We start from the raw sequence: 54936 nt of genomic DNA on the forward strand, positions 1-54936 counted from the left end.
GTGAAGAAGACGCGGGCGTCGGGGATGCCGGAGAGGGCGGCGATGCGCTCGGCGAGCTCCACCATGGGGCGGTTGAGGTAGAGGGTGGAGGAGTGACGCCATCCGGCCCGCTGGCGGAGATGACCGTGCCCAAGCCGGTGATCAGGCGTCGACCTTCGCCATGACCTCGTCGCTGACGTCGAAGTTGGCGTAGACGTTCTGCACGTCGTCGCTGTCCTCGAGCGCGTCGATCAGCTTGAACATCTTGCGCGCGCCCTCCTCGTCGAGCTCGACCTGCATGGTCGGGACGAAGCTGGAGTCGGCCGAGTCGTAGTCGATGCCGGCCTCCTGCAGGGCGGAGCGGACCGCGACCAGGTCGGTGGCCTCGCTGATGATCTCGAAGCTCTCGCCGAGGTCGTTGACCTCCTCGGCGCCCGCCTCGAGCACGACCTCCAGGACGTCGTCCTCGGTCAGCTCGCCCTTGGGCAGCACGACGACGCCCTTGCGGTTGAACAGGTACGAGACGGAGCCCGGGTCGGCCATCGAGCCGCCGTTGCGGGTCATGGCGACGCGCACGTCGGAGGCGGCGCGGTTGCGGTTGTCGGTGAGGCACTCGATGAGCACCGCGACACCGTTCGGGCCGTAACCCTCGTACATGATCGTCGCGTAGTCGACGCCGCCGGCCTCGAGGCCGCCGCCGCGCTTGACCGCGGAGTCGATGTTCTTGTTGGGCACCGAGCTCTTCTTGGCCTTCTGGATGGCGTCGAAGAGGGTCGGGTTGCCGTCCGGGTCGGCACCGCCGGTGCGGGCGGCGACCTCGATGTTCTTGATCAGCTTCGCGAAGAGCTTGCCGCGCTTGGCGTCGATCACGGCCTTCTTGTGCTTCGTCGTAGCCCATTTAGAGTGGCCGGACATCTGCCTGTCTCCTTCGCGTAACCCATTTCCCTACGAACCCCAGAGATCCTACCGGGATCCTTTCACCGCTCCGCGCGCACCATGTCCACGAACAACTGGTGGATCCGGTGGTCGCCGGTGAGTTCGGGATGGAAGGAGGTCGCCAGGGCCTTGCCCTGCCGTACGGCGACGATGTGCCCGTCGTGCTCGGCGAGCACCTCGGCCCGGGCGCCGACCGACTCCACCCACGGCGCGCGGATGAAGACGCCCTCGACGGGAGAGTCGATCCCGGCCACGGTCACCCCGGCCTCGAAGGACTCGTTCTGCCGCCCGAAGGCGTTGCGGCGCACGATCATGTCGATGCCGCCGAAGGTCTCCTGGCCCGAGCGCGGGTCGAGGATCTTGTCGGCGAGCATGATGAGGCCGGCGCAGGTGCCGTACACGGGCAGGCCGCCCGCGATGCGCTCGCGCAGCGGCTCCATCAGGCCGAAGAGGACGGCCAGCTTGGAGATGGTGGTGGACTCGCCACCGGGGATGACGAGGCCGTCGACCTCGTCGAGTTCTTCGGGGCGCCGGACCGGCCTGGCCACGGCGTCGGCCGCGGCCAGGGCGATCAGGTGCTCCCGTACGTCGCCCTGGAGGGCCAGGACACCGATCACGGGAGTGCTGTTCATCGGTGTGTTACCAGCCTCGGTTGGCGTAGCGCTCGGCCTCGGGCAGGGTGTCGCAGTTGATGCCGACCATGGCCTCGCCCAGGTTGCGGGAGGCGTCCGCGATGATCTTCGGGTCGTCGTAGAAGGTGGTGGCCTTCACGATGGCGGCGGCGCGCTTGGCCGGGTCGCCGGACTTGAAGATGCCGGAGCCGACGAAGACGCCCTCGGCACCGAGCTGGCGCATCAGGGCGGCGTCGGCCGGGGTGGCCACGCCACCGGCGGAGAACAGCACGACCGGGAGCTTGCCGAGCTCGGCGACCTCCTTGACGAGCTCGTACGGGGCGCGCAGCTCCTTGGCGGCGGCGTACAGCTCGTTGTTGTCGAAGCCGCGCAGCTTGGCGATCTCGTTCTTGATCTGGCGCAGGTGGCGGACGGCCTCGACGACGTTGCCGGTGCCGGCCTCGCCCTTGGAGCGGATCATGGCCGCGCCCTCGGCGATGCGGCGCAGGGCCTCGCCCAGGTTGGTGGCGCCACAGACGAAGGGGGTGGTGAAGGCCCACTTGTCGGAGTGGTTGACCTCGTCGGCCGGGGTGAGGACCTCGGACTCGTCGATGTAGTCGACGCCGAGGGACTGCAGGACCTGCGCCTCGACGAAGTGACCGATGCGGGACTTGGCCATCACGGGGATGGACACGGCCTCGATGATCTCTTCGATCATGTTCGGGTCGGACATGCGGGCGACGCCGCCGTCCTTGCGGATGTCGGCGGGGACCCGCTCCAGGGCCATGACGGCCACGGCGCCGGCGTCCTCGGCGATCTTCGCCTGCTCGGCGTTGACCACGTCCATGATCACGCCGCCCTTGAGCTGCTCGGCCATGCCGCGCTTGACGCGGGAGGTGCCGATCGCCGAGGACTCAGTGGACTGGGGGGTGGTGGAAGGCGTGGTGGACACGGGGTACCTCACTCGTGACAACGGGGTTGACGACAAGAGTGAGGAAACAGGCCACGTGCGGTCCACATCAAGGGCCAATGTGCAGCCGGTGGCTCGTTTTCGCAGGTTACGAAGGTGAAGGCGGCTCAGGTCGGACGATCCGCAAGGGCGATGGGCGGTTCGTCATCCATTTCGAAGGCGAGCGGAAACGGGGCGTGGCCGGCGAGCCGGAACCAGCGGACCGTGCGGTGCCGGCGCAGGGCCCGCGCCGCCCGTACGGCGTCGTTGTGGAACCGCCGTGCCATCGGCACCCGCCGGACCGCCGCGGCCAGCTCCCCCGCGGCCTCCTCGCCACCGGGCGCCTCCCGCACCACCTCGACCTGCTCCGGCTCCCCGAACACCGCCCGCAGGGCCTGGCTGAGTTCGCTCTCGGCGACCTCCCGGTGGTCCTCCTCGGCCTGCCGGGCCGCGTGCGCCGCCTCGTACAGCACGATCGAGGCGGCCGGGTCCAGCACTCCGGAGGTGGCCAGTTCCTGGGCGACCGAGGCCCGCCGCAGCAGTTGCGCGTCCAGCGCGGCCCGCGCCGCGTCGATCCGCGTGTGCAGCCGGTCGAGCCGGCCGGCGGTCCAGCTCAGGTAGACGCCGACGAGGATCAGCGCGACGACGGTCCAGATCAGGGTTTCGGTCACGGGCGCACAGGCTACCGGGGCGGCGGCAGCGTCCCTTCCCAGACAGCGTGGTCATGGGCGAACAGCACCCGCGTCGGCCGTCCCGCGGCGAGCTCCCCGAGCCGCGCGAGCCAGGGCCGGTACGGGGTGCCGAACTCGTGCGCGAAGTCGTACGCCTGTCCGGCGAGGACGGTGACGCGGTCGCCGTGGTCGAGGACGAGCGACTGGTGCCCCTCGGTGTGCCCGGGGGTGGGGACGACACGGACGCCGGGCGCGATCTCGTGCTCGCCGTCGAGCTCCACGTACCGGACGCCGGGCAGCAGCGTGTCGATGGTGTAGTCCCCGGCGCGGGCGGCGGCGAGCTCGGTGCGCTGGACCAGGACGGGGGTGCCGGTGAAGCGCTGGTTGCCGCCGATGTGGTCGAAGTGCAGATGGCAGTTGACGACGAGGTCGACGTCCTCCGGCCCGACGGTCAGGGGCCTGCGCACGGGCCGGTAGTGCGCGTCCGCCTCCGCCGAGCCCTCCCCCATCCCGGTGTCGAACACGAGGGCACCGCCCTCGTACCGCACGAGGTAGCCGAGGGCCGGCTCCCGGCGGTCGTGGGGCCCGCCCCATTCCGCGGCGGGCCGGGTGAAATAGCCGAGGTCGAGCGTCTCGATCGCGATCATGCGTCCACCCTGCCCGCCGGCGCGGCCCGCCACGACCGGCTCCGCCGAGAGCGGACGGGGCCCGTGGGCCCTAGAAGCCCAGCCGCGCCCGCAGTCCGCCCGCCACCCGGTCGTCCGTCGCCACCGAGGCCGCGCCGTCCGTGACCGTCTCGTAGACGGCGAGGACGTCGGCGCCCACCGTCGACCAGTCGAAGCGGCGCACGTGCGCCGCGCCCCGCTCGCGCAGTTCGTCCCGGCGGGCCTCGTCGCCGAGGAGGCGGATCGCCCGGTCCGCGAGGTCGTCGGCGTCCTCGTTGGTGAAGAGCTCGCCGGCCGCGCCCTGGTCGAGGACCTGGGCGAAGGCGTCGAGGTCGGCGGCGAGGACGGGGGCGCCGGCGGACAGGGCCTCGACGAGGATGATGCCGAAGCTCTCGCCGCCGGTGTTGGGCGCCACGTACACGTCGACGCTGCGCAGCAGCCGCGCCTTGTCCTCGTCGCTGACCATGCCGAGGAACTCGACCCGCGACCGCATCTCGCGCGGCAGGGAGGCGACGGCCTCCTCCTCGTCCCCGCGCCCGGCGACGAGGAGCCGGGTCTCGGGCCGCTCGGCGAGGATCTTCGGGAGGGCCCGCATCAGGACCGGCAGGCCCTTGCGCGGCTCGTCGATGCGGCCGATGAAGCCGAGCGTGCCGCCCTGCCACTCCTTCTTGGGCTCGGCCCGGGCGAAGAAGTCGACGTCGACCCCGTTGGGGATGACCACGGCGTCGCCGCCGAGGTGCTCGACGAGCGTCCGCCGGGCGTACTCGCTGACCGCGATCCGCGCGCTGATCTTCTCCAGGGCGGGCTGGAGGATCGGATACGCGGCGATCATCGCCCGGGAGCGCGGGTTGGAGGTGTGGAAGGTGGCCACCAGGGGCCCGGTCGCCGCCCAGCAGGTCAGCAGCCCGAGCGACGGCGAGGTCGGCTCGTGGATGTGGACCACGTCGAAGGTCCCGTCGTGCAGCCAGCGCCGCACCCGGGCCGCCGACAGGAAGCCGAAGTTGAGGCGGGCGACGGAGCCGTTGTACGGCACGGGCACCGCGCGCCCGGCGGACACGACGTACGGCGGCAGCGGGGTCTCGTCGTCGGCCGGGGCCAGCACGGAGACGTGGTGACCGAGCCGGATGAGGTGCTCGGCGAGGTCGCGGATGTGGAACTGGACGCCGCCCGGCACGTCCCAGGAGTACGGGCAGACGATGCCGATCCTCAAGGCGTCCGCTCCTCCAGGTCCGCGAGCCAGAGCCGCTGCAGCATGTGCCAGTCCTCCGGGTGGTCGGCGATGCCCTCGGCGAAGACGTCGGCGAGGGCCTGGGTCATCGAGGCCGCCTTCTCGGCGCGGGTACCCGACTCGGGTACCTCGACGGGGGCGTGGATCCGTCCCCGCATGACGTCGGTGTCGTCGTACCACAGCGTCACGGGCAGCAGCAGCGCGCCGGTCTGCTGGGCGAGCATGGCGGGCCCGGCCGGCATCCGTGCCGCCTCGCCGAAGAAGGTGACCTCGACCCCAGACGCGGACAGATCGCGGTCGGCGACCAGGCAGACCAGGCCGCCGGCCCGCAGCCGCCGCGCGAGGACGCCGAAGGCGGCGCCGCCGGTGTGCGGCAGCACCTCCATGCCCAGCGACTCGCGGTAGGCGACGAACCGGTCGAACAGCGACTCCGGCTTGAGCCGCTCGGCGACCGTGGTGAACGGCAGGCCGAGGGCGCGGGTGACCCACACGCCGGCGAGGTCCCAGTTGGCCATGTGCGGCAGGGCGACGATCACGCCGCGGCCGGAGGCCAGGCCCTCCTTGAGGTGGTGGACGCCCTTGGGGTCGAAGCTGCCGGCGGCCCGCTCCGCGCTCCAGGCGGGGAGCCGGAAGGACTCCATCCAGTAGCGCATGTACGAGCGCATGCCGGCCTTCGACAGCTCGGCCAGCCGCTCCGGGGACGCGTCCGGCACCACCCGCGCCAGGTTGGATTCCAGGCGCAGGACGCTCGGGCCGCGCCGCTTCCACGCCGTGTCGGCGATCCGCCGGCCGAGGCCCCGGGCCACCGGCTCGGGCAGTTTCTTCACGGTGGCCCAGCCCAGCCCGTACAGGCCGTCGCTCAGCTTGTCCTTGAGTCCGCTCACGATGCCGCCCCGCTCCCCCTGGAGGCGGCGTCCGCCTCCGCCGACTCCCTGCGTACGGTCACGACGCGCTGCCCCAGGGTCACGGCCGAGCCGACCGCCACGATCCACAGGGCGATGGGCAGCAGCACCTGGACGCCGGGCACGCCGAAGGCGTGCAGTCCGGCGAGACCCGCGGCCACCAGCGAGATGACGAGCCGCTCGGCCCGCTCGACGAGTCCGTTGACGGCGACCGGCAGGCCGATCGACTCGCCGCGCGCCTTGGTGTACGACACGACCTGGCCGCTGGCCAGGCAGAAGATCGCGACGGCGCACAGGATGTCGTCGTCGCCCTTGCCGGCGTACCAGAGGGCGAAACCGCCGAAGATCGCGCCGTCGGCGACCCGGTCGAGGGTCGAGTCGAGGAAGGCGCCCCAGCGGCTGGAGATGCCGGCCTGGCGGGCCATGTTGCCGTCGACGAGGTCCGAGAAGACGAAGAGGGTGATGACGATCGTGCCCCAGAAGAACTCCCCGCGGGGGAAGAAGACCAGGGCGCCCGCGACCACTCCGGCGGTGCCGACGAGCGTCACCGCGTCGGGGCTGACGCCCCGGCGGAGCAGAAACGCGGCGAACGGCGTGAGGACACGCGTGAAAAACGCACGCGCGTACTTGTTCAGCATGGCCTTCCCGAGGTTCGGTGGGCCGCGCGGCCCCTACGACCACCGGCTCACCCATCGTAGCCACGCGGGCCCCCGCCGGAGCGGCGGCACCCGGGGACGGCGCGGGCGGCCCCCGCCCGTACGACGTATGGACGCACCGTGACGTCGGTGCAAAGCTCGAAGGACAACCGCGGGCGTCGCCGGAGCCGCACGCGACGGGCGGCCTCCATGCCGCCGGCTGCTGCCACTCCCCCGCGTCCGCGCCCCGCCTCACCGCACGAGCAGTCGGGAGGAACATCATGGGCGACAAGGCGAACACCCACTCCGGGGCCGCCGGCAGGGCTCCAACGGCCGACCGGCCCTCGGCCGTACGGAACGTGGTGCTGGTCGGCCACAGCGGATCGGGCAAGACGACCCTCGTCGAGGCCCTGGCGCAGACCGCGGGCGCGGTGAACCGCGCCGGGCGCGTCGAGGACGGCGGGACGATCTCCGACTACGACGAGATCGAACACCGCCAGCAGCGTTCCGTACAGCTCTCCCTCGTCCCGGTGGAGTGGGACGGATGCAAGATCAATCTGTTGGACACCCCGGGATACGCCGACTTCGTCGGGGAGCTGAGGGCCGGTCTGCGCGCGGCGGACGCGGCCCTCTTCGTCGTCTCGGCGGCGCAGGAGGCCGACGCGGTCGTCGGCTCGACCCGCGCGGTGTGGGAGGAGTGCGCCGCGGTCGGCATGCCCCGGGCGATCGTCGTCACCCACCTCGACACCGCCCGCACCGACTACACCCGCCTGACCGAGGTCCTCGCCGAGCTGTTCGGCGGTGACGACCCGGACGCCGTGCTCCCCCTGTACCTGCCCGTGCGCGGCGCCGAGGGCGCCGACGGGCACGCGCCCGCCACCGGCCTGGTGGGGCTGCTCACGGAGCGGATCTTCGACTACTCGACGGGGGTACGGAGGGAGGACCCGCCCGACGAGACGCAGAAGCCGCTGATCGCGGAGGCGAGGGCCCGGCTGATCGAGGGGATCATCGCCGAGAGCGAGGACGAGACCCTGATGGACCGCTATCTCGGCGGCGAGGACATCGACCTCAAGACGCTGATCGACGACCTGGAGAAGGCGGTCGCCCGCGGCACCTTCCATCCGGTCCTCGCCGCCGCTCCCGCCGCCGACGGCGCCAAGCAGGGCCTGGGCACGGTCGAGCTCCTGGACCTGATCACCCGCGGCTTCCCCACCCCGCTGGAGCGGGAGGCCCCGGCCGTCACCACCCCGACGGGCGAGCCGCGGCCGGCGCTGACCTGCGATCCGGACGGGCCGCTGGTCGCCGAGGTCGTGAAGACCTCCTCCGACCCCTACGTGGGGCGGATCTCGCTGGTGCGGGTCTTCTCCGGCACCCTGCGGCCCGACGAGACCGTCCACGTCTCCGGCCACGGGCTCGCCGACCGGGGACACGAGGACCACGACGTCGACGAGCGGGTCGGCGCCCTCACCTCCCCGTTCGGCAAACAGCAGCGCACCCTCGCGCACTGCGTGGCGGGCGACCTCGCCTGTGTCGGCAAGCTGGCGCGGGCGGAGACCGGCGACACCCTGTCGTCGAAGGACGCGCCGCTCCTGATGGAGCCGTGGTCGATGCCCGAGCCGCTGCTGCCGCTGGCGATCGAGGCGCACAGCAAGGCCGACGAGGACCGGCTGTCGCAGGGGCTCGCCCGGCTGGTCGCCGAGGATCCGACGATGCGCCTGGAACAGAACCAGGACACCCATCAGGTCGTCCTGTGGTGCCTGGGCGAGGCGCACGCCGATGTGGCCCTGGAGCGGCTGCGCGGCCGGTACGGCGTCCAGGTGGACACCGTGCCGCACAAGGTGGCGCTGCGCGAGACCTTCGGCGGGCCCGCGTCGGGGCGCGGCCGGCATGTGAAGCAGTCCGGCGGGCACGGCCAGTACGCGATCTGCGAGATCGACGTGGAGCCGCTGCCGCCGGGCAGCGGCATCGAGTTCGTCGACAAGGTGGTGGGCGGCGCCGTCCCGCGCCAGTTCATCCCGTCCGTGGAGAAGGGCGTGCGCGCGCAGGCGGCGAAGGGGGTGGCGGCCGGTCACCCGCTGGTGGACATCCGGGTGACCCTGCGCGACGGCAAGGCCCACTCGGTGGACTCCTCCGACGCGGCCTTCCAGACGGCGGGCGCCCTCGCCCTGCGGGAGGCCGCCGCCGACGTCCCCGTCCACCTGCTCGAACCGGTCGCCGAGGTGCAGGTCCTCGTCCCCGACGACTACGTCGGCCCGGTGATGAGCGACCTGTCGGGCCGGCGCGGGCGGGTGGTCGGCACCGAACAGGCGGGGCCGGGGCGCACGGTGGTGCGGGCGGAGGTGCCGGAGATCGAGATCGGGCGGTACGCGATCGACCTGCGGTCCGTCTCGCACGGCACGGGCAGCTTCTCCCGTACGTACGCACGGCACGAGGCGATGCCCGCGCATCTGGCGGACCGGGTCCGCGGGGAGGCGCGGAAGGGGGCGTGAACCGGTCCTGACGGGACGACAGGCGCCCGCCGCCCGCCGACTGCCGTGCGGCGGGCGGCGGGCGGCAAGCGACAAGCGGCGGGCGGCAAGCGGCATCCGGCCGTGCTCCCGTGCTCCCGTGACGCATCCGTCGCCACCCGGTTACGCTGTGGTGCCCAGCTCAGAAGGTGTGCGGGGTGCGGCAGTTGGGAACAGCCCGCACAGGGAACCATGGCGATGGGGGCGGCAGTGACGATCGGCAGTTTCGGACCCGGGGCGCAGATCCCCCTCCAGGGCTCGGACGCGCAGACGGCGGCGACCGCCGCACTCGCCTCCGTCGCGTACCGCGACAGCCCGGTCGAGGAGATCCTCAAGGCCAACAACGACCTGCACAAGTCGACGGTGAAGCCGGGCAGATGGCAGAAGCTCTTCCGGCCCGACCTCGGCGAGGCGTTCTCCCGCGCCGTGCAGGTCCGCATGCTCGGCGGCGCCCGCAAGCCCCTCATCCAGTCCTTCGGCGCCGATCCGCAGCCGGTCGTCGAGCACTGCCTGGCGGCCACCGGCATCCGCAAGCAGCGCGACGTGAAGCTGACCCTGGTCACCCTCGTCTTCGGCATCCTGTTCCTGCCGGGACTCCTGCTCTGGCTCGGCGTCATCCAACTGCGCCGGCTCGCCGCGGGCTCCGAGAACAAGCGGACCAGCGCCATCGGCACGGCGCTGATGCTCGCCGCCGGTTTCATCGCCCTGCTGTTCCTGCTGAAGCTGCCCTTCGACGGCTTCCTGCCGAACTATCTGCGCGCGATGATCGTGGCGCCGGTGGTCGGCTGGTTCCTGGCCCGCCGCATCTGCGAGAACACCGCCGTCGCCCTGCGCGAGCGCTGGACGGCCCTGCTCAGCGGCGGCGGCATCGGCGCCGCCGTGCCCGAGGCCGTACCGAAGGACCCGACCGAGAAGACCGCCGAGGAACTCCGCCTCAACCTGCAGAAGCTGACCGCCGAGCAGCAGTCCAACATCGTCTTCTACGCGGGCCCCAAGGGAATACTGGGCATGGGCACGCGCTGGGGAAGCTGGACCCTCGCCGAGGAGCTGGTCCCGCGCGAGGGCAAGGAGATCCACGACTTCCGTGCCTGGGACGTGGTCCGCCAGATCCACACCGAACTGACCCTGCTCGAACGCGGATCGCTGAAGACCGGCTTCCCCAAGCCGACCGTCAAGCACTGGATCGTCTCGCCGGTCGGCGAGGGCGCCGACGAGGTCGCGCGCCCCGAGGGCGAGAACATCGTGGCCTTCCAGGTGAAGCCGCACGAGATACAGCGCATCTGCAACGACCAGCAGTTCGGCAGTGGGAACCGGCACTATCTGGGCGTCCAGTTCACGCTCTGGGACGGTCAACTGGTCCTGACGATGATGGTGACGGTCACCTCGCTCCACCGCACGCTGCGCGTCGAGGTCAGCGGCCATGCCCTCGGGCCGGTCCACAGCCTGTTCACCACCAAGCCGGCGGCGAAGACGAAGGAGGTCTCCAAGACCGTCAGGTTCTGGGAGACCCGCGAGATCAAACTGCCGCTCACGGACACCGACGACGTCGTGCGCCAGGCCGTGCGCGCCCCGCTCACCTGGTTCCCGCCGGTCCTGGACTTCCTCGGCGGCAAGCTGGTCCTGCCCGAGCCCTTCGGGCTGCGCCACCCCTGGGCGAGTCCGCCGTGGAAGAACCGCTTCATGGCCGACGACGCGATCCGCGCGGCCACCCCGGTGCTGCGCGCGGTCCACGCGGCGACCCTCAGGGTGCTCGACGACCACAACGTGGACACCGAGCGCTTCGCCAATCGCTCCCTGGTCCTCAGCGGCGGCGTCCAGGACGCCGGCCCGAAGAAGGCCGACGTCTACGACGCGTAGGGCGGCTGCCGAAAGCCCGGATCAGATGCCGGCCGGCCAGGCGTCGGCCAGCATCCTGCGGGTGTCGGCGAGCAACTGCGGCAGGACCTTGGTGTGGCCGACCACCGGCATGAAGTTCGTGTCCCCGCCCCAGCGGGGCACGATGTGCTGGTGGAGATGGGCCGCGATACCGGCGCCCGCCACCGTGCCCTGGTTCATGCCGATGTTGAAACCGTGGGCGCCCGAGGCCGCGCGCAGGGCGACCATGGCCCGCTTGGTGAACTCGGCCAGCTCCTCGGTCTCCGCCGCGTCGAGGTCGGTGTAGTCGGCGACGTGGCGGTACGGCACCACCATGAGGTGGCCGCCGTTGTAGGGGTACAGGTTGAGCACCGCGTACACCCACGTGCCGCGCGCGATCACCAGACCGTCCTCGTCCGACTTCGACGGGATCGTGCAGAAGGGACAGCCGTCCTCGGCACCCGGCCCGGTCGGCTTGTTCTCGCCCTGGATGTACGCCATCCGGTGAGGCGTCCACAGGCGCTGGAACGCGTCCTGCGTCCCCACTCCGATCTGCTGTTCCGGCTCAGTCGTCATGCTGAGCAGCATATGGCTTCGCCCGTTCGGATCGTGTCGCCGGGGCGGAAGATCCATGCGGAGGCCATCCTGATCCGATGAGCGAGCGAGCGCCGTCGCAGGAGCGCTGGGAGGCACGGATGGAGACGCCGCTGGCGGTGGCGTCCCTGGTGTATCTCGGCGGGTACACGGTCCGGGTGCTGGCCCGCGACCTCTCCTCCGGCCCGCGGGACCTGTGCCTCGCGGTCATCTGCGCCACCTGGGCCCTCTTCGCCGTCGACTACGCGGTACGGCTGCGGCTCAGCGGCCTCGGGCCGCTGCGGTTCGTGCGCCGGCATCCGCTGGACACGGTCGTCCTGGTCCTCCCGCTGCTGCGCCCCCTGCGGATGATCACGGTGTACGACCGGGGTCGGCGCCGCCGCGACCGGGCGCGGCTGAGCCTCTACGCCCGGGTGATGGCCTACGCCGGCCTGTCGGTCGCGCTGCTGGGGTTCGCGGGGGCGCTGACGGTCTACCACCACGAGTACGGGGCGCCGGGCGCCTCGATCCGTACCTTCGGCGACGCGGTCTGGTGGACCTGCGCGACCCTGGCGACGGTCGGCTACGGGGACGTGGCCCCGGTGACCCCCGTCGGGCGGGTGGTCGCCGTGGGCCTCATGGGCTGCGGGCTCGCGCTGCTCGGCGCGGTGACCGGCTCGTTCTCGTCCTGGCTGATCCAGCGCTTCGACCGCGGGGACGAGAGGAGGCCCCCGAGGGATTCCCCGGGGGCCTCCTGACCCCGCGATGGCGGGAGCACAACCGCTGACCCCGATTCTGCATCTCGTGCATCGGGCCATCCCCGCTCAAGCGGGGAGCACGTCACACCTGGACGCGCGCCTCGACCACCTCAACGAGCTTCGCCAGCGCCTGGTCACGCGGCACACCGTTCTCCTGCGAACCGTCGCGGTAGCGGAAGGACACGGTGCCCGCGTTCATGTCGTCGTCGCCGACGATGATCATGAACGGGACCTTCAGCTTCTGGTGGTTGCGGATCTTCTTCTGCATCCGGTCCGAGGAGGCGTCCACGTCGACCCGCAGACCCTTCTTCTTCGCCTCGGCTGCGAACTCCTGCAGGTACTCGACGTGCGCGTCGCCGATCGGGATGCCGACCGCCTGCACCGGAGCGAGCCACGGCGGCATCGCGCCCGCGTAGTGCTCCAGGAGCACCGCGAAGAAGCGCTCGATCGAGCCGAACAGCGCGCGGTGGATCATGACCGGGCGCTGCTTGGTGCCGTCCGGCGCGGTGTACTCCAGGTCGAAGCGCTCCGGCAGGTTGAAGTCGAGCTGCACGGTCGACATCTGCCAGGTGCGGCCGATGGCGTCGCGCGCCTGCACGGAGATCTTCGGGCCGTAGAACGCGGCGCCACCCGGGTCGGGGGTCAGCGGCAGGCCCTGCTTCTCGGCGACCTGCTGGAGGACCGCGGTGGCCTCCTCCCACACCTCGTCGGAGCCGACGTACTTCTTCGGGTCCTTGGTGGACAGCTCCAGGTAGAAGTCGTTCAGACCGTAGTCACGCAGCAGGTCGAGCACGAAGGTGAGGGTGCGGTCGAGCTCCTCGGCCATCTGCTCACGGGTGCAGTAGATGTGCGCGTCGTCCTGGGTGAAGCCGCGGGCCCGGGTCAGGCCGTGGACGACGCCGGACTTCTCGTACCGGTACACGGTGCCGAACTCGAACAGGCGCAGCGGCAGCTCACGGTAGGAGCGCCCGCGCGCGTCGAAGATCAGGTTGTGCATCGGGCAGTTCATGGGCTTGAGGTAGTAGTCGGTACCACCGTCGAGCTGCATGGGGGGGTACATGCCCTCCGCGTACCAGTCCAGGTGACCGCTCTTCTCGAAGAGGGCTCCCTTGGTCGCGTGCGGCGAGTACACGAACTCGTAGCCGTGCTCCTCGTGCTTCTTCCGCGAATAGTCCTCCATGACCCGGCGGATGATGCCGCCGCGCGGGTGGAAGACGGCGAGGCCGGAGCCGATCTCGTCCGGGATGGAGAAGAGGTCCAGCTCGGTGCCGAGGCGGCGGTGGTCGCGCTTCTCGGCCTCGGCGAGGAAGTCGAGGTGCGCCTTCAGCTCGTCCTTGGACGGCCACGCGGTGCCGTAGATGCGCTGGAGCTGCTTGTTCTTCTCGTCGCCACGCCAGTACGCCGAGGCGTTGCGCATCAGCTTGAACGCCGGGATGTTCCGGGTCGTCGGCAGGTGGGGACCGCGGCAGAGGTCACGCCAGCACAGCTCGCCGGTCTTCGCGTCCAGGTTGTCGTAGATGGTCAGCTCGCCGCCGCCCACCTCGACGTTCGCCCCGTCGTCGGTCGACGCGGCGCCCTTGATGCCGATGAGCTCCAGCTTGTACGGCTCGGAGGCGAGCTCCGCGCGGGCCTCCTCGTCGGAGACGACCCGGCGGGAGAAGCGCTGGCCGCGCTTTTGGATCTCCTGCATCCGCTTCTCGATGGCCTTGAGATCCTCGGGCGTGAACGGCTTCTCGACATCGAAGTCGTAGTAGAAGCCGTCCCGGACCGGCGGGCCGATGCCCAGCTTGGCCTCCGGGAACAGCTCCTGCACGGCCTGGGCCATGACGTGCGCCGTGGAGTGGCGCAGGATGTTGAGGCCGTCCTCGGAGGAGATCTCGACGCCCTCGACGACATCGCCTTCGGCGAGCTCGTACGACAGGTCCTTCAGCTCACCCGCGACTCGGGCGGCGATGACGGTGCGGTCGTCGGCGAACAGGGCGCCGGCCGTGGTGCCCGCGCTCACCGTCCTCTCCTCTGGTCCCGAGGCGGACTGGACGGTCACACGGACTTCAGACACGGGTGCTCCATACATAGGGGCGCTGACAGACACGAGGTGCCGGCGCCGGCGGTGCGCGACAGAGACGAGGTGCCGCGCAGCCTCGATCTTATAGGGGTCTCCCGTGCGGCCGCGGGCTCGCGGGCGGCCGGTCAGTCCTCGCCCGGCCCGCACGCCTCCTCGAAGAAGTCGAGATTCCCCTGGAGCGATTTCATCAGCCGGTCCCGGACCGCCTCGTCCACCTGCACCGGTACGACGTCGGTGGCGTCGGTCAGGCGCCGGAAGCCGCCCCGGCTCTCCAGGCGGCCGACGACCCGGATCGGCAGCCCGACGAGATGGGCGTGACCGGCGGTGCGGTACGCCTCCTCGTCGAGGGAGACCCGGACGTGCCCGACCTCGGCGCCGGCCAGCACCCGCAGCCGCACGGTGCCCCGGCCGCGCGGGCCGGAGCGGCGCATGCGGACGACGGCGCCGGTGATGCGGACCGGCACGGACGGCTCGTCGCTCAGATAGCGGGCGCCGGCGGCGCGCAGGGCCGGCAGGTCGCCGGGCGAGAACTCGACGGGCTCGGGCCGGGCGGCGCAGCCCTCGGGGGTGCCGGCGGCCGGGGACCAGGCCAGGGCGATGCCGGCTCCTTCCGTGCCGCGGACCAGGGCGACCAGGGCCTCGGTGAGCTCGCGGCTCACCCCCGCCTCGACGGCGGTGTCGAAGGCGTCCATGCCGCCGGTGGCCCGCTGGTAGTCGACGGCCTCGCGGGCCGCGTGCAGCGCGTGGTGGAGCCGGACGGCGACGGCCCGGCCGGGGTCGACCGGCAGGAAGGCGGTCAGGCCGCGCCCGCCGGGGGCGGCGCCGACGACGACGCTCTCCAGGGACGCCTGGGCCTGTCTGCGGTGGCGGGCCCCGTGGTAGCCGGCCCGGCCGCGGACGGCGAGGGCGCCGGCGAGCAGCACACCGCGGGCGGCGGTCCTGAGCTGTTCCTGGACGGGCCAGGGCACGGCGCCGGCCGGGCCGGGCGGGACGTCGCGCCACCAGCGGATCTCGTCGCTGGGGACGGTGAGGCCGGTGAGGACCTCACGCGCGGAGGGCGCGGCGCTGCGGGCGAGGGCGGTGAGCGCCTCGCCGAGCAGGTCCTCGCTGTCGGGGAAGGCGCGGCTCTCCGGCACGAGGAGGCTGGGGCCGCGGCCGCCCGCCTCGGGGCCGGGCGGTGACCAGCGGCTGTAGCGCCCGGCGGACCCGCCGCGCCGCCGCCAGCCGTGCCGGGCGAGGAGGGCGCCGAGGACGCGCGGGTCGACGCGGCCGGGGTCGGGGGCCTCCCCGGCGTCGGCCCACGGCCCGGCGGGCGCGGCGGGCACACCGGTCCAGGGGCCGGGGAGCTCGCCGGGGACCGGGTGGGCCCGGGGCCACAGGGGCGGGGGTGGCACGGGGTCGGGGCCGTGGCCGGCCCCGTTCTCGGGTTCGTCGGTCGGCCGGTGCATCAGGGTCTCCCTCCCACGCCGACCCGCGCCATGATCTCGCAGAGCGCCCGGTCGTCGAAGATCCGCGCCGTCGAGATGCGGACGGTGGTCCTGTGCCGTCCCGTGACCGGGTGCCCGGCCAGGTTGATCCAGTAGCAGCAGTGCCGCAGGTCGAGCCGGTCGTGTCCGGCCCGCAGCCAGTCCTCCCGGTCGCGCGGCACGAGCATCACGACCAGGATCTTGTGCACGGCCACCGGGCTCCGCGCGAGCTTCACCAGGTGCTCGTTGTCGAGGGTGAACGAGAACTCCCCGGCGTCCGAGCCGACCTGACGCGGCGGTAGTTGATAGGTGCACTTGAGCTGCACCTTGATGGTCACTTCGTCGTCGATGGTGTGGCCGGGAGCGCTGTGACTCACGTGCCAGTCGATGCCGTTGTCCGGAAACGGCTGCGACAGCGAGCAGCCCGCCGCCGCCGCGACCGCGTGGAGGTATCCGACCTGAAGGGTCTCCATGCAGGCGGTGGTGGCGAGTGAGCCGCGCAGCGGTGCTGCCCGCTGAGGCGGCAGCCCTCCCGATTCGGGCTGGGCGAGCGCCATGTCGATTTCCTTCCCCGTCACCTGTGTTGTCACCGGCCCGCGTACGGCGCAAACAGCCCGGGTATCAACGATTCGGGCAGGGGGACGGCCATCTGCCGCGCACGTGCGAGGAGTTCGGGGATGACGACGCACTGGTACGAAGGGCCATTGGCCGCTTTCGACACGGAGACCACGGGAATCGACGTCGAGGAGGACCGCATCGTGTCCGCCGCCCTCGTCGTCCAGGACGCGACGGGCATGCGCCCGCGGGTGACGCGCTGGCTGGTGAATCCCGGCGTGCCCGTGCCCGCGGAGGCCACCGCCGTACACGGATTGACGGAGGATCACCTCCAGCGCAACGGGCGGTGGCCCGCGCCGGTCATGGAGGAGGTCGGCCGGGCGATAGCCGAACAGAGCGCGGCCGGGCGCCCGTTGGTGGTGATGAACGCGCCCTTCGACCTGACGATCCTGGACCGGGAGCTGCGCCGCCACCGGGCGTCCTCCCTCGGCCGCTATCTGGAGCACGTGCCGCTGTGCGTGCTCGACCCGCGGGTCCTGGACAAGCATCTGGACCGCTACCGGAAGGGGCGGCGGACGCTGACCGATCTGTGCGAGGAGTACGACGTGGTGCTGGACGGCGCCCATGACGCGGCGGCGGACGCGCAGGCGGCGATGGATGTCGTACGGGCGGTGGGCCGGCGTTTCGCCGCGCGGCTCGACCGGCTGTCACCGGCCGAACTGCACACGCTCCAGGCGGTGTGGCACGCGGCGCAGGCGCGCGGCCTCCAGGCGTGGTTCGCCCGCCAGGGCACCCCGGAGCCGGTGAATCCCGCGTGGCCGCTGCGTCCGGAGCTGCGCACGGCGGCGTGACCCGCCACCGCCGGAAGGTCAGGACGGCGGGCGACGGGTGACGGGCGACAGCACGACGGAACGGAACCGCATGGGGCGACGAGGGTGGCGCGAGCCTGCGCCGGAAACGGCTGAGGCCGGTCCGTCGTCTGACGGACCGGCCTCTCCCGGTGGGCGATACTGGGATCGAACCAGTGACCCCTTCGGTGTGAACGAAGTGCTCTCCCGCTGAGCTAATCGCCCGGGAACGGGTTGAACCATACAGGGCCCGCGGGGCTTCGTTCAAACCGGCCGCGGCGAGGCACGCAGGCGGGCGGCGAGCCCGCGGCGGCCGGCCCGCATCATCAGGGCGTGGTTGGCGCGGAAGACCGGCCGCCCGGGCACGGCGAGGGCGCGCAGCAGCGGGCTGCGGACCTCGACCTCCTGCTCGTAGAGGGCGCGGGTGCCGGAGCCGTCGGGCAGGGCGGTGAGGGTCCAGCGGGCCCAGCCCTCCAGGTCTCCGCCGAGCGCGACCTCCAGGACTCCGGCGGCGGGGTCGCCGCGCCGGGCCCGGGCGGTGACGACGAGGTCGTACGGGAGCAGGGAGCGGAAGCGGGCGGTGCCGGTGGTCTCGTCGACGGGGACGACCTCGCGGACCTGGGGCCACCAGCTCGGATAGTCCTCGCCGCGCTCCAGGACGGCGTAGACGGCCTCGGGCGGGGCGGCGAGGCACCAGACACTGCGGAAGCGGTAGCGGCACCAGTCCATGGCTCCAGTGTGGGCTACTCAGGGACGGATCTGAGTACGGACGCCCATCCCCTCCTCGCGGGTCCGGGGTCACACTCCGCCTATGGACTCCTCCCTGCCACCCGCGGAAGAGCTGGTGCTCGTCGACCGCGAACTGGCCCGAATCGACGCCCGCCGGGCCCAGTTGCTGGCCCGCCGGGACTGGCTGCTGCGGGTGCTGTACCCGCAGGTGACCGCCCCGGTGGCGGCGGCGCCCTTCCCCGCGCCGCCGGTGCCGCCCCGGCCCGAGGCGACGCCGCGCAGCACGCAGAACGTGCTGCTGACCCTGGGCGGGGTGCTGCTGACCGTCGCCGCGCTCGTCTTCACGCTGGTGAGCTGGGGCAGCATGGGCATCGGCGGGCGGGCGGCCGTCCTGGCCGTGGTGACCTCGGGCGCGCTTCTGGCCCCGGTCGTCCTGCTGCGCCGCGGCCTGGCCTCCACGGCCGAGTCGGTGGCCGCGCTCGGCCTGGTCCTGACGCTTCTCGACGCGTACGCGCTGCACCGGGTGGCGCTGGCCGACACGGACGGCCTGGCGTACGCGGCGGTGGCCTCGGCCGTCCTCGCGGGTGTCTGGACCGCGTACGGCTCCGCCCTGCCCCGACTGCGGGTGCCGCTTCCGGCGGCCGTGGTCGCCGCCCAACTGCCGCTTCCGCTCGGGGTCCTGGCGGCCGAGGGCGGTGCGCTCGCCTTCGCGTGGGCGGCCCTGGCCATGGCGGTGCTCGACCTGGTGGCGGTTCTGCGCGCCGGGGTCCCGGCCGTCCGTGTGACGGCCGGCGTCGGCGCGGCCGGTCTCGGTGGCTGGGCCGTGCTGACCGGTCTGGTGCTCTCGGTCACCGCTCCGGGCCGTGCCGCCCCGCTGCTGCTCGCGGCCGCCGCGGTGCTGCTGTGGCTCGCCCACCGCCACCTCCCGACCGCCCTCGCCTCGGCCGCGGCCGCCGGCCTGGCGATCGTCGCCACCCTGGGCGGTCTGCTGCGCCCCGTGCTGCCCGAGGTCTGGGAGGTGCCCGGCTACGCGCTGTGCGCCGTGGCGGTGGCGGCGGTGGCGCTGTGGGGCCGGGGAGCGGTCGAGCCGGCCGGTTCCGGTGGGCGTTTCGTGCCGTCGCGGGGCGTGCGGCACGGCCTGGCGGCGGCGGGCGGCGGTGTGCTGGCGCTCGCGGTGGCCTGGGCGCTGCCGCCGGTGGTGGCGGGGCTCCTCGGGCCGCTGGCGCGGACGACGGCCGTCTGGTCGGGAGCGCACGCCGAGCGGCTGCTGCCCGACTACCCGGCGACGGCCCCGCTGGTCCTGCTGCTCGCGGCCGCCGCCGTGGCGGTGGTGCCGCGCCTGTGGGCCCGTTGTGGCGCCCTGGCGCTGGTGTGGGGCGTGCTGACCGCCCTGCCGGTTTCGCTGGGGCTTCCGTACGCGCTGACGCCGGTGCTCCAGCTTCTGACGGTCACGGCGGCCCTGGCCCTGGCCGTGCGGCCGGCGCTCCTGGCGCGGGGCCTCCCGGCCGAGGCAGCCCCGGCCGAGGCAGCCCCGCCCGGAGAGGGGCCCGGCGAGGGGCCCGGGGAGGCGGAGGCCGGCGGGGACGCGGGGCCGGGGGCCTGGGCCGGGTGGGCGCCTCGCCTGCCGGCCTCCGCGGCCCGGCGCGCGGCGCCGGAGAGCGTCGTCGGACGGCTCGCGTACGCGTGCGGCCTCGGCTCCGCCGTCGGCGCGGTGGCGCTGGGCCTGGACACCCGGGCGACGACGTTCGCGGTGCTGGGTGTGCTGGCCGTGCTGTTCGGCGGGGTCGCCGTGCTCGGCACGGGTGGCCGACGGCTCATCGGCGCCGTGGGCGCGGTGCTCGCGGTGGCCGGTCTGGTCGGTGCCGGTGCGGCGGCCGCGCAGTGGGGCGCGGCGGTGAGCGGTCTGGTGCTGCTGGCCGTGCCGGCGGGGACGGCCGCGGTCGGCGCCCGGCTGCGGCGGCACCCGGTGGCCGTGGCCGTGGAGGGCACGGGTGCGGCCGTGGGGCTGTGCGGGCTGGGGCTGACCGGGGGCCGGCCGGCGCTGCTGGCCCTGGCGCTGGCGCTGGGCGGTGTGGTCGCCGCGGCGACGGCGGTACGGCCGGAGCGGCGCGTGGTGGCCTCGTGGGCGGCCGCGGCGCTGTTCCTGCTGGCGACCTGGGTGCGGCTCGCGGTGTGGGAGGTGAGGACGCCGGAGGCGTACACGCTGCCGGTGACGGTCCCGGCCCTGGTGGTGGGCGCGCTGAGGCGGCGGCGCGACCCGGCGGCCTCGTCCTGGACGGCGTACGGCCCGGGGCTGGCGGTGACGCTGGTGCCGAGCCTGGTCGCAGTCTGGGCGGATCCGTCCTGGGTGCGGCCGCTGCTGCTCGGTCTCGCGGCGCTCGCGGTGACGCTGCTGGGCGCGCGGTTCCGGCTGCAGGCCCCGCTGCTGCTCGGCGGCGCGGCGCTGGCCCTGGTCGGGCTGCACGAGCTGGCGCCGTACGTGGTGCAGGTGGTGGGTGCGCTGCCGCGCTGGCTGCCGCCGGCCCTGGCGGGTCTGCTGCTGCTGGCGGTGGGGGCGACGTACGAGCAGCGGCTGCGGGACGCGCGGCGGCTGCGGGAGCGCCTGGGGCGGATGCGCTGAGGCGGCCGGGGCGGGAACGCCGAGGGCCCGGAGACGGTGTCGTCTCCGGGCCCTCGGTCCGGGTGGTGGGCGATACTGGGTTCGAACCAGTGACCTCTTCGGTGTGAACGAAGCGCTCTCCCACTGAGCTAATCGCCCGGGCGCACCGCAAACATTACCCCATGTCAGCGGGGCTCCCGAACCGGGTTCGAATCACCGGTCGATCTTCCACGGCATCACGAAGCCGAACTTCCACAGGTACACGCCGAGCAGCACGGCGGTGATCACCAGACCGATGGTGGTGAGGATGATGTTCCTGCGCCGGACCTTGGGGTCGAGGGCGCGCTGGGCGGCTTCGGTGACCTTGCGCTTGGTCCAGCGCAGCACGAGCTGGGCCCAGACGAACTCGGTGGCCCAGATCGCCATGCCGGCGAAGATCACCAGCCAGCCGGGGCCGGGCAGGGGCAGCATCACGACGCCGGCGCCGACCACGGCGAGTCCGACGACGAAGACGCCGACCTGCCAGCTCAGGTGCAGGGTCCGGCGGGCCTTGATGAACTCCGGGGCCCGGGAGCCCAGGGGGGCCTCCTCGGGCGTCTCGGCGCCGCTTCCCCCGCTGGCCGCGGACTGTCCGGCGCGCTCGTCACTCTCCGCATGCATGGCCCCAACCTACCGGACCGGCGGCGCTTGCCGGAATGGCGGTATTACCCCAGGTCACATGCCTCCATACGAGCTACCTGAACGATCACAAAACAGACAGAGGGGTTTACAACGGCACCGTAGGTGGCATGTCGATTTCGCCGACGTGCGAATCCCCGAGCGCACACTGAGCGAAAGGCCCTGGCGCTTATGAACACCACGGTCAGCTGCGAGCTGCACCTGCGCCTCGTTGTGTCGAGCGAGTCCTCACTGCCTGTACCCGCGGGCCTGCGGTATGACACGGCCGATCCGTATGCCGTGCACGCCACCTTCCACACCGGAGCCGAGGAGACGGTCGAATGGGTGTTCGCCCGCGACCTTCTCGCCGAGGGGCTGCACCGGCCCACCGGCACGGGCGACGTCCGCGTCTGGCCGTCCCGTAGCCACGGCCAGGGAGTCGTCTGCATCGCGCTGAGCTCTCCCGAGGGCGAAGCACTGCTCGAGGCCCCGGCGAGGGCCCTGGAGTCGTTCCTCAAGCGGACCGACGCTGCCGTGCCGCCCGGCACCGAGCACCGCCACTTCGACCTCGATACGGAGCTCTCCCACATCCTGGCCGATAGCTGAGCCAGGCCGAGAGCCGCCGCACGGCGCCGTCCGACTCGGGGAGACGGCGCCGCGCGGGCAGCCCCTTACGCCTTTCATCGGCGCCTCACACCGCGCGGCCGGCGCGGTGTGAGGCGCCGATGCCCGTTTCCGGGTCGCGCTAAAGTCAGCGCAATTGCGCGGGCGCCCGCCCGCAGCCGGCCAGGGAGCGAATCGTGCTGATCCCCCACGACACCCGGATCGCCCTCGACACCGTCGTCGATCTGATGAACACCGCCCCGCAGGGCGACCGCGACGACGAGCTCGGGGACCTCCAGGCACTGCAGTCCTTCGTGCACGCTCACAAGATCAGCGACGTGGGTGAGCTCGGAGCCGAGGACCTGCGGGCCGTCCGGGACGTCCGCGACCGGTTCATGGCCGTCTTCTCCGCCCCCGACGCCAGGATCGCCGCCACGCTGATCAACCAACTGGTCGCCGCCGCGGGCACCACGCCGCAGCTCACCGATCACGACGGCTACGACTGGCACGTGCACTACTTCGCGCCGGGCGCCTCCGTCGCCGACCACCTGGCCGCCGACTGCGGCATGGCGCTCGCCTTCATCGTGGTCGCCGGGGAGCAGGAGCGGCTGCGGCGCTGCGAGGCCCCGGACTGCGGCCGCGCCTTCGTCGACCTCTCCCGCAACCGCTCCCGGCGCTACTGCGACAGCCGCACCTGCGGCAACCGGCTGCACGTCGCCGCGTACCGGGCCCGCCGCAAGGAGGCCGCCGGCTGACGGATCGGCGCCGGAGGCTCGGACGAGGGCTCACAGCGGGGCTCACAGCAGGAACAGATCATGGACGGCGGCCATGAGCAGCAGTCCGCCGATCACCGCCAGGAAGATCATCAGCGGCGGCTGGGAGAGCGCGAACAGACAGCCGCGCGGCTCCTCGGTGGCGGAAGGGACGGGCGCGGGGGCGGGAACGGGGTCTCGCGAGGTATCCAGCATCTCGGGGGGATGATGGCGCACCCGAGGCCCCGGCGATCACGCAACACGCCCCAGGTCAGGGGCCGTTCATCCCATCCCGTCGCCACACGGAACGAACGGAACGAGAAGCGGCAGAAGCGGTCATATTCCGTGCTTCTTCAGAATCGCCTCGATGTCACTGAAGTCGTCCTCGGCGGCCCCCGTCCGGGGCTTCGCGGTCGGCCCGCGCCGACCGGCACCGAGGGACGGCGCCGAGGCGGTGGGCGCCACGCTCGGCCGCCCCGCCTCCCCGGTCGTCTCCTTCCGTCCCGCGCGACGCCGCTCGACGGCCCGCGTCGACGAGAACAGCAGCCAGGCCGCGCCGAGCACGCCGAAGCCGATCCACGCGGTCGGGCTGAAGGCCGTGCCGGCCAGCCACTTCACCGCACCCGTCAGCACCAACCCCAGCGGCACCAGCGCGTAGGCCGCGATCCTGGCCGCGGTCAGGAACCGCCGGCGATAGGCCGTGATCGCGGCGATGCCCAGGCCCGCCGCGGACACCGCGGAGCAAATGGTCTCGGCGAGCATGCGATCCTCCAGGTCCCGGGTGATACGTCCCTTCCATCCTGCACCGCCCCGCCCCGCACGACCATGCCCCGGCCGGCGGATCAGGGAGATCTCCGGGTCGTCCCCCAGGGATCGAGGGCGGGCGGGGACGCGGATGAGAGAGACTCTTCCCATGAGTGAGTCCACCGCCCCCGCCTCCCCCGTCGTCCTGGAGACCTGGTTCGACCTGCAGTGCCCCGACTGCTTCAAGGCCCTCGACGACGTCCGCGCGCTGCGCGAGAAGTACGGCGAGCGCCTCGACGTACAGTTGCGGCACTTCCCGCTGGCCAAGCACAAGCACGCCTACGCCGCCGCCCAGGCCGCGGAGGAGGCGTTCGCGCAGGGCAAGGGCTGGGCCTACACGGAGGCGCTGCTCGCCAGGACCGCGGAACTCGGCGAGCGCGGCGAGCCGGTGCTCCTGGAGGTGGCCCGTGAACTGGGCCTGGACGCCGAGGAGTTCGACACGGCCCTGATCGACGGCCGGCACCTCCTGACGGTCGACGCCGACGAGGCCGAGGGCAAGGCCGTGAAGGTCACCGGCACGCCCACCTACGTCATCGGCGGCGAGCGGCTCGACGGCGGCCAGAGCCAGGACGGACTGCGCGCCCGCGTCGAGGAGCTCGCCGACCGTCTCCTCGCCGACGCCTAGACCCACGCCTACAACGGCTTGAAGCTGTTGACGTGCGTCGTGCGGTAGCCCAGGGACTCGTAGAGCCGGATCGCCGGGGTGTTGCCCGCGAAGACGTGCAGTCCGAGCAGGCGCTCCCCGGCCGCCAGCGCGACGCCCTCGGCTAGGAGCATCAGCGCCCGGCCGTAGCCCTTCCCCCGGTGCTCCTCGGCGACCTCGACGTCGTACACGTAACCGCCGCTCACCCCCGGCTCCAGCTCGCGGACGCCCGTCCACACCCGGCCGACCACCCCGCCGTCCACGACCGCCAGGTCGATGGACGTGCCGGGGGTGGCGAGGCCCCTCGGGAGCAGCTCGCGGTGACTCGCCTCCGCCTTGGCGCGGGCCTGGGCCTCCGGGACGCCCCGGCTGATCCAGCTCTGGGCGAAGCGCTCCCTCGCTCCTGCCTCCCACCTGACGAACTCCGCGTCGGTCATCGGCCGGACCTCGAAGCCGGGCGGCAGGGCGGGAGGACGCTCCGGCAGTTCCTTGAGCATGTTCCGGCTGCGCTCGGTGTAGCCGAGGGAGCGGGCCAGCCGCAGCGCCGCCTCCGCGTCCGCGGGCACGGACACCTGCACCTGACGGCAGCCCCAGTCGCGCAGCACCTCCTCGGAGGCGAGCGCCGCCACCGTGGCCCGGCCCCGGCCCCGGTCCGGTTCGTCGACCCACAGGCGGTCGATGACGCCCGAGCCGGCGCCGAAGGCCGGGTCGGTGGCGACGTGGACGGAGCCGACCCGGCGGCTGTTCACGCAGATGTCGTACGTGCGCGACCGGCCGCCGTCGGCGGACTGCTGGAGCGGCTCGGACGGCCGCAGGGTGGTGGTCATCACCCGTGTTCTACCCACCGCCGCCCGGGTCCGTCATCCGGTTTCCGCGCGGACGGGGACCGGACGAGGACCGGGCGAGGACCGGGCGGGACGCCACCAGGGGCGGTGGGTGGTCGGGGCGGTGAGGGGGCGCTGGACGGTCAGGCGAGCCGGGGGTCCCGGTCCCGGGCCGCCCGCTCGTCGAAGATCCGCATGGCCTTGGCCGTGACCGGGCCCGGCGCGCCGGCGAGCTCCCGGCCGTCGACGCGGTGCACCGCCTGCACGTCGCGCAGGGTCGAGGTCAGGAAGATCTCGTCGGCGCTCTCCAGGACCTCCAGCGGAAGGTCGGTCTCCTCCGCGCCGGTCCACTGCACCGCGAGGGCGCGGGTGATGCCCGCCAGGCAGCCGGAGGAGACGGGCGGGGTCAGGATCCGGCCGTCGAGCACCACGAAGACGTTGGAACCGGTGCCCTCGCAGAGCTGTCCGACCGTGTTGCCGAACAGGGCCTCGGATGCGCCCCGCTCGCGTGCCCGGGCGAGGGCGACGACGTTCTCCGCGTACGAGGTGGTCTTCAGGCCCGTGAGGGCGCCGCGCTCGTTGCGGGTCCACGGGACGGTGATCACGGCCGTGGAGTCGGGGCGCCGGCTCGTCTCGCCGAGGGCCACGACCAGGCTGGGGCCCGCGTCGCCGCGCTCGGAGCCGAGCGGCGACAGCCCGCCGGTGTACGTGATGCGGAGCCGGCCGAGCTCCATCGGGTTGGCCTCCAGCACGGCGGCGCAGGCGCGGCGGACCTCGTCGAGATCCGGGTCCGGCAGCCCGAGACCGCGGGCGGAGCGGGTGAGCCGCTCCAGGTGGAGCGTGAGAGCAAACGTTTCACCACGCTCGGCCTTGACCGTCTCGAAGACACCGTCGCCCACGGTCAGACCGTGGTCGAGGACGGAGACCAGCGCGGTCCCGGCGTCGTGCAGTCCGCCGTTGACCCAGAGTTTCATCGAGATATGGCCTTTCCACTCGCCTCGTACGCGCCGCTCGCCTCGTACCGGCCCGACGCTATCGCGACCAGGCGGGCGGCCTTCAGTTCGGTCTCCGCCCACTCCCGCTCGGGATCGGAACCCCAGGTGATCCCCGCGCCGGTGCCGAAGCGCAGCACGCCCTCGGCACGGTCGATCCAGAAGGTCCGTATGCCGACGGCCAGCTCGGCGGTGCGCCGGTCGGCATCGACCCAGCCGATCCCGCCGCAGTAGGGGCCGCGCGGGGCCGTCTCCAGGGCGTCGATGATCCGCAGGGCGCTGGACTTGGGCGCGCCGGTCACCGAGCCGGGCGGGAAGGTCGCGGCGAGCAGATCGGCCCAGCCGGCGCCGTCGCGGAGCTCGCCGCGGACGGTGGAGACCAGGTGGACGAGCCCCGGGTGCGGTTCGACCGCGCAGAGCTCGGGCACGGTGACGGACCCGGTGGCACAGACCCGGCCCAGGTCGTTGCGCACGAGGTCCACGATCATCACGTTCTCGGCGTGGTCCTTCTCCAGGAGGTCCTCGGCGGTCCGGCCGGTGCCCTTGATCGGGCCGGACTCGACGGTGCGGTCCGCGCGCCGCAGATAGAGCTCGGGCGAGGCGGTGGCGATCTCCACGCCGTGCGCGGGCAGGCGGATCGTTCCGGCGTACGGGGCGGGGTTGCCGCGGGCGAGGAGCGCGGTGAGCGCGTCGACGTCGGCCCGGGCCGGGTCGGGCAGCGGCGCGGACAGCACGCGGCAGAGGTTCGCCTGGTAGACCTCCCCGCGCGCGATGTGCTCGCGCACGCGCCGCACGCCCGCGGTGTACGCGGCGCGGTCGAGGGAGGACGTCCAGTCACCGGCCGCCGGGCCGCGCCAGGCGCCCGGGACGGGCGCGGGAACCGGGTCGGGCCGTACGTCGCCGAAGCGTGCGCAGGTCAGACGGCCCTCGAAGTCCGCGCAGACGGCCCAGAAGCCGGCGGAGTCCAGCGCCTCGGGATCATGGGTGACGTCCCGGAGGTCGGTGGCGAGGAGGCCGCCGAAGCGGGCCAGAGGAGCAAGGGTGTGCACGCTTGCGAGTCTAGGGGCGCCGGGCCGGACGGGGCGGGGGCCGGAGCGGGGAAGCGGGCGGGTGCCGGAACGGCGGAGCGGGCGGGGGCCGGGAGAGCCGCTGGGTGCCACCCGGGGAACACGCGGAGTGAACGCCGTACGAACGCTCCCGGCCCCCTGGAGGGGGCGCAGGTCAGCACGCTGCGGAAACGCGTTTTTGTACTGGCCCGGGAATCCGCTAGAGTTCAACACGTCGCCGGGACGCGCAAGCGAAACGGAAACGACAAGCGGACGTGGCTCAGTTGGTAGAGCATCACCTTGCCAAGGTGAGGGTCGCGAGTTCGAATCTCGTCGTCCGCTCGATGTGGGGGATCTTCCCGAACCCCCGTAATCACTCCGGGTGGAGTGGCCGAGAGGCGAGGCAACGGCCTGCAAAGCCGTCTACACGGGTTCAAATCCCGTCTCCACCTCCAAGGACGATTAGCTCAGCGGGAGAGCGCTTCCCTGACACGGAAGAGGTCACTGGTTCAATCCCAGTATCGTCCACTGGACCCTCGGGTCCCGGATCCTCGGATCCCCCGCGCGATTAGCTCAGCGGGAGAGCGCTTCCCTGACACGGAAGAGGTCACTGGTTCAATCCCAGTATCGCGCACGCAGTACCCGCACCCTCGGGTGTGCCCGCGCGATTAGCTCAGCGGGAGAGCGCTTCCCTGACACGGAAGAGGTCACTGGTTCAATCCCAGTATCGCGCACCACCTACGAAGCCCCCGGCCGCTCCTCGCGGCCGGGGGCTTCGTCGTGACACCGGGGAGACCCCGGAGACGCTCAGGAGGAGAAGAGCATCCGGCCGAAACCGCGGGGGCGGTGGCCGTGGTGGCCGCCGTGGTGCGGCGCACCCCAGGCCGGAGCGGCCGGCTGCGCCGGGTACGCCTGCGGCGCGGGCGGGGCCGGCGGAGCCGGCTGGGCCCACTGCGCCTCCAGACGGGTCAGGGCCTCCAGCTCGCCGTAGTCCAGGAATATGCCGCGGCAGCCGCTGCACTGCTCGATCTGGACACCATTGCGGTTGTACGTGTGCATGGGCGCGTGGCACTTGGGACACTGCATGCTGGAATCAACTCCCTGCCTTCGAATGGGACTCTCACCCTAAGGGGACGCAGGCCCGGCCAACTCGGTTCGGAGCGAAGCGATTCGGGCGCACGTGTCGATCATCACGTCCTCCACCTCGTCCAGCGGCCGGCCCTCCACCGTCGACTTGGCCACGGCGAGCGCGGCGGTCTGCACCGTCAGGGCACGGGCCGGCACGTCGAGCCGCGCCCAGGGGCCTGCCGGGTCGTCGGCGCCCGCCAGGCCGGCCGCCGCCCGGCCGACCGGGTCCGGGCCGGCGACCGGGTGCGGGCCGGCGACCTGGTCCGGGCCGGCGGCTGTGGGGCCCGTCGTCGCGGGGCCGCCGGCCGTCTCGTACGCGCCCAGGAAGCGCGACCAGACCTCCGGCGGCAGCAGGCCGGCCGCGAACCACGCCGCCGGGCGGGCCAGATCCCAGGCCGGATCACCGACCCCCATGTCGTCCACGTCGATCAGACGCCAGCCGCCGCCACCGCCCGGCCTCACGAGCTGGCCCAGATGGAAGTCACCGTGACACAGCGCCGGACGACCCGGCCACGCGTCCCCCGCCGGCAGCGTCGCCCACGCGCGCAGCACCGTCACCGCGGCCGGATGGTCCACAGCGGAGCGGCGCATCCGCTCCACGGCCAGCGCCACCTTCACCGGCGCCCTCATCGCCGGCAGACCGGGCGGCGCCGGAGTCCGGTGCAGCAGCGCCAGCAGCCGACCCGCCTCCTCCCACGGAGCCGCGTCCGGGTCCTCCGGGTCGACCGGCGCGCCGAACGGCCAGGCCGTCAGCGGGCGCCCGTCCGGCAACACCTCCGGCCCCGGCCCCGGCACGGGCGGCAGCAGGATCCCCTCCAGGGCCGGCAGACCGGCGAGCGCGACCCGCACCCGCAACTCCGCCGCGTCACCGTCCGGCGCATGCGCCTTCAGGACCAGCCCCCCGTGCCGTACGACCGTGCCGTCGTCCCGGTCCGCCAGCAGACCGACCGGACAGGCGCACGCGCACATCCCGTCGGTCCCGACCGGGCCCGACCCGGTCGGATGCGCGGCGGCACGAGCGAGGGCATGCAGCTTCTGGAGGGCGGTGTCGTCCACGCCGGGAGCCTACGCGGGCGCCTCCAAACGCGTCCGCGCGGGCGGAGAGGCACCGACGAGAGGGCTTGCCACGATCCGGAGGGCCCGGAGGGTCCGAAAGGGCTGAAGGTCTGAAGGTCCGACGGTCCAAAGGCCCGGAAAAGCGCGAGGGCCGGTCAGCTCCCCAGCTAACCGGCCGCACGCTGCCGTCCGCCGCACCCCCGTCCCCACGGGGCTGATGGCCGGATGTCCCCGACCCGGGCCGCTCTCCCGGGTCCGGGGCGCCGCTCAGCGCCCCAGCATCACGCCCACGGACGACGCCTGTGTGACCACCGCGTCCCAGCCGCCGAAGGCGACCACGAGCAGGGTCGCGAGAGGGAGGACCATGGCGGTCGCCACCAGCGGGTGACGACGGCCGGAAGGACGCGGGTTCATCCGCGGGGCCGAGTACGCCATGGTTCCTCTCCTGTCGTGTGTGGAGGCGGCGGGTGCGGTGACCTCGGGGGACGAGTGCTGCACCCGCCGCTCGACAACAAATCTAGGCAGCGACGGCCGCCCCGGCGTCATGCCCGCGTACCGACTTCCGGGCCTCCCGGAGGATGACGCCCCACCCCCCGGCGTACTCCCCTGGGTGGAGACCGCTCCCCCGGAATAAGGGTCTTCCCCGAAGGGTCCGCGGCAGGCGCGTGACGTCCCTCACGTTTGCCGCCCGCCCCCGGGGTGTCGACCCGACCGACACCCAACCGCTTTGATACGAAGGGGCGTTGGCGACCGCTCGGGCTGACCGGGCCTCAAGTGCGTCCCTCAGCACTGACAATCGAAGCGGCCACGAGGGCGCGGCCTGTGAGCACGCCGGGGCGGCGGTACGTAAGCTGTGCCACGTCGAACGGACGAGGGGACGGACATGGCGATGATGCGGCTCCGGCGCGAGGACCCGCGGATCGTCGGGTCGTTCCGGCTCCACCGCAGGCTGGGAGCCGGCGGCATGGGAGTCGTGTACCTGGGCTCCGACCGGCGCGGACAGCGCGTGGCGCTCAAAGTCATCCGGCCCGACCTCGCCGAGGACCAGGAATTCCGCTCCCGGTTCGCCCGCGAGGTCTCCGCCGCCCGGCGGATCCGCGGCGGCTGCACCGCCCGGCTCGTCGCCGCCGACCTGGAAGCCGAGCGCCCCTGGTTCGCCACCCAGTACGTGCCCGGCCCCTCCCTGCACGATCGCGTCGCCGAAGAAGGCCCGCTCCGGGCCGCCGACGTCGCCGCCATCGGAGCGGCGCTCTCGGAAGGGCTGGTCGCCGTCCACGAGGCCGGAGTCGTCCACCGCGACCTCAAGCCCTCCAACATCCTGCTGTCCCCCAAGGGACCCCGGATCATCGACTTCGGGATCGCCTGGGCCACCGGCGCCAGCACCCTCACCCACGTCGGCACCGCCGTGGGCTCCCCCGGCTTCCTCGCCCCCGAACAAGTACGGGGCGCGGCCGTCACCCCCGCCACCGACGTCTTCTCGCTCGGCGCCACCCTGGCATACGCGGCCATGGGCGACTCCCCCTTCGGCCACGGCAGCTCCGAGGTCATGCTCTACCGCGTCGTCCACGAAGAGCCCCAGCTCCACGGCGTACCCGACGCACTCGCCCCCCTCGTACGCGCCTGCCTCGCCAAGGACCCCGAAGAACGGCCCAGCACCCTCCAGCTCTCCATGCGGCTCAAGGAGATCGCCGCACGCGAGGCCCAGGGCCTCCCCGCCGCCACCCGGACCCCCGGCCAGCGGGAACGCGTCGAGGACCGGAACACCCTCCGGCCCACCGAGCGGTACACCGAACGCTCCACGGAGCGGTCCGGCGGGCGGCCCGGTGAGCGGGGTGCGGGCGAGGGCGGTGCCGGTGACCGGCCCACCGGTGGGCACGGGCGCCCCCCGGGTGCCCGGCCGTCCGCGTCCCGTACGGGCGGGGGCTCCCGTGCTCCCAAGTCCCGGCCCGGCACCCGGCCGGGAGCGCGGACCACGTCCACGGGGCTCCGGCCCGCCAACCCTCGGCTGCTGCGTCAGCGGCTGTTCGTCTTCGTCGTGGTGACGCTCGTCGTCGCCCTCGGCATCGCCGCGGCGCAGGCGATCCAGGGGTGACGGCGGGGCCGGTCGACGCCGGCCCTCCGGCCCGGGCCGTCCCGGGCTGTCCCGGGCCGGGCCGGTGCTACGGCTGCGGGCGGCCGCTCGTGACCGCGTAGAACGCCACCGCCGCCGCCGCACCCACGTTCAGCGAATCCACCCCGTGCGCCATCGGAATGCGCACCCACTCGTCCGCCGCCCGCAACGCCTGCGTCGACAGGCCCTCGCCCTCCGCGCCCAGCATCAGCGCGACCCGGTCGAGCCGGTGCGGAGCGGCCTCGTCGATGGAGGTGGCCCGCTCCGCCGGAGTCAGCGCGAGGACCTTGAAGCCCGCCTCCCGTACGGCCTCCAGACCGCGCGGCCACGTCTCCAGACGGGCGTACGGGACCGAGAAGACCGCACCCATCGACACCTTCACCGACCGGCGGTAGAGCGGATCGGCGCAGTCCGGGGAGAGCAGCACGGCGTCCATGCCGAGAGCGGCCGCGCTGCGGAAGATCGCGCCGATGTTGGTGTGGTCGTTCACCGACTCCATCACCGCGACCCGGCGGGCCGAACCGAGCAGCTCCGTGGCGTCCGGCAGCGGCTTGCGCTGCATCGACGCCAGGGCGCCGCGATGCACGTGATAGCCCGTGACGCGCTCCGCGAGGTCCGGCTGCACCGCGTACACCGGGGCCGGGACCTCGTCGATCACGTCCCGCATCGCATCGACCCACTTGGCCGAGAGCAGCATCGACCGCATCTCGTACCCGGCCTGCCTCGCGCGGCGGATCACCTTCTCGCCCTCGGCGATGAACAGGCCCTCGGCCGGCTCGCGTCTGCGGCGCAGCTCGACATCGGTCAGACCGGTGTAGTCGCGCAGACGCGGGTCGTCGGGGTCGTCGATCGTGATGAGTTCGGCCACGGGGTGATACTGCCTTGTCCGGGGGGTGGTGCCAATGATGGGGCGAGGGGGGTGGGGGTTGGGCGTTGAGGGATGGGGGTGGGGGTGGGGTGAGGGTGGGGGTGGGGCGGGGTCGGGGCGCGGCTATTCGGCCGGCTGCCGGACCAGCTTGTCGGGGGCCTCGTTCACCACGTCGCCGATGACGATCACCGCCGGCGGGCGGACGTCCTCGGCCTTCACCGTCTCGGCGACCGTGGCCAGCGTCGCGTCCACGCGGCGCTGGGTGGCCGTGGTGCCCTCCTGGACCAGGGCCAGCGGGGTGTCCGGCGACTTGCCGTGCGCGACCAGCGCCTCCGCGATCTTTCCGATCTTGTCGACGCCCATGAGGATGACCAGGGTGCCCGTGAGCTTCGCGAGGGACGCCCAGTCCACCAGGGAGCGCGGGTCGTCCGGCGCCACGTGACCGCTGACGACGGTGAACTCGTGCGCCACTCCGCGGTGCGTGATTGGGATGCCGGCGGCACCCGGCACCGAGATCGAGCTGGAGATGCCCGGGACCACCGTGCAGGCGATACCCTCGGCCGCCAGCGCCTGGGCCTCCTCCATGCCCCGGCCGAACACGAACGGATCGCCGCCCTTGAGGCGGACCACCGACTTGCCCTGCTTGGCATGCTCGATCAGCGCGTTGTTGATGGCCTCCTGGGCCATGAAACGGCCGTACGGGATCTTCGCCGCGTCGATCACCTCGACGTGCGGGGGAAGCTCCGAGAGGAGGTCACGCGGGCCCAGCCGGTCGGCGATCACCACGTCCGCCTCGGCGAGGAGGCGGCGGCCGCGGACCGTGATCAGGTCCGGGTCGCCCGGGCCGCCGCCGACCAGGGCCACGAACGGGGTGCGGGCGCGGTGGGACGGGGCCGTGATCGAGCCGTTGCGGAGGCCCTCGACGACGGCGTCCCGGACGGCGGCGGAACGGCGCGGGTCGTGGCCCGTGAGGACGGCGACGGTCACGCCCTCGCTGTGGCCGGTGGCCGGGGTCCAGGCGGTGGCCGCCTCGGCGTCGTCGGAGCGCACGCACCAGGTCCTGGTCCGCTCGGCCTCGGCGGAGATGGCGGCGTTCGCCACCGGGTCGGTGGTGGCGACGAGGGCGTACCAGGCGTCGGCCAGGTCACCCTCCTCGTAACGGCGCCTGATCCAGGTGATCTCGCCCGCCTCGGCCATCGCGTCCACGGACGGGGTGGCGGAGGGAGAGATCAGGGTGATCTCCGCCCCGGCCGCGATCAGGGCCGGCAGCCGGCGCTGGGCGACCTGCCCGCCGCCGAACACGACGACGCGGCGGCCGGCGAGGCGCAGTCCGACGGGGTAGGCGGGGTGCTCGGCGTGCTCGGCGTGGTCGGCGTGCTCGGCCATGGTGCGGGCGGCTCCTCTGAAGGGGCGGTGGTGTGCCCCAAACGATAGCGGTGACCTGCGGTTTTCTCGCTGTGACGGATGTCCCCCGTGGGCCGAGCGCCGTTGGTCGGTGCGTGGGGGACGTGCAGGTACCCGTGTTCGGGACTGCATGATTTACGGCGCGGCCGAGGTCACGGGAGGGCGGGAACGCCCTTGTTCCGCGCCACAAATCACGCTTTACGTCCCGAACACGGGTCCCTGCACGTCCCCCACTCCCGTCGGTGGGGCGGGGGCGTGCGGGGGTGCGGCTGCTACTTCTCCGTGACGCCCGCGGAGTCGAACGTGGCGACCTCGTGCATCGCCCGCGCGGCACTCTGGACCACCGGGAGGGCGAGGAGTGCTCCGGTGCCCTCGCCGAGGCGGAGGTCGAGGTCCACCAGCGGGCGCAGGCCCAGCTTGTTGAGGGCCGCGACATGGCCCGGCTCGGCGCTGCGGTGGCCCGCGATGCAGGCCGCCAGCGACTCGGGGGCGATGGCCCGGGCCACGAGCGCGGCCGCGCCGGTGGAGACGCCGTCGAGGATGACCGGGGTACGGAGCGAGGCCGCGCCCAGGATCAGGCCGACCAGCGCCGCGTGCTCCAGGCCGCCGAGCGCGGCGAGGACGCCGATCGGGTCCGCCGGGTCCGGCTTGTGCAGGTCGAGGGCGCGGCGGACGACGTCCACCTTGCGGGCGTGCATCTCGTCGTTGATGCCCGTGCCGCGGCCGGTGACCTCGGTCGGGTCCACGCCCGTGTACACCGAGATGAGGGCGGCGGACGTGGTGGTGTTCGCGATGCCCATCTCGCCGGTGAGGAGCGCCTTGTTGCCGGCGGCGACGAGGTCACGGGCGGTCTCGATGCCCACCTCGATCGCCGCGACCGCCTCCTCGCGGGTCATGGCCTGCGTGATCGTGAAGTCGGCCGTGCCCGCGCGGACCTTGCGCGGCAGCAGGCCGGGCGTGGCCGGGAGGTCGCCGGCGACGCCGACGTCGATGACGCAGACCTCGGCGCCCACCTGGTTCGCGAAGGCGTTGCAGACCGCTCCCCCGCCGAGGAAGTTCGCGACCATCTGGCCGGTCACCTCCTGCGGCCAGGCGGTGACCCCCTGGGCGTGCACCCCGTGGTCGCCGGCGAAGATCGCCACGGCGGCCGGCTCCGGAATCGGCGGCGGGCACATCCGGGAGAGGCCCGAGAGCTGGGCGGAGATGATCTCCAGCATGCCCAGCGCGCCCGCGGGCTTGGTCATGCGCTTCTGGCGTTCCCACGCCTCGCCGAGCGCCTTGGCGTCCAGCGGGCGGATGTTGGCGACGGTCTCCTGGAGCAGGTCGTGCGGCTCCTCGCCGGGCAGGGCGCGGCGGCCGTACGTCTCCTCGTGGACGACCCACGACAGCGGGCGGCGCTTGGACCAGCCCGCCTGCATCAGCTCGGGCTCCTCCGGGAACTCGTCGACGTAGCCGACGCAGAGGTACGCGACCACTTCGAGGTGCTCGGGAAGGCCGAGGGCGCGGACCATCTCGCGCTCGTCGAAGAAACTGACCCAGCCGACGCCCAGGCCCTCGGCGCGGGCGGCGAGCCACAGGTTCTCGACGGCGAGCGCCGAGGAGTACGGGGCCATCTGCGGCTGCGTGTAGCGGCCGAGGGTGTGGCGGCCGCCCCGGGTCGGGTCGGCGGTCACGACGATGTTGACCGGGGTGTCGAGGATGGCCTCGATCTTCAGTTCCTTGAACTGCTTCGCCCGGCCCTTGGGGAGCGACTTGGCGTACGCCTCGCGCTGGCGCATGGCGAGCTCGTGCATCGTCCGGCGGGTCTCGGCGGAGCGGATGACGACGAAGTCCCACGGCTGCGAGTGGCCCACGGAGGGGGCCGTGTGGGCGGCCTCCAGGACGCGCAGGAGCACCTCGTGCGGGATCGGGTCGGAGCGGAAGCCGTTGCGGATGTCGCGGCGCTCGCGCATCACGCGGAGCACGGCCTCGCGCTCGGCCTCGCCGTAGCCCGGGGCACGGTCGCCCTGCACGTCGTCCGGCGACGTCGTCGGGGAGGGGACGGTCTCCGGTGACGCCGTCTCGGACGGGGCGGCCTCCGGTGACGCCGTCTCGGACGGGGCGGCTTCCGGCGACTCCGTCTCGGACGGGGCGGTCTCCGGCGACTCCGTCTCGGACGGGGCCGTCTCGGACGGGGCGGCTTCCGGCGACTCGATCTCCGACGGCGCGGTGGTGGGCGGCGCGGTCTCGGAGGGCTCGCTGTCCGTCGGCATGCTCTCGGTGAGGGCCGCTTCGGCCGCCGGTGCCTCGGCCGCCAATACCTCGGTGGGGGCCACCTCGGTCGGCTGCGCCTCGGTGAGGGCCGCCTCGGTCGGCTGCGCGTCGGGCAGCGGCGCCACGGGGAGAGGGGTCTCCGTCGGCTCCGCCTCGGCTGCGGGCTCCTCGGCCGGGAGGGCCTCGACGGGGGCCGCCTCGGTCGGGTGTGCCTCGGGGAGGGGCGTCTCCGTCGGCTCCGGCTCGGGCGCGGGCTCCTCGGCCGGGAGGGCCTCGGCGGGCTGTGCCTCGGTGGGCGGCTCCTCGACCGGGAGGGCCTGGGCGGCGGGGGCCTCGGGCATCGGCTCCGGGGCGGGCGCCACCTCGGCCACCGGGACCTCTTCCGCCGGCACCTCGGCCGCCGGGGCGGCGGCGACCTGCTCGGCGGGGGCCGGGACCGCCTCCGGCTGGGGCTCCTCGACGGGGGCCGGGGCCTCCTCCGCCACAGGGGCGGCCTCCACGACGGGCTCCGGCTCGGGCTCGCGCGGGGCGGGGACCTCGGCGACGGGCTCCGGGGCCGGAGCGGGGGCGGGCTCCGGCTCGGGCTGCGGGGTCGGGGCGAGGTGCGGGGCCGTCGGGACGGAGCCCTCGACCGGGACGAACTGGGCGACCGGCGGGACGACCGTTTCTGCGACGGGCTCCTGGGGCTGCGCGGGCCACGGCATCGCGCCCTGCGGCGCCGTCTGCTGGCCCTGCGGGGGCACGTCCAGATACTGCGGGCCCTCGGTGGGCGGGCCCGGGGTGCGTACGGGCATCGGGGCGGGCGCCGTGGCGGCCGTCGGGGCGGCGGGGCCGCGGTCGGCGAGCGAACGCACCACACCGGCGCCGGCGTCCGGCACCGGCGGGCCCATGTGCAGGGGGCGGCGGGCGGGCGGCGGGGTCGGCGCGCCGGCCGGGTCCGGCGTGCGCACCGCGCCCAGGTCCACCGAGCCCGAATCGCGGCCCGCGGCCTCGTGGGCGCCGGTGTCGAGGACACCCGGCTCGTAGCCGTGGTCGAGCGCCGGCTCCTGCGGGGCCTCCGCGGGGACGCCGTGCGCGGGCGTGCCGTGCTGCGGGACCGGCACGCCCTGCGGCGGGGTGGCGGTCACCTGCTCGATGGGGGCGGTCAGCGGGTCCACGGGAGCGGGCACCGCGACCGGCGGCGCGGGCTGGACGCCCGGCTGGGGCTCGCTCCAGGCGCCCTGCGCGCCCGGCATCAGGAGCAGGTCGTCGTCCTCGGCTGCGTTCTCGGAGGGGTCCAGGAAGGTGTACGCGCCCGGAGCGGGGATGCCCGGCTGCTCGACCATGCCTGCGTTCTCCGGCAGCCCCTCGCCCGGGATCTGGCCGGTGTCCGTCATGCTGCGTACCCCTCGCCCATCGGTTGTGCTCCTTCAGACCTTGCCCGTCAACAAGAACGAGCGTGCGCGCCGCGCGGCACGAGACACGCGGACACCCATGCATTGTCGCGGCCTCGGGCCATCGTGGCAGGCGGATCCGCCACGGTGCGCTGTGGACTGCGCCACGTCGCGCGGTCCCCCACTGCTCCGTACCACATCAGCGGCCCAATGGGGCAACTACTTCCGGACATTGACGAACAAAACGCCGAACGTCCCGGTGCGGTACAACAATCGGCCAGCCTACCGCGCCCCTCGGACGGCGCGATCACGGGTCGGCCCCTCAGGTCCTGCGGCCGGCCAGCAGGAAGACGACGGACCGGGCGCGCTCCGCCCAGTCGTCCGGGGCGAGGCCGACCGTCTGGAGCAGGGCGCACTCGACGTCGTAACCGCCGTCGGCGAGCGCGGCGCCGATCGCCTCGGCCTCGTCGCGGGTGGCGGCGTGCGCGACGATCCGTTCGGGCCTGCGGTCGGTGCAGGCGGTGACGACGGGGACTCCCCCGCCGCCGATGCGGACGACGTCGGGCTCGGGCAGGCTCTCCAGGACGTGCGGGGCGCGGCCGGGGACGGTCTGGAGCTGGACGCCGGCCCGGCGGGCGGCGGCCTCGGTGCGGGCGCAGGCGCCGGGGTCGGTGTCGACGGCGATGACGGCGGCGCCGAAGCGGGCGGCCTCGACGGAGAAGACGCCGCCGGCGCAGCCGATGTCCCAGACGAGGTCGCCGACGCGGGGGCCGAGGCGGGCGAGTTGGGCGGCGCGCAGGGTGGCGTCCTGGCCGGTGCGGCCCTCGGTGTCCTCCGTGGGCAGGGCCCAGCCGCGTACGGCGGGCGTGTCGTGGCCCATGAGCCAGCCCGCGGCGGAGTTGCCGCCGCCGATGACGAGGACGACGTTGGGGTCGCGCCAGGCGTGGTCGGCGGCCTTGTCGGAGGTGAGGACGCTGACCTGCTCGCGTTCGGTGCCGAGGGCTTCGCAGATGACGAAGGTGCGGTGGACTCCGTCGAGGAGCAGGGCGAGTTCGGCGGGTCCGGCGCCGGGCGAGGTGAGGACGGCGACCTTGGGGTGGGCGCGGCAGACGTTGACGGCGCGGCGCAGGGTGCGCTGGTGGGCGACGACGATCCGGGCGTCGTCCCAGGGCATGCCGGCCCGGGCGAAGGCGGCGGCGACGGAGGACACGGCGGGGACGACCTCGACCTCGAGGCCGTGCTCGGGGGCGCGCAGGGTGCGGACGACGCCGAAGAAGCCGGGGTCGCCGTCGGCGAGGACGACGGCGGTGCCGCGGTGGGCGGCGATGCGGCGGGCGGCGAGGTCGACGCTGCCGAGGCGGACGCGTTCGGCGGCGGGCGGCACTTCGGGCAGTGCCAGGTGGTGGGCGGCGCCGGCCACGAGGGTGGCGGCCGCGAGGGCGGACCGGGCCGCCGCGGTGAGGGGTGAGCCGTCCCAGCCGATCACCGTGACCCGGTCGGCCATCTGTGTCTGTCTCCCTCGGAGTGTGTGCAGGTCGGGGCGGGTCCGAGCCTACCGGGGCGGTCAGCTCCAGTCGGCGTAGGTGGAGTAGCCGGCCTCGGCCATCTGGTCGGCGACGCCGTCGAGGTCCTCGGGGAGGAGGCTCCAGACGATGAGGTCGGTGCGGATGTCGGCCCACTCGCCGGACTCGGTCTGGCTGCGCGCTATCCAGGCGTTGCGCAGGACGCCTTCGCTGATGCAGCCGATCTTCTGGGCGACCTGCTGGGAGGCGGTGTTGTCGGCGGCGGTGCGCAGTTCGAGGCGTTCGAAGCCGCGGTCGCCGAAGAGCCACTGGGCGACGGCGAGGACGGACTCGGTGGCGTATCCCTCGCCGCGGGCCCAGGGGGCGGTCACGTAGGCGACCTCGGTGGCTCGGGTGCGCCAGTTGGTGTTGTGGAGGTGGACGGTACCGACGAGGCGCTGGGTGAGGAACTCGGTGACGGCGAAGACGATGCCGCGGCCTTCGGTGCGTTCCGCAGGAGCGATCCTGCGCACCCATTGCTCGGCGTCCGCGCGGGTGTACGGGTGCGGGACGGAGGTCCAGGCGACGACGAGTTCGTCGTTCATCATCTCCACGAAGGCGGGGATGTCGGCCTCTTCGTACGCGCGCAGCACCAACCGGTCCGTGCTGATGGAGATGGACGGGAAGGTCGTAGTCATGCGCAGCTCCATACGTGAAGACCGTGAACGCACAGCATGCAGCATGGGGATGCCGCCGCGCATGCGCGGGTGAGCCGAAGGCCCCGCGTGCCGGACGGGGCGCGCGGGGCCTGCGGGACGGGGGCGGTACCGCCGGTGTTACTTCGCGGGGGTGCCGAAGGCCGGGATGACCGAGCCCTTGTAGGTGTCCTCGATGTACTTCTTCACCTCGGGCGAGTTGAGGAGCTTGACGAGCTTCTGGACGCGGGCGTCCTTCTCGTTGCCTTCCTTCACCGCGAGGAAGTTGGCGTAGGGGTTGCCCTCCGCCTTCTCCAGGACGAGGGAGTCCTTGGCGGGCTGGAGCTTGGCCTCGATGGCGTAGTTGCCGTTGATGACGGCGGCGTCGACGTCGTTCAGGGCGCGGGGCACGGTGGCGGCCTCCAGCTCCTTGAACTCCAGGCCCTTCTTGTCGGTGATGTCGGAGAGCTTGGCGTCGGTGCCGACGCCCGCCTTGAGGGTGATGAGGCCGTTGTCGGCGAGCAGGTGGAGGGCGCGGCCCTCGTTGGTGGTGTCGTTGGGGACGGCGATGGTCTGGCCGGCCTTGATGTCCTTGACCGACTTCAGGCTCTTGGAGTAGAGGCCGAGCGGCTCCAGGTGGACGTTGGCCACCGGGACGATGTGGGTGTTGTTCTTCTTGTTGAAGTCGTCGAGGTACGGCTTGTGCTGGAAGAAGTTGGCGTCGACCTGGCCGGTCTCGGTGGCGGTGTTCGGCAGGACGTAGTCCGTGAACTCGCGCACCTCCAGCTTCAGGCCCTCCTTCGCGGCGAGGTTCTTCTTGACGAAGTCGAGGATGTCGGCGTGCGGCGTCGGGGACGCGGCGACGACGAGTGCCTTGTCGGGGGAGCCGGCCGCGTCCTTGGAGGAGGACGGGTCGGAGGAGGTGCCGCAGGCGGTGAGGCCGAGGGCGAGGGCGGCGGTGGCGGCGATGCCGGTGGTGAGCTTGATGTTCTTACGCACGAAGAGTGCCTCTTTCCGGTGGTGCGGTGGTCGCCTGGACAACAAGTCCGGGCTTGTCTTCGGGTGGCGAAGTCGGGGGCCTTACGCGGTGCGGCCGCGGCGGGCGAGGAGGCGGACGACGCCGTCGCCGATGAGCTGGACGACGGTGACGATCACGACCAGGACGACGACGGTGACCAGCATGAAGGTGGTGTCGAAGCGCTGGTATCCGTAGGTGACGGCCTTGGAGCCGAGTCCTTCGCCGCCGACCGCGCCGGCCATCGCGGAGTAGCCGATGAGCACGATCACGGTGGTGGTGACGGCGGAGACGAGCGAGGGCAGGGCCTGCGGGAGGAGGACCTTGCGGACGATGGTGGGGATGCCGCCGCCCATGGCCTGGACGGCTTCGACGAGTCCGTGGTCGACCTCGCGGATGGCGGTCTCGACGAGCCGGGCGAAGAAGGGGATGGCGCCGATGGCGAGCGGCACGATCATCGCGGTCGGGCCGATGAAGGTGCCGACGACGAAGGTGGTGAACGGGATCAGGGCGATCAGCAGGATGATGAAGGGCAGCGAGCGGCCCACGTTCACGATCGCGCCGACGACCTTGTTCACCGGCCGGTTCTGGAGGAGTCCGCCCTTGTCGGTGAGGACGAGGAGGATGCCGAGGGGGAGGCCGCCGATGACGGTGACGACGGTGGCCCACAGGACCATGTAGAGGGTGTCGACGGTGCCCTGCTCGAGGAGCGGCTGCATCTCGGACCAGGTCACTTGGCACCTTCCTTCACCAGCGCGGGCGCCTCGGCGGGCACCGGCCGGTCCTGCGGTTCGACGATCTCGATCTGGAGGCCCTGCTCGCGCAGGAAGCCGACCGGGACGACGTTGTCCTCGTAGCGGCCGGGGAGCTCGATGCGCATGCGGCCGATCTGCCGGCCGCCGACGGTGTCCATGGCCGCGCCGAGGATCGAGATGTCGATGTTGTACGTACGGGAGAGCTGCGAGATCACCGGCTGGGTGGCGGTCTCGCCGTGGAAGGTGACGTCCACGACGGTGCGGTCGGGGCCGGTGGCGGCGCCGCTGACGGGGAAGAGCTCGGCGGCGAGCTGGGAGCCGGGGGTGGCGAGCAGTTCGCCGACGGTGCCGGACTCGACGATGCGGCCCTTCTGCATGAGGGCGGCCGAGTCGCAGATGGTCTTGACGACGTCCATCTCGTGGGTGATGAGGAGGACGGTGAGGCCGAGCTGCTGGTTGAGGTCGCGCAGCAACTGGAGGATGGAGCGGGTGGTCTCCGGGTCGAGGGCGCTGGTGGCCTCGTCGGACAGGAGGACCTTGGGCTCGCCGGCGAGGGCGCGGGCGATGCCGACGCGCTGCTTCTGGCCGCCGGAGAGCTGGCCGGGGTACGCCTTGGCCTTGTCGGCGAGGCCGACGAGGTCGAGGAGTTCCAGGGCGCGGCGGGTGCGCTCGGCGCCGGAGACGCCGAGGATCTCCAGGGGGAGCTCGATGTTGTCCTTGACGGTGCGGGAGGACAGCAGGTTGAAGTGCTGGAAGACCATGCCGATGCGGCTGCGGGCGCGGCGCAGGTCCTTGCCGGCGCGCCGGCCGCGGCCGGCGAGGGCGGTGAGGTCGACGCCGTCGACGGTCACGGTGCCGGAGGTGGGGCGCTCCAGGAGGTTGACGCAGCGGATGAGCGAGGACTTTCCGGCGCCGCTCTGGCCGATCACGCCGAAGACCTCGCCCTCGCGGACATGGAGGTCGACGCCGTCCAGAGCGGTGACCTGGCGGCCTCGCGACTCGTAGACCTTGGTCAGGCCCGAAGTGGTGATCACAGGGTTTCCGTCACTGTCGAGTGCGCGGCGCGGGGTCCGCCGGGCACGGGGCATTCGTCGTTCGGACAGTCAGGCGCAGGCGGTCGCTGTCGCGGCTGGTGGCCGGGAGGCAGCGGGTGCGCGGGGCGGGCTCGGTCCGGCACCCGGGGGGTGCGGGCCGGCGCGGCCGTCGGGGCTCGCTTCGGGGCGCGAGTCTCTGGCGGGGGCCCTCAGATGGCGCACATTCGACACAGACAACGAGCACCGGGCGTCGTGATCGCCTCGGTCGCAAGGGTGCGGCTGCTCGTCGTGGTCATGGGGGCAAGTAAAGCATGCACATGTGCGAACGACGGCGGAGTGTCCGTATAGCGGACATGACTGAGACGCCATGCGGACAGTCCGGCCCGGCCGGGCGGTGCGCGACGGCCTCCCTCTCCCGCCGGTGGCCTGGCACGACACCGCTCGGCTCGGGGTGTCCGCCGGAGCCGTTCGCGAGCGCGTTCTGTGGCCGAGGCCACGCTTCGGTCCGGCGGGCGACCGGGGGCCGCGCGCATCGGGCCATTCGGCCCGTAATACCCTCGGGCGCATGCTTGACGCCCTGACGGTCGCGGTCTCGGTGGCCGCGCTCGCGCTCGCCGCCTGGTGCGGCTTCGCCTTCACCCGGGACCAGCCCACCAAGGACTGGCACTTCATCGGCATGGCCGTGGTGGCCTTCCTCGCCCTGGTGCAGCTCGTGGTCGGCATCGTGCAACTGGCGCGCGGCGAGAAGGCCGAGGAGGGCGCGACGATCTTCGTCGCCTATCTGCTGGGCGCGCTGTGCGCGGTGCCGGCGGCCGGTCTGATGTCGCTGACCGAGCGCAGCAAGTGGGGCTCGGCGACGGTGTCGGCCGGCGCGGTGGTGCTCGCCGTGCTCGAAGTGCGTCTCCACGACATCTGGACGGTGGGCTGACCATGACCGCGACCGAGGGGACCACGCGCCTGGTCAAGGGACCGGGCATGCTGGTGGTCTGGCTGTACGGCGTGATGTCGGTGGGCGCGGTCTCCCGCTCGATCTACCAGATCGCCACCGAGTTCGACCGGGCGCCGCTCGCGTACGGCCTGTCGGCGGTGGCGGCCGTGGTGTACGCCTTCATCACCTACACGCTGGTACGGGGCGGGGAGACGGCCCGCAAGGCGGCGCTGGTGTGCTGCGCCGCCGAGCTCGCGGGCGTACTGATCGTGGGGACCTGGACGCTGGTCGAGCCGTCGGCCTTCCCGGACGCGACGGTCTGGTCGAACTACGGCTACGGCTACATCTTCATTCCGGTGCTTCTTCCGCTGACCGGCATCTGGTGGCTGCGCCGGTCGCGCACGGCCGCGTGAGCGGTACGGCCGCCTGAGCGGTACGGCCGCCTGAGCGGTACGGCCGCCTGAGCGGTACGGCCGCGTGAGCCGCCGCGTGTCCGGACGCTTCTAGAGCGCGGCCAGGAGGAGGGCGAGGGCGCCGCAGGCGTCGAAGACGCCGCACCACTCGGACCACTGCCGGGGTGCCACCCGCGCCTTCACGAAGTGCGCGGCGTCCCACACGGCGTGGCCCAGCCAGCCGGCCGCCAGGACGAGGAGCGCGAGGGTGCCGTCCACGGTCACGGCGAGCAGGGCGACGGCGGCGAAGGCGGCGAGGCCGGCCAACTGCGCGGCGAGGACGCGCGGGGGCCGCAGTTCGCCGCGGAGCGCGCCGAAGAGCAGATAGAACAGCGGCATCGCGGCGAGGACCGCCGCGAGGAACTCCGGTGCCGGCCGGCCGTCGACGAAGGTGAGGCCCGCCAGGGCCAGGGCGACCAGGGTGGGCCAGCGGTGCGCGAGCGTGTGCATGCGGGTGCCTTCCGGGAGCGGCCTGTCGGCGAGCGCGGCGGGTGCCGTGAGGACCACTGTCGCGGGCGTCCGGGGCGCCGGGAAGCGGTGTGCGGCCGCGGTGTCCGTCCCCTTGGGGTACCCGTCCTTCCGGCATAGGGTCGGGCCCATGGCGGAGCGGCTCATGGTGGTGGTCGGTTACGAGGCGGCCGAGCTTCTGGACATCGCGTGCGTGACCACGACCCTGGCCATGGCCAACGGGATCGGCGCGCCCGCGGTCCCGTACCGGGTGCTCCTGGCGGGTCCGGGCGGCGGCCCCCTGGTCTGCGGCTCGGGTCTCGTCCTCGGCAGCGAGCAATCGCTGGAGCGGCTGACCGGCCCCCTCGACACGCTGATCGTCTCGGGCGGTACGGGCTTCGAGCGGGCGGCGGCGGACACCCGGCTCGTCGGGCACGTGCGGCGGCTCGCGCGGGAGAGCCGCAGGGTGGCGTCGGTGTGCACGGGTGCGGGAGTGCTGGCCGCGGCCGGGCTCCTCGACGGGCGGCGGGCCACCACGCACTGGCGGTTCGCGCGGCAGCTCGCCGAGCGGCACCCGAAGGTGACGGTGGACCCTGCCCCGATCTACGTCCGCGACGGGCACGTGTACACCGCCGCCGGGGTCACCAGCGCCCTCGACCTCACCCTCGCGTTCGTCGAGGAGGACCACGGTCCGGAGCTGGCCCGCCAGGTCGCCCGGGACCTCGTGGTCTATCTCCAACGGCCGGGGAACCAGGCGCAGATGAGCCTGTTCACCGCGACCCCGCCGGCCCGCGACGCCACGGTCCGCGGCCTCGTCGAGCACATCGCGGCCCATCCGGACGGCGACCTGAGCACGGCGGCGCTCGCGGCCCGGGCGGGGGTGACGCCCCGCCATCTGACCCGGATGTTCACGGAGCAACTGGGCCGGGCGCCCGGCCGTTATGTGCGGCAGGCCCGCACCGAGGCGGCCGCGCAGCTCCTCGCCTCGACGACGCTGCCGCTGGCCGGGGTGGCGGCGCGCTGCGGGTTCGGCAGCGCGGAGGCGCTGCGGCAGGCGTTCACCGAGCGGTTCGGGATCGCCCCGTCCCGCTACCGGGCGGCGATGCGGCCCGCCTGAGCTGCGGGCCTGACGGAACAGGACGGGGGCGGACGGGAGGGCTGGGGTGTGCGGGACGGTGGGCGGGGCCGGTCCGGTGTCCGGCCCCGATCCGCCGGTGCCGGCTAGGCGGCCTTCTCCAGGGTGACGAGGGTGAGGCGCGGGCCGATCTCGCGGGTGGCGACCTGCTCGTACCCCTTGCTGCGGTAGAGGCGCAGGTTGCCCTCGCTGCGGTGGCCGGTGAAGAGCTGGAAGCGCTTGGCGGCGGGGGCGGGCTCGCCCGCGAAGTGGCTCTCGATGGCGTCGAGCAGGCGGCCGCCGAGGCCGTGGCGCTGGAGGCGGGGGTGGACGATGAGCTTGGCGATCCGTACGGTGCCGTCCTCGTCGAGCCGGCCGCGTACGGAGGCGACGATCTCGTCGCCGAGGCGGGCGACGAAGCCCTTGCCCTCGGCGAGTTCGGCGCGCAGGGCGTCCAGCGACTGGGTGAGCGGCTCGATGGACCAGTCCTGGTAGATCTCGGCCTCGCGCTGATAGCAGAGGTACTGCAGCTTGAGGATGTGCTCCGCGTCCTGCGCCTCTGCCGCTGAGATGGTCACGCTCATGCCCATGTGTGCATGCCTCCCGCTCACCTGGTCCGCCGTCGGTCTACGGCACCCTTCCCCGTGCGACCGGGGCGGGAACCTCCGCAGCCAGCATTCTGCGCAGGCATCCCAGGCAACGGGAACGCATCGGCCCCAGACTCCCCTGTGAGATACCCAACGCTCCTGCGATTTCCCGGTAGGTGGGGTCGTCCGGGTGGAGCATCGCGGTGAGCAGCCGGGGGCAGTGGCCGGGGGTGCGGCGGACGGCGGCGCGCACGGTGCGGCGGCGTTCGGCGGCGAGCGCAGAGTGCTCGGGCGAGCGGTGGGGATCGTGCGCCGGTTCGCCGCGGTAGGGCCGTTCGCGGGCCGAGGCCCGGCGGGCGCGGCGGGCCTCGGCCCGTACGGCCCGGCGCAGCCAGTCGGCCGGATGGTCGGGGACGCCGTCCTCGTGGAGGCGTTCCAGGAGCCGTAGCCAGACGGCCTGTTCGAGGTCTCCGGCCTCGACGCCGGCGGCCGGGGCCTCCGCCAGGGACTCGGCGGCGAGCAGGGGCCGGAGGGTGGCGAGCAGCGCCTCGCGGGAGGTGCGGGAGGTGGAGGAGGTCATGCCCGCCACGATGCGGCGCGGGCCGGGCCCGGTTGCGGGCCGGGCCGGGAACCACCCGGTCGGCGGTACGCGGGTGGATATTGGATCCAATATCTCGGATCCAATATCCAGGAGCCCGTACCCCGGGGACCGCATCCGGCATCCCGTATCCAGGATCCCGGATCCAACATCCAGGATCCCGCGGCCTCAGCGCCCCGAGAACTCCGCCGCCGCCAGCAGGGCGGTGTCGGGGTTGTCGGAGAAGATGCCGTCGATGCCGGTGGCGAGGTAGCGCCGGAGGGCGCCGAAGGAGTCGCCGTACGCGGTGGGGTCGGTGCCCCTGCGGTGGTCGGCGGGCAGGAAGGTGTTCTCGTTGCGGTGGGTGTACGGGTGGAGGATCAGGCCCTTCGCATGGGCGTCGCGCACCAGCGTCGTCGGGGTGCCGAGCCGCCCGTCCTTGTCCTTGGGGATGACCAGGTCGAGGAGGGGGCCGATGCCCTGGGCGTAGGAGGCGATCCAGGCCAGGCCCTCGGGGGTGACGAGGTCGGCGACCGTGCGCGGGTCGCCCGTCTCGCGGAAGTCCCAGGGGCGGTCGTCGGGGGTCCACAGGAGCACGACGCGGGGCGTGTCGACGAGCTTCGCCATCCGCTGCATGCTGGTGGGCTCGAAGGACTGGAGGAAGGTCGGCGAGTCGGCGCGGTGGCGGCCGTAGCGGCGCAGCAGCCGGGCGAGCCGCTCCTCGAGGCGGAGGCCGATCGAGCGGAAGTAGGTGGGGTGCTTGGTCTCGACGTGCAGCCAGATCTCGCGGCCCCGCCGGCGGCCCTCCTCCTCGGCCCAGCGGAGCACCTCCTCGAAGGTGGGGACGGTCCAGCGGCCGTCGTAGAGGGTGTTCTCCTGGCGGGTGCCGGGGATGCGCTCCTTGGCGCGGAGGGTCTTCAGCTCGGCGAGCGTGAAGTCCTCGGTGAACCAGCCGGTGAGGGCGGTGCCGTCGACGGTCTTGGTGGTCCTGCGGGAGGCGAACTCGGGGTGGTCGGCGACGTCGGTGGTGCCGGTGATGTCGTTCTCGTGGCGGCAGACCAGGTGGCCGTCCTTGGTGGGGACGAGGTCCTGTTCGATGACGTGGGCGCCGAGGTCGAGGGCGAGCCGGTAGGAGCCGAGGGTGTGCTCGGGGCGGTAGCCGCTGGCGCCGCGGTGGGCGATGACGGTGGGGACGGGCAGGGAGCGGTAGCCGCGGCCGCGTCCGGTGCCACGGGCGGCGCCCCGGTCGGTGTCGGCGGCGACGGCCGACTGGACGGCCTGCGCGGTGCCGCCGGCGAGGACGGTGGAGCCGCCCAGGACGGCGGCTCCGGCCGCTCCGAGGACCGCGCGTCGGGCCGGGGTCGGGCGCTCGGGCTGTGTCATGAACACTCCTTGGTGTTTCCGTGTGATGTCCCGCACCTGTCAAAGGTGTCCCCGACGCTAGGCAGTCATGCCCTACGGACGGCAGACCTGCGGGGAACATGGCGGAAACACACGTCAACACCGCGTATCCATGGGGTGAACCCGATGTGCGACCGGACGTGACCCGCGAGTATCGTCGCCACCTGCACCGTCGGCTCCCTGGAGCCGCCCGCCCGACACCGGAGGAACCGTTGTCCCGTCTCGCGATCATGAAGGCCACCCTGGGCCCGGTCCTGCGCCTCATGTTCCGGCCACGCGTCGAGGGCGCCGAGAACGTCCCCGGCACGGGCCCGGTCATCCTCGCGGGCAACCACCTGACCTTCATCGACTCGATGATCATGCCGATCTGCCTGGACCGCCAGGTGTTCTTCATCGGCAAGGACGAGTACGTCAAGGGCAAGGGCCTCAAGGGCCGGCTGATGGCCTGGTTCTTCACCAGCGTCGGCATGATCCCCGTGGACCGCGACGGCGGCCGCGGCGGTGTGGCCGCGCTGATGACGGGGCGTCGGGTCCTGGAGGAGGGCCGGATCTTCTCGATCTACCCCGAGGGCACCCGCTCCCCCGACGGCCGCCTCTACCGGGGCCGGACCGGCATCGCCCGGCTCACCCTGATGACGGGCGCGCCGGTGGTGCCGTTCGCGATGATCGGCACCGACAAGATCCAGCCGGGCGGCGCGGGCATCCCGCGGCCGGGCCGGGTGACGGTCCGCTTCGGCGAGCCGATGGAGTTCTCCCGCTACGAGGGCATGGACCGCGACCGGTACGTGCTGCGGGCGGTGACGGACTCGGTCATGGCGGAGGTCATGCGGCTGTCGGGTCAGGAGTACGTGGACATGTACGCCACCAAGGCGAAGGAAGCCGCGTAACGCGCAGAGCGGATACGACGGAGGGCGCCCCCCGGTCCTGGGGGGCGCCCTCCGTCGTATCGTCCGGGCGTCAGTGCTCGACGCCGTCGGCCAGCTTCTGGCCCTTCAGCAGGAACCAGGCCGCGACCGCCGTCGCCAGGAGGACCGCCGCGCCGACGCCGGCCGCGATGCGCAGGCCGTCGACGAACGCCTCCTGGGCGGCGGAGACCAGCGCACCGGCCTGCGCCGGGGCGAGGCCCGCGGACGCCTCGACGGCGCCGCCGAGCGAGTCGTGGGCCGCGGCCGCGGTACCGGCGGGGATGCCGGCCGGTGTGGCGAAGCCCCGGTAGACGCCGGTCACGATGGAGCCGAGGAGGGCGATGCCGAGGGCCGCGCCCAGCTCGTAGGCCGTCTCGGAGACCGCGGAGGCGGCACCGGCCTGCTCCTTGGGGACGCTGGAGAGGATCACGTCGGCGGTGACGGTGAACGCGAAGCCCGCGCCCACGCCGACGACGAGCAGGCTCGCGCCGAGCAGCGGGTAGCCGGTGGACTGGCCGATGGTGGTCAGGGCCGCCAGGGCGAGGCCGATGGCGGCCAGGCCGCCCGCGACGACGGACCGCACCGTGAACCGCCGGGCGACGTGGCCGGCGATCAGACCGGCCGTCACCGCCCCGATGGCGGCGGGCAGTTCGGCGAGCCCGGCCTCCAGCGGCTGCCGGCCCTGGACGAGCTGGAAGAACTGGGACAGGAAGAACACCAGACCGGACAGGCCCAGGATGGTGAGCAGGTCGGCGAGGACGGCGGCGGAGAAGCCGCGGTTGCGGAACAGCCGCATGTCCAGGAGCGGGGTCGGCAGGGTGAGCTGGCGGCGTACGAACCAGGTCAGGCCGCCGAGGCCGACGGCCGCGGCGACGGCCACGTCGAGGGTGAGGCCGTGCGAGGCCACTTCCTTGATCGCGTAGACGACGCCGATCATGCCGACGAGGGAGAAGCCGACGCTCGGGAGGTCCCAGGGGCCGGGGTTCGGGTTCTTCGACTCGGGGATCAGCTTGACGCCGATGAGGACCAGGACGGCCATCACGGGCAGGTTGATGAGGAAGACCGAGCCCCACCAGAAGTGCTCCAGCAGGAAGCCGCCGACGACCGGACCGACGGCGGCGCCGGCCGAGGCCATGGCGCCCCAGATGCCGATGGCGAGGCTGCGCTCGCGCGGGTCGTGGAAGAGGTTGCGGATCAGCGCGAGCGTGGACGGCATGAGGGTGGCGCCGGCGACACCGAGCAGGGCGCGGGCCGCGATCATCATCTCGGGGCTGGTGGCGTACGCGTTGATCACGGAGACGGCGCCGAAGGCGACGGCACCCACCAGCAGCAGCTTCTTGCGGCCGATGCGGTCGCCGAGGCTGCCCATGGAGACGAGGAGACCGGCGATGACGAAGGAGTAGACGTCGCCGATCCACAGCAACTGGCTGCCGGAGGGCTTGAGGTCCTCGGAGAGGAACGGGGTCGCCAGGCCGAGCACGGTGGCGTCCACGGCCACCAGCAGGACGGCCAGGACGAGCACGGCGAGGGCGAGCCACCGGCCGGGACGGCGGACGCCCTCGGTATGGCTCTCGTGCTGTACGGTTTCGGTGATCACTGCTCCACGCTCCTGCGCGCTCCGCCGAGCAGCAGCTCGGCGATCATGTACTGGAAGTCCTTGGCGGCGACCCGCCCGTCGGCGACCGCGTAGGCGCCCGCGCCGACCAGCCCGTAGAAGGCCTCGCTGAGCCAGACGGGCGTCAGGTCGATCCGGAAGACGCCCTGCTCCTGGCCGCGCCGGAAGAGTCCGGCGATCCGGGCGTCGAGGCGGGCCCAGCCCTCGTTCTGCTGGTCGCCCTCGAAGAGCTGGTTCTCGGTGACGAGGAAGGCCAGCAGCGGTGCGACCGGCTCCGTGGCGCCGATCAGCCTGCGTACCGCCTCGTCGGCGGGCCCCTCACCGATCCGGGCCGCGTCGAGCGCGGCCTCGGTCTCCTCGATGCACATCTGCTCCAGCGCCCGGACCAGCGCGTCCCGCCCCGCGAAATGGCGGTGCAGGGTGGCGCGGCCGATGCCGGCGGCCCGGGCGACCTCGTCCATGGTGGCGGTCGCCTTGCGGGAGAGCAGGCCGGCGGCGGCGTGGAGCACCTGGGTGCGATCGACTGACATGAGACAACCATACACCGAATGAGACATCAATGTCTCATTCGAAATTTCCACGCCTCACGTAGGCAGGGGAAGGAATGCTGTGGACATGACGAAGCCGCTGCTGCTGATCGATGTGGACGGGCCGCTGAATCCCTATGCGGCGCAGGCCGAGCGCAGGCCCGAGGGCTATACGACGCACCGGATGCGGCCGGACGGCTGGTTCGCCGGCAAGCCGCTGCGGGTGTGGCTGAACCCGGGCCACGGGCCCGAGCTGCTGGCGCTCGCCGACGCGTACGAGCTGGTCTGGGCGACGACGTGGAAGGGCGAGGCCAACGACTGGATCGGGCCGCGCCTCGGGCTGCCCGAGCTGCCCTTCATCGACTGGCCGAACATGCACGGGGCCTCCCCGCGCGGGACGTTCTGGAAGACCCAGTACATCCTCGAGTACGCGCAGGGGAGGCCGTTCGCATGGGTGGACGACGACATCACGCCGTACGACCACGAGTACGTGGAGCACCACCACCTCGCCGCCGCCCTGCTGCTGCACGTCGACCCCCGGCTCGGACTGCTCCGGCCGGACTTCGACAGGCTCGCGGACTGGGCGGCGGCGCTGTAGAGCGTCGATGCGGTCGATTCAGTTCCTGGCGCCGGCCCAGGCGTGCTGGATGACCAGGTCCGCCTTGACCTCGACCAACTGGGCGGCGACCGCCGAGGGGGCCGTGCCGCCCCGGCCGCTGCGGGAGGCGAGGGCGCCGGGGACGTTCAGCACCGTACGGACCTCGGGGGTGAGGTGCTCGGAGATCTTGGCGAACTGCTCGTCCGTGAGCTCGTCGAGCTCCTTGCCCTCCGCCTCGGCGACCTTGACGCACTCGCCGGCCACCTCGTGCGCCACCCGGAACGGCACACCCTGCTTGACCAGCCACTCGGCGATGTCCGTGGCGAGGGAGAAGCCGGCCGGGGCGAGCTCCTCCATCCGCTCCCGGTGGACGGTGAGGGTGGCCATCATGCCGGTGAAGGCCGGGAGCAGGATCTCGAGCTGGTCGATGGAGTCGAAGACCGGCTCCTTGTCCTCCTGGAGGTCCCGGTTGTAGGCGAGAGGCAGGGCCTTCAGCGTCGCCATGAGTCCGGACAGGTTGCCGATGAGGCGGCCGGACTTGCCCCGGGCCAGCTCGGCGATGTCCGGGTTCTTCTTCTGCGGCATGATCGACGAGCCGGTGGAGAAGGCGTCGTGCAGGGTCACGAAGGAGAACTCCTTCGTGTTCCAGATGATGATCTCCTCCGCGATCCGGGAGAGGTTCACGCCGATCATCGCCGTGATGAAGGCGAACTCGGCGACGAAGTCCCGCGAGGCGGTGCCGTCGATGGAGTTGCCCGCCGACCCGCGCTCGAAGCCGAGGTCCTTGGCGACCGCCTCCGGGTCGAGGCCGAGCGAGGAGCCGGCGAGCGCGCCGGAGCCGTACGGGGAGACGGCGGTCCGGGTGTCCCACTGCCGCAGCCGCTCCGCGTCCCGGGACAGGGACTGGACGTGGGCCAGGACGTGGTGGGCGAAGAGCACCGGCTGGGCGTGCTGGAGGTGGGTCCGGCCCGGCATGGCGACGGCCGGGTGGGCCTCGGCGAGGCCGACCAGGGCGTCCTGGAGGTCGGCGATCAGGCCGCCGATGATCCGGGCGTGGTCCCGCAGGTACATCCGGAAGAGGGTGGCGACCTGGTCGTTGCGGGACCGGCCGGCCCGCAGCTTGCCGCCGAGCTCGGCGCCGAGGCGCTCCAGGAGGCCCCGCTCCAGGGCGGTGTGGACGTCCTCGTCGGCGATGGTGCCGGTGAAGGAGCCGTCGGCGACGTCCGCCTCCAGCCGGTCGAGGCCGGCCAGCATGCGGGTCAGCTCGTCCCCGGTGAGCAGTCCGGCCTTGTGCAGCACGCGCGCGTGGGCACGGGAACCGGCGATGTCGTACGGCGCGAGACGCCAGTCGAAGTGGACGGACGCGGACAGCTTCGCCAGGGCCTCCGCGGGCCCGTCGGCGAACCGGCCGCCCCAGAGCCGGACGTCACCGTTGTTGCTGCTCACAGCTACTGCTCCTCAAGACGGTGGGTGTGCGGCCGCCTCCCCACCGCGGGGGTGAGGAGGCGGCTGTGGAACGAGTCGTGCCTACGCCAGGTCACGCTTGGCGGCGATCTTCGCGGAGAGCGCGAAGATGTCGATGAAGCCCTGGGCCTTCGACTGGTCGAAGGTGTCGCCCGTGTCGTAGGTGGCGAGGTTGAAGTCGTAGAGCGACTCGGCGGACTTCCGGCCGGTGACGACGGCGCGGCCGCCGTGCAGGGTCATCCGGATGTCGCCGGTGACGTGCTGGTTGGCCTCCTGGATGAAGCCGTCCAGGGCGCGCTTGAGCGGGGAGAACCACAGGCCGTCGTAGACGAGCTCGCCCCAGCGCTGCTCGACCTGCCGCTTGTAGCGGGCCAGCTCGCGCTCGACGGTGACGTTCTCCAGCTCCTGGTGGGCGGTGATCAGGGCGATCGCGCCGGGAGCCTCGTACACCTCGCGGGACTTGATGCCGACGAGCCGGTCCTCGACCATGTCGATCCGGCCGATGCCCTGGGCGCCGGCGCGCTCGTTGAGCTGCTGGATCGCCTGGAGGACGGTGACGGGCTTGCCGTCGATGGCGACCGGCACGCCCTCCTTGAAGGAGATGACGACCTCGTCGGCCTCGCGGGCGACCGCCGGGTTCTGGGTGTACTCGTAGATGTCCTCGATCGGGGCGTTCCAGATGTCCTCGAGGAAGCCGGTCTCGATGGCGCGGCCGAAGACGTTCTGGTCGATGGAGTACGGGGACTTCTTGGTGGTCGCGATCGGCAGGTTCGCCTTCTCGGCGAAGGCGATGGCCTTGTCCCGGGTCATCGCGTAGTCGCGGACCGGGGCGATGCACTTCAGGTCCGGGCCGAGGGCCTGGATGCCGGCCTCGAAGCGCACCTGGTCGTTACCCTTGCCGGTGCAGCCGTGGGCGACGATCGAGGCGTTGTGCTTGTGGGCGGCGGCGACCAGGTGCTTGACGATGGCCGGCCGGGACAGCGCGGAGACCAGCGGGTAGCGGTCCATGTAGAGGGCGTTGGCCTTGATCGCCGGGAGGCAGTACTCCTCGGCGAACTCGTCCTTGGCGTCCGCGACCTCGGCCTCGACCGCACCGCAGGCGAGCGCGCGCTTGCGGATGACGTCCAGGTCCTCGCCGCCCTGGCCGACGTCCACGGCGACGGCGATGACCTCGGCACCCGTCTCCTCGGCGATCCAGCCGATGGCGACGGAGGTGTCCAGGCCGCCCGAATAGGCGAGTACGACGCGCTCGGTCACGGGGTTCTCCTTACCTTGCAACCACTGATGGGTATAACTATGCAGTCCTCCGTATGTTTTGTCAACGCGCCTGCGGAGGGCCCACCGCGGAGGCCGAAAATCGCAGGCGGGAGCGGGGGCGCGGAACCTAGGCTCCGTGCATGAGGAGCGAGGAGAGGCCGCTGGACGCGGCGATACGGGGGCTGGCGAGCGGGGCGCGACAACTCGCCCGGGTCCTGGACGTGACGCGCCCGGAGGCGTGGACCGCGCTGGACGAGGGCATCCGCATCGCCATCGGCTACGGCGAGATCGAGCGCCCGGCACACCCCTGGCTGAGCACGAGCCGGCTCCCCGGCGCCCTGCGGGCGATGTCGCGCGCGCCGGCGCCCACGGAGGCGCGGCTCGCGCTCGCCCTGTGCGACCCCAGCGGGCTGATCCGGGAGGCCGCTCTTCCCCATGCCGCCGAGCATCTCGGGGCCCTTCCCCTCGTCGCCGTTCGCACCACCGACTGGGCCGTTCCCGTACGTGATCGGGCCCGGGCCGTCCTCGCCGAGGCCCTGCCCCGGGCGGACGCCGCCACACTGGCCGTCACCGCCTCGGTGATCCTCCGGATCCGGCGGAGACTGCGCGGCGACGCGGCCGTCGGCCTCCTTCGGGACGTTGTGCACGCCGCACCGGCCGCCACCGTCCGCGCCCTGCTCCTGAGCCCGGACCGGGCCACCCGGCGATTCGCCTTCGGCCTCGCCGTCGAGCGCGGGCTGCTCACCCCCACCGAGCTGGCCCGCACCGCCGCGTACGACAACGACGTGGCCGTCCAGGACACCGCCGCCACCGCCGCGCTCGCCGCGGGCGTCCCCGACGACACCCTGCCCGTGCTGCTCGCCGCCCGCTCGGGCCGGGTGCGCTCGGCCGGGGTCACCGCCCTGCGGAAGGCCGGGCGGGCCGCCGAGGCCGAGGCGTTCCTGCACGACCGGTCGGGGATGGTGCGGGCCTGCGCCCGCTGGGTGCTGCGCCAGGACGGCCGGGATCCCGTAGCGCTCT

General features: G+C 72.9%; 53 protein-coding genes and 7 tRNA genes (1 of these 60 only partly in view). 20 read left to right on the forward strand and 40 right to left on the reverse strand.

Translation table 11 applies throughout. From position 1 onward, the window contains the following. Positions 1 to 141 precede the first annotated feature (141 nt). The 8 genes from ABZ135_RS30880 to pgsA form a co-directional block, all read right to left on the reverse strand. Positions 142 to 894 carry a YebC/PmpR family DNA-binding transcriptional regulator gene (locus tag ABZ135_RS30880; RefSeq protein WP_356700321.1) on the reverse strand — a complete coding sequence of 251 codons (753 nt, stop codon included), beginning with the start codon at positions 892 to 894 and terminating at the stop codon, positions 142 to 144. A 62-nt stretch (positions 895 to 956) separates the two neighbouring features. After that, positions 957 to 1547, reverse strand: coding sequence for a pyridoxal 5'-phosphate synthase glutaminase subunit PdxT (gene pdxT, locus ABZ135_RS30885; RefSeq protein WP_356700323.1), 591 nt, complete (start codon positions 1545 to 1547; stop codon positions 957 to 959). Positions 1548 to 1554: 7 nt separating this feature from the next. Next, positions 1555 to 2478 carry a pyridoxal 5'-phosphate synthase lyase subunit PdxS gene (gene pdxS, locus ABZ135_RS30890; RefSeq protein ID WP_356700325.1) on the reverse strand — a complete coding sequence of 308 codons (924 nt, stop codon included), beginning with the start codon at positions 2476 to 2478 and terminating at the stop codon, positions 1555 to 1557. Between the two features lie 125 nt (positions 2479 to 2603). Continuing rightward, positions 2604 to 3146 (reverse strand): hypothetical protein, encoded by a 543-nt coding sequence (locus tag ABZ135_RS30895; protein ID WP_356700327.1) that lies wholly within the window; start codon positions 3144 to 3146, stop codon positions 2604 to 2606. Positions 3147 to 3157: 11 nt separating this feature from the next. Next, a complete protein-coding gene (locus ABZ135_RS30900) occupies positions 3158 to 3793 on the reverse strand; it encodes an MBL fold metallo-hydrolase (RefSeq protein ID WP_356700329.1) in 636 nt (211 codons plus the stop codon). Between the two features lie 70 nt (positions 3794 to 3863). Then, positions 3864 to 5021, reverse strand: a complete 1158-nt coding sequence (locus ABZ135_RS30905; RefSeq protein WP_356700331.1) for a glycosyltransferase family 4 protein — start codon at positions 5019 to 5021, stop codon at positions 3864 to 3866. Continuing rightward, positions 5018 to 5923, reverse strand: coding sequence for a phosphatidylinositol mannoside acyltransferase (locus tag ABZ135_RS30910; protein ID WP_356700333.1), 906 nt, complete (start codon positions 5921 to 5923; stop codon positions 5018 to 5020). The genes ABZ135_RS30905 and ABZ135_RS30910 overlap by 4 nt, the downstream gene beginning before the upstream one ends. Next, the gene (gene pgsA, locus ABZ135_RS30915; RefSeq protein WP_356700335.1) at positions 5920 to 6579 is read right to left on the reverse strand and encodes a phosphatidylinositol phosphate synthase; all 660 of its coding nucleotides are present in this window, start codon (positions 6577 to 6579) and stop codon (positions 5920 to 5922) included. The genes ABZ135_RS30910 and pgsA overlap by 4 nt, the downstream gene beginning before the upstream one ends. 278 nt (positions 6580 to 6857) lie before the next feature. Here pgsA and ABZ135_RS30920 point away from each other — a divergent pair, with 278 nt between their 5' ends. Both ABZ135_RS30920 and ABZ135_RS30925 read left to right on the forward strand, forming a co-directional pair. Next, on the forward strand, positions 6858 to 9065 hold the full coding sequence (locus ABZ135_RS30920) for an elongation factor G-like protein EF-G2 (protein ID WP_356700337.1): 2208 nt from the start codon (positions 6858 to 6860) through the stop codon (positions 9063 to 9065). A gap of 210 nt (positions 9066 to 9275) precedes the next feature. Continuing rightward, a complete protein-coding gene (locus ABZ135_RS30925) occupies positions 9276 to 10940 on the forward strand; it encodes a hypothetical protein (protein ID WP_356700339.1) in 1665 nt (554 codons plus the stop codon). 21 nt (positions 10941 to 10961) lie between these two features. Here ABZ135_RS30925 and ABZ135_RS30930 read toward each other — a convergent pair whose 3' ends face one another. After that, positions 10962 to 11525, reverse strand: coding sequence for an HIT domain-containing protein (locus ABZ135_RS30930; RefSeq protein WP_356700341.1), 564 nt, complete (start codon positions 11523 to 11525; stop codon positions 10962 to 10964). A gap of 65 nt (positions 11526 to 11590) precedes the next feature. Between ABZ135_RS30930 and ABZ135_RS30935 the strand changes: the two genes are divergently transcribed. Then, entirely contained in the window at positions 11591 to 12268 is a 678-nt protein-coding gene (locus ABZ135_RS30935; RefSeq protein ID WP_356700343.1) for a potassium channel family protein, read from the forward strand. An 82-nt stretch (positions 12269 to 12350) separates the two neighbouring features. Here the strand turns inward: ABZ135_RS30935 and thrS are convergent, their stop codons facing one another. From thrS to ABZ135_RS30950, 3 genes are all read right to left on the reverse strand, one after another. Next, complete coding sequence (thrS, locus tag ABZ135_RS30940; RefSeq protein WP_356700345.1) at positions 12351 to 14327, reverse strand: threonine--tRNA ligase; 1977 nt, start codon at positions 14325 to 14327, stop codon at positions 12351 to 12353. Positions 14328 to 14458: 131 nt separating this feature from the next. After that, entirely contained in the window at positions 14459 to 15781 is a 1323-nt protein-coding gene (locus ABZ135_RS30945) for a hypothetical protein (RefSeq protein WP_356700347.1), read from the reverse strand. Further along, entirely contained in the window at positions 15781 to 16356 is a 576-nt protein-coding gene (locus tag ABZ135_RS30950) for a DUF4365 domain-containing protein (RefSeq protein WP_356700349.1), read from the reverse strand. The genes ABZ135_RS30945 and ABZ135_RS30950 overlap by 1 nt, the downstream gene beginning before the upstream one ends. Before the next feature lie 120 nt (positions 16357 to 16476). Between ABZ135_RS30950 and ABZ135_RS30955 the strand changes: the two genes are divergently transcribed. Continuing rightward, positions 16477 to 17205 carry a 3'-5' exonuclease gene (locus tag ABZ135_RS30955; protein ID WP_356700351.1) on the forward strand — a complete coding sequence of 243 codons (729 nt, stop codon included), beginning with the start codon at positions 16477 to 16479 and terminating at the stop codon, positions 17203 to 17205. A 150-nt stretch (positions 17206 to 17355) separates the two neighbouring features. Here ABZ135_RS30955 and ABZ135_RS30960 read toward each other — a convergent pair. Together ABZ135_RS30960 and ABZ135_RS30965 are read right to left on the reverse strand one after the other, a co-directional pair. Next, positions 17356 to 17427: transfer RNA gene (locus ABZ135_RS30960), tRNA-Val, on the reverse strand. A 39-nt stretch (positions 17428 to 17466) separates the two neighbouring features. Then, positions 17467 to 17931, reverse strand: a complete 465-nt coding sequence (locus ABZ135_RS30965) for an SRPBCC family protein (protein ID WP_356700353.1) — start codon at positions 17929 to 17931, stop codon at positions 17467 to 17469. An 82-nt stretch (positions 17932 to 18013) separates the two neighbouring features. Here ABZ135_RS30965 and ABZ135_RS30970 point away from each other — a divergent pair, with 82 nt between their 5' ends. Further along, positions 18014 to 20551, forward strand: a complete 2538-nt coding sequence (locus ABZ135_RS30970) for a hypothetical protein (protein ID WP_356700355.1) — start codon at positions 18014 to 18016, stop codon at positions 20549 to 20551. 63 nt (positions 20552 to 20614) lie between these two features. On the opposite strand, the gene ABZ135_RS30975 is transcribed toward ABZ135_RS30970, so the two are convergent. Further along, positions 20615 to 20689, reverse strand: a tRNA-Val gene (locus tag ABZ135_RS30975). Between the two features lie 54 nt (positions 20690 to 20743). Next, the gene (locus tag ABZ135_RS30980; RefSeq protein WP_356700357.1) at positions 20744 to 21190 is read right to left on the reverse strand and encodes a TIGR02611 family protein; all 447 of its coding nucleotides are present in this window, start codon (positions 21188 to 21190) and stop codon (positions 20744 to 20746) included. Between the two features lie 189 nt (positions 21191 to 21379). Here ABZ135_RS30980 and ABZ135_RS30985 point away from each other — a divergent pair, with 189 nt between their 5' ends. Continuing rightward, positions 21380 to 21793: an SsgA family sporulation/cell division regulator gene (locus tag ABZ135_RS30985; protein WP_015032345.1), complete on the forward strand. Its 414-nt coding sequence runs from the start codon at positions 21380 to 21382 to the stop codon at positions 21791 to 21793. A 194-nt stretch (positions 21794 to 21987) separates the two neighbouring features. Then, positions 21988 to 22545 (forward strand): CGNR zinc finger domain-containing protein, encoded by a 558-nt coding sequence (locus ABZ135_RS30990; protein WP_356700359.1) that lies wholly within the window; start codon positions 21988 to 21990, stop codon positions 22543 to 22545. Between the two features lie 42 nt (positions 22546 to 22587). Here ABZ135_RS30990 and ABZ135_RS30995 read toward each other — a convergent pair whose 3' ends face one another. Both ABZ135_RS30995 and ABZ135_RS31000 read right to left on the reverse strand, forming a co-directional pair. Then, positions 22588 to 22758, reverse strand: coding sequence for a hypothetical protein (locus ABZ135_RS30995; protein ID WP_356700361.1), 171 nt, complete (start codon positions 22756 to 22758; stop codon positions 22588 to 22590). A gap of 120 nt (positions 22759 to 22878) precedes the next feature. Continuing rightward, on the reverse strand, positions 22879 to 23304 hold the full coding sequence (locus ABZ135_RS31000; RefSeq protein WP_356700363.1) for a hypothetical protein: 426 nt from the start codon (positions 23302 to 23304) through the stop codon (positions 22879 to 22881). 151 nt (positions 23305 to 23455) lie between these two features. Between ABZ135_RS31000 and ABZ135_RS31005 the strand changes: the two genes are divergently transcribed. Then, complete coding sequence (locus ABZ135_RS31005; protein ID WP_356700365.1) at positions 23456 to 23971, forward strand: DsbA family protein; 516 nt, start codon at positions 23456 to 23458, stop codon at positions 23969 to 23971. A gap of 8 nt (positions 23972 to 23979) precedes the next feature. Here the strand turns inward: ABZ135_RS31005 and ABZ135_RS31010 are convergent, their stop codons facing one another. The 3 genes from ABZ135_RS31010 to ABZ135_RS31020 all read right to left on the reverse strand — a co-directional run bounded on the left by ABZ135_RS31010 (position 23980) and on the right by ABZ135_RS31020 (position 26854). Then, positions 23980 to 24816, reverse strand: a complete 837-nt coding sequence (locus tag ABZ135_RS31010; protein WP_356700367.1) for a GNAT family N-acetyltransferase — start codon at positions 24814 to 24816, stop codon at positions 23980 to 23982. 140 nt (positions 24817 to 24956) lie between these two features. Beyond that, a complete protein-coding gene (locus ABZ135_RS31015; RefSeq protein ID WP_356700369.1) occupies positions 24957 to 25787 on the reverse strand; it encodes an aminodeoxychorismate lyase in 831 nt (276 codons plus the stop codon). Beyond that, complete coding sequence (locus tag ABZ135_RS31020; protein WP_356700371.1) at positions 25784 to 26854, reverse strand: chorismate-binding protein; 1071 nt, start codon at positions 26852 to 26854, stop codon at positions 25784 to 25786. The genes ABZ135_RS31015 and ABZ135_RS31020 overlap by 4 nt, the downstream gene beginning before the upstream one ends. Before the next feature lie 266 nt (positions 26855 to 27120). On the opposite strand from ABZ135_RS31020, the gene ABZ135_RS31025 reads away from it, so the two are divergent. From ABZ135_RS31025 to ABZ135_RS31045, 5 genes are all read left to right on the forward strand, one after another. After that, positions 27121 to 27193 (forward strand) — tRNA-Gly (locus ABZ135_RS31025). Between the two features lie 39 nt (positions 27194 to 27232). Then, positions 27233 to 27306: transfer RNA gene (locus ABZ135_RS31030), tRNA-Cys, on the forward strand. Position 27307: 1 nt separating this feature from the next. Then, positions 27308 to 27379 (forward strand) — tRNA-Val (locus tag ABZ135_RS31035). Between the two features lie 34 nt (positions 27380 to 27413). Next, positions 27414 to 27485: transfer RNA gene (locus ABZ135_RS31040), tRNA-Val, on the forward strand. Between the two features lie 28 nt (positions 27486 to 27513). Further along, positions 27514 to 27588 (forward strand) — tRNA-Val (locus tag ABZ135_RS31045). Positions 27589 to 27658: 70 nt separating this feature from the next. On the opposite strand, the gene ABZ135_RS31050 is transcribed toward ABZ135_RS31045, so the two are convergent. The 3 genes from ABZ135_RS31050 to ABZ135_RS31060 all read right to left on the reverse strand — a co-directional run bounded on the left by ABZ135_RS31050 (position 27659) and on the right by ABZ135_RS31060 (position 29470). Beyond that, positions 27659 to 27937, reverse strand: coding sequence for a zf-TFIIB domain-containing protein (locus ABZ135_RS31050; RefSeq protein WP_356700373.1), 279 nt, complete (start codon positions 27935 to 27937; stop codon positions 27659 to 27661). 39 nt (positions 27938 to 27976) lie between these two features. Further along, complete coding sequence (locus tag ABZ135_RS31055; RefSeq protein WP_356700375.1) at positions 27977 to 29035, reverse strand: aminoglycoside phosphotransferase family protein; 1059 nt, start codon at positions 29033 to 29035, stop codon at positions 27977 to 27979. A 267-nt stretch (positions 29036 to 29302) separates the two neighbouring features. Then, complete coding sequence (locus ABZ135_RS31060; RefSeq protein ID WP_356700377.1) at positions 29303 to 29470, reverse strand: hypothetical protein; 168 nt, start codon at positions 29468 to 29470, stop codon at positions 29303 to 29305. A 448-nt stretch (positions 29471 to 29918) separates the two neighbouring features. On the opposite strand from ABZ135_RS31060, the gene ABZ135_RS31065 reads away from it, so the two are divergent. Beyond that, entirely contained in the window at positions 29919 to 31127 is a 1209-nt protein-coding gene (locus tag ABZ135_RS31065; protein ID WP_356700379.1) for a serine/threonine-protein kinase, read from the forward strand. Between the two features lie 67 nt (positions 31128 to 31194). On the opposite strand, the gene ABZ135_RS31070 is transcribed toward ABZ135_RS31065, so the two are convergent. From ABZ135_RS31070 to ABZ135_RS31105, 8 genes are all read right to left on the reverse strand, one after another. After that, positions 31195 to 32013 (reverse strand): RNA methyltransferase, encoded by an 819-nt coding sequence (locus ABZ135_RS31070; protein WP_356700381.1) that lies wholly within the window; start codon positions 32011 to 32013, stop codon positions 31195 to 31197. Positions 32014 to 32136: 123 nt separating this feature from the next. Beyond that, complete coding sequence (gene cobA / locus ABZ135_RS31075) at positions 32137 to 33399, reverse strand: uroporphyrinogen-III C-methyltransferase (protein ID WP_356700383.1); 1263 nt, start codon at positions 33397 to 33399, stop codon at positions 32137 to 32139. A gap of 290 nt (positions 33400 to 33689) precedes the next feature. Next, positions 33690 to 37046: a nicotinate-nucleotide--dimethylbenzimidazole phosphoribosyltransferase gene (cobT, locus tag ABZ135_RS31080; protein ID WP_356700385.1), complete on the reverse strand. Its 3357-nt coding sequence runs from the start codon at positions 37044 to 37046 to the stop codon at positions 33690 to 33692. 319 nt (positions 37047 to 37365) lie between these two features. Further along, positions 37366 to 38547, reverse strand: a complete 1182-nt coding sequence (gene cbiE / locus ABZ135_RS31085) for a precorrin-6y C5,15-methyltransferase (decarboxylating) subunit CbiE (protein ID WP_356700387.1) — start codon at positions 38545 to 38547, stop codon at positions 37366 to 37368. 60 nt (positions 38548 to 38607) lie between these two features. Further along, a complete protein-coding gene (locus tag ABZ135_RS31090; protein WP_356700389.1) occupies positions 38608 to 39243 on the reverse strand; it encodes a GNAT family N-acetyltransferase in 636 nt (211 codons plus the stop codon). A gap of 138 nt (positions 39244 to 39381) precedes the next feature. Next, complete coding sequence (locus tag ABZ135_RS31095) at positions 39382 to 40239, reverse strand: MetQ/NlpA family ABC transporter substrate-binding protein (protein WP_356700391.1); 858 nt, start codon at positions 40237 to 40239, stop codon at positions 39382 to 39384. An 81-nt stretch (positions 40240 to 40320) separates the two neighbouring features. Continuing rightward, positions 40321 to 40989, reverse strand: coding sequence for a methionine ABC transporter permease (locus tag ABZ135_RS31100; RefSeq protein ID WP_356700393.1), 669 nt, complete (start codon positions 40987 to 40989; stop codon positions 40321 to 40323). After that, positions 40986 to 42044, reverse strand: a complete 1059-nt coding sequence (locus tag ABZ135_RS31105) for an ATP-binding cassette domain-containing protein (protein ID WP_356700395.1) — start codon at positions 42042 to 42044, stop codon at positions 40986 to 40988. Before ABZ135_RS31105 ends, ABZ135_RS31100 begins: the two co-directional genes overlap by 4 nt. A 565-nt stretch (positions 42045 to 42609) precedes the next feature. On the opposite strand from ABZ135_RS31105, the gene ABZ135_RS31110 reads away from it, so the two are divergent. After that, a complete protein-coding gene (locus ABZ135_RS31110; RefSeq protein ID WP_356700397.1) occupies positions 42610 to 42972 on the forward strand; it encodes a hypothetical protein in 363 nt (120 codons plus the stop codon). Positions 42973 to 42974: 2 nt separating this feature from the next. Next, complete coding sequence (locus ABZ135_RS31115; RefSeq protein ID WP_356700399.1) at positions 42975 to 43385, forward strand: hypothetical protein; 411 nt, start codon at positions 42975 to 42977, stop codon at positions 43383 to 43385. Between the two features lie 90 nt (positions 43386 to 43475). Here ABZ135_RS31115 and ABZ135_RS31120 read toward each other — a convergent pair whose 3' ends face one another. After that, the gene (locus tag ABZ135_RS31120; RefSeq protein WP_356700401.1) at positions 43476 to 43874 is read right to left on the reverse strand and encodes a hypothetical protein; all 399 of its coding nucleotides are present in this window, start codon (positions 43872 to 43874) and stop codon (positions 43476 to 43478) included. A 148-nt stretch (positions 43875 to 44022) separates the two neighbouring features. Here ABZ135_RS31120 and ABZ135_RS31125 point away from each other — a divergent pair, with 148 nt between their 5' ends. After that, positions 44023 to 44988, forward strand: a complete 966-nt coding sequence (locus tag ABZ135_RS31125) for a helix-turn-helix domain-containing protein (protein ID WP_356700403.1) — start codon at positions 44023 to 44025, stop codon at positions 44986 to 44988. A gap of 104 nt (positions 44989 to 45092) precedes the next feature. On the opposite strand, the gene ABZ135_RS31130 is transcribed toward ABZ135_RS31125, so the two are convergent. The 3 genes from ABZ135_RS31130 to ABZ135_RS31140 all read right to left on the reverse strand — a co-directional run bounded on the left by ABZ135_RS31130 (position 45093) and on the right by ABZ135_RS31140 (position 47532). Continuing rightward, a complete protein-coding gene (locus ABZ135_RS31130; RefSeq protein WP_356700405.1) occupies positions 45093 to 45575 on the reverse strand; it encodes a GNAT family N-acetyltransferase in 483 nt (160 codons plus the stop codon). Between the two features lie 37 nt (positions 45576 to 45612). Next, positions 45613 to 46152, reverse strand: a complete 540-nt coding sequence (locus ABZ135_RS31135; RefSeq protein ID WP_356700407.1) for a sigma-70 family RNA polymerase sigma factor — start codon at positions 46150 to 46152, stop codon at positions 45613 to 45615. Positions 46153 to 46338: 186 nt separating this feature from the next. After that, entirely contained in the window at positions 46339 to 47532 is a 1194-nt protein-coding gene (locus tag ABZ135_RS31140; protein ID WP_356700409.1) for a glycerophosphodiester phosphodiesterase, read from the reverse strand. 230 nt (positions 47533 to 47762) lie between these two features. Here ABZ135_RS31140 and ABZ135_RS31145 point away from each other — a divergent pair, with 230 nt between their 5' ends. Continuing rightward, positions 47763 to 48437: a lysophospholipid acyltransferase family protein gene (locus ABZ135_RS31145; protein ID WP_356700411.1), complete on the forward strand. Its 675-nt coding sequence runs from the start codon at positions 47763 to 47765 to the stop codon at positions 48435 to 48437. Between the two features lie 70 nt (positions 48438 to 48507). Here the strand turns inward: ABZ135_RS31145 and ABZ135_RS31150 are convergent, their stop codons facing one another. Then, positions 48508 to 50052: an MFS transporter gene (locus tag ABZ135_RS31150; protein ID WP_356700413.1), complete on the reverse strand. Its 1545-nt coding sequence runs from the start codon at positions 50050 to 50052 to the stop codon at positions 48508 to 48510. Continuing rightward, complete coding sequence (locus tag ABZ135_RS31155) at positions 50049 to 50600, reverse strand: helix-turn-helix domain-containing protein (RefSeq protein ID WP_356700414.1); 552 nt, start codon at positions 50598 to 50600, stop codon at positions 50049 to 50051. The genes ABZ135_RS31150 and ABZ135_RS31155 overlap by 4 nt, the downstream gene beginning before the upstream one ends. A gap of 85 nt (positions 50601 to 50685) precedes the next feature. Between ABZ135_RS31155 and ABZ135_RS31160 the strand changes: the two genes are divergently transcribed. Continuing rightward, positions 50686 to 51195 carry an HAD domain-containing protein gene (locus tag ABZ135_RS31160; RefSeq protein ID WP_356700416.1) on the forward strand — a complete coding sequence of 170 codons (510 nt, stop codon included), beginning with the start codon at positions 50686 to 50688 and terminating at the stop codon, positions 51193 to 51195. Between the two features lie 18 nt (positions 51196 to 51213). Here the strand turns inward: ABZ135_RS31160 and argH are convergent, their stop codons facing one another. Together argH and ABZ135_RS31170 are read right to left on the reverse strand one after the other, a co-directional pair. Further along, complete coding sequence (gene argH / locus ABZ135_RS31165; protein ID WP_356700418.1) at positions 51214 to 52641, reverse strand: argininosuccinate lyase; 1428 nt, start codon at positions 52639 to 52641, stop codon at positions 51214 to 51216. Between the two features lie 81 nt (positions 52642 to 52722). Beyond that, the gene (locus ABZ135_RS31170; RefSeq protein ID WP_356700420.1) at positions 52723 to 53916 is read right to left on the reverse strand and encodes an argininosuccinate synthase; all 1194 of its coding nucleotides are present in this window, start codon (positions 53914 to 53916) and stop codon (positions 52723 to 52725) included. A 140-nt stretch (positions 53917 to 54056) separates the two neighbouring features. Between ABZ135_RS31170 and ABZ135_RS31175 the strand changes: the two genes are divergently transcribed. Then, positions 54057 to 54936: the 5' portion of a hypothetical protein gene (locus tag ABZ135_RS31175; protein WP_356700422.1), read on the forward strand. The gene runs 491 nt beyond the window's last position; the window shows 880 of its 1371 coding nt (coding positions 1-880); its start codon is at positions 54057 to 54059; its stop codon lies off the right edge, out of view.

Origin of the sequence: Streptomyces sp. NPDC006339 (genome assembly GCF_040612775.1) — a bacterium.
GTDB lineage: Bacteria > Actinomycetota > Actinomycetes > Streptomycetales > Streptomycetaceae > Streptomyces.

What these genes read in the sequence shown, in the direction of transcription:
- ABZ135_RS31050 (WP_356700373.1), bottom strand. Translation starts at nt 27,937, where the DNA reads ATGCAGTGTCCCAAGTGCCACGCGCCCATGCACACGTACAACCGCAAT.
- ABZ135_RS30930 (WP_356700341.1), bottom strand. Translation starts at nt 11,525, where the DNA reads ATGCTGCTCAGCATGACGACTGAGCCGGAACAGCAGATCGGAGTGGGG.
- ABZ135_RS30955 (WP_356700351.1), top strand. Translation starts at nt 16,477, where the DNA reads ATGACGACGCACTGGTACGAAGGGCCATTGGCCGCTTTCGACACGGAG.
- ABZ135_RS30970 (WP_356700355.1), top strand. Translation starts at nt 18,014, where the DNA reads ATGGACTCCTCCCTGCCACCCGCGGAAGAGCTGGTGCTCGTCGACCGC.
- ABZ135_RS30980 (WP_356700357.1), bottom strand. Translation starts at nt 21,190, where the DNA reads ATGCATGCGGAGAGTGACGAGCGCGCCGGACAGTCCGCGGCCAGCGGG.
- pdxT (WP_356700323.1), bottom strand. Translation starts at nt 1,547, where the DNA reads ATGAACAGCACTCCCGTGATCGGTGTCCTGGCCCTCCAGGGCGACGTA.
- ABZ135_RS31160 (WP_356700416.1), top strand. Translation starts at nt 50,686, where the DNA reads ATGACGAAGCCGCTGCTGCTGATCGATGTGGACGGGCCGCTGAATCCC.
- ABZ135_RS31090 (WP_356700389.1), bottom strand. Translation starts at nt 39,243, where the DNA reads ATGACTACGACCTTCCCGTCCATCTCCATCAGCACGGACCGGTTGGTG.
- ABZ135_RS30945 (WP_356700347.1), bottom strand. Translation starts at nt 15,781, where the DNA reads ATGCACCGGCCGACCGACGAACCCGAGAACGGGGCCGGCCACGGCCCC.
- ABZ135_RS31120 (WP_356700401.1), bottom strand. Translation starts at nt 43,874, where the DNA reads ATGCACACGCTCGCGCACCGCTGGCCCACCCTGGTCGCCCTGGCCCTG.
- ABZ135_RS31010 (WP_356700367.1), bottom strand. Translation starts at nt 24,816, where the DNA reads ATGACCACCACCCTGCGGCCGTCCGAGCCGCTCCAGCAGTCCGCCGAC.
- ABZ135_RS30965 (WP_356700353.1), bottom strand. Translation starts at nt 17,931, where the DNA reads ATGGACTGGTGCCGCTACCGCTTCCGCAGTGTCTGGTGCCTCGCCGCC.
- ABZ135_RS30950 (WP_356700349.1), bottom strand. Translation starts at nt 16,356, where the DNA reads ATGGCGCTCGCCCAGCCCGAATCGGGAGGGCTGCCGCCTCAGCGGGCA.
- pgsA (WP_356700335.1), bottom strand. Translation starts at nt 6,579, where the DNA reads ATGCTGAACAAGTACGCGCGTGCGTTTTTCACGCGTGTCCTCACGCCG.
- ABZ135_RS31065 (WP_356700379.1), top strand. Translation starts at nt 29,919, where the DNA reads ATGGCGATGATGCGGCTCCGGCGCGAGGACCCGCGGATCGTCGGGTCG.
- ABZ135_RS30900 (WP_356700329.1), bottom strand. Translation starts at nt 3,793, where the DNA reads ATGATCGCGATCGAGACGCTCGACCTCGGCTATTTCACCCGGCCCGCC.
- ABZ135_RS30920 (WP_356700337.1), top strand. Translation starts at nt 6,858, where the DNA reads ATGGGCGACAAGGCGAACACCCACTCCGGGGCCGCCGGCAGGGCTCCA.
- ABZ135_RS31155 (WP_356700414.1), bottom strand. Translation starts at nt 50,600, where the DNA reads ATGTCAGTCGATCGCACCCAGGTGCTCCACGCCGCCGCCGGCCTGCTC.
- cobT (WP_356700385.1), bottom strand. Translation starts at nt 37,046, where the DNA reads ATGACGGACACCGGCCAGATCCCGGGCGAGGGGCTGCCGGAGAACGCA.
- ABZ135_RS31140 (WP_356700409.1), bottom strand. Translation starts at nt 47,532, where the DNA reads ATGACACAGCCCGAGCGCCCGACCCCGGCCCGACGCGCGGTCCTCGGA.
- ABZ135_RS30995 (WP_356700361.1), bottom strand. Translation starts at nt 22,758, where the DNA reads ATGCTGGATACCTCGCGAGACCCCGTTCCCGCCCCCGCGCCCGTCCCT.
- ABZ135_RS30935 (WP_356700343.1), top strand. Translation starts at nt 11,591, where the DNA reads ATGAGCGAGCGAGCGCCGTCGCAGGAGCGCTGGGAGGCACGGATGGAG.
- ABZ135_RS31015 (WP_356700369.1), bottom strand. Translation starts at nt 25,787, where the DNA reads ATGAAACTCTGGGTCAACGGCGGACTGCACGACGCCGGGACCGCGCTG.
- ABZ135_RS30880 (WP_356700321.1), bottom strand. Translation starts at nt 894, where the DNA reads ATGTCCGGCCACTCTAAATGGGCTACGACGAAGCACAAGAAGGCCGTG.
- ABZ135_RS31005 (WP_356700365.1), top strand. Translation starts at nt 23,456, where the DNA reads ATGAGTGAGTCCACCGCCCCCGCCTCCCCCGTCGTCCTGGAGACCTGG.
- ABZ135_RS31000 (WP_356700363.1), bottom strand. Translation starts at nt 23,304, where the DNA reads ATGCTCGCCGAGACCATTTGCTCCGCGGTGTCCGCGGCGGGCCTGGGC.
- ABZ135_RS31110 (WP_356700397.1), top strand. Translation starts at nt 42,610, where the DNA reads ATGCTTGACGCCCTGACGGTCGCGGTCTCGGTGGCCGCGCTCGCGCTC.
- ABZ135_RS30925 (WP_356700339.1), top strand. Translation starts at nt 9,276, where the DNA reads ATGGCGATGGGGGCGGCAGTGACGATCGGCAGTTTCGGACCCGGGGCG.
- ABZ135_RS31060 (WP_356700377.1), bottom strand. Translation starts at nt 29,470, where the DNA reads ATGGCGTACTCGGCCCCGCGGATGAACCCGCGTCCTTCCGGCCGTCGT.
- ABZ135_RS31125 (WP_356700403.1), top strand. Translation starts at nt 44,023, where the DNA reads ATGGCGGAGCGGCTCATGGTGGTGGTCGGTTACGAGGCGGCCGAGCTT.
- ABZ135_RS31135 (WP_356700407.1), bottom strand. Translation starts at nt 46,152, where the DNA reads ATGACCTCCTCCACCTCCCGCACCTCCCGCGAGGCGCTGCTCGCCACC.
- ABZ135_RS31130 (WP_356700405.1), bottom strand. Translation starts at nt 45,575, where the DNA reads ATGGGCATGAGCGTGACCATCTCAGCGGCAGAGGCGCAGGACGCGGAG.
- ABZ135_RS30985 (WP_015032345.1), top strand. Translation starts at nt 21,380, where the DNA reads ATGAACACCACGGTCAGCTGCGAGCTGCACCTGCGCCTCGTTGTGTCG.
- cbiE (WP_356700387.1), bottom strand. Translation starts at nt 38,547, where the DNA reads ATGGCCGACCGGGTCACGGTGATCGGCTGGGACGGCTCACCCCTCACC.
- cobA (WP_356700383.1), bottom strand. Translation starts at nt 33,399, where the DNA reads ATGGCCGAGCACGCCGACCACGCCGAGCACGCCGAGCACCCCGCCTAC.
- ABZ135_RS31115 (WP_356700399.1), top strand. Translation starts at nt 42,975, where the DNA reads ATGACCGCGACCGAGGGGACCACGCGCCTGGTCAAGGGACCGGGCATG.